Origin of the sequence: Pseudomonas sp. CFII68 (assembly GCF_000416195.1) — a bacterium.
Lineage (GTDB): Bacteria > Pseudomonadota > Gammaproteobacteria > Pseudomonadales > Pseudomonadaceae > Aquipseudomonas > Aquipseudomonas kilonensis.
In genome coordinates this window covers 1-55,859 of the sequence record NZ_ATLN01000097.1, presented here as the reverse complement: position 1 = coordinate 55,859, position 55,859 = coordinate 1, and the positions used below count along the sequence as shown (strand labels likewise).

54 protein-coding genes and 1 pseudogene (2 of these 55 only partly in view) are annotated in these 55,859 nt (G+C 63.0%); 32 read left to right on the top strand and 23 right to left on the bottom strand.

Annotated elements, in window-relative coordinates:
* Positions 1-6, bottom strand: partial view of a chemotaxis protein CheW gene (locus CFII68_RS09845; RefSeq protein ID WP_014340662.1) — the start only. The gene continues 477 nt to the left of window position 1, outside the view; only the first 6 of its 483 coding nucleotides appear in the window; it begins with the start codon at positions 4-6; its stop codon lies off the left edge, out of view.
* A protein-coding gene (locus CFII68_RS09850; RefSeq protein WP_018609541.1) for an Hpt domain-containing protein crosses the window boundary here: on the bottom strand, positions 1-5,932 show its 5' portion. Its footprint begins 2 nt before the window's first position; 5,932 of the gene's 5,934 nt are visible here — the first part of the coding sequence; it begins with the start codon at positions 5,930-5,932; only part of the stop codon is in view: it crosses the left edge, with 1 base visible at position 1. Before CFII68_RS09850 ends, CFII68_RS09845 begins: the two co-directional genes overlap by 8 nt.
* Before the next feature lie 186 nt (positions 5,933-6,118).
* Positions 6,119-8,179 carry a methyl-accepting chemotaxis protein gene (locus CFII68_RS09855; protein WP_018609538.1) on the bottom strand — a complete coding sequence of 687 codons (2,061 nt, stop codon included), beginning with the start codon at positions 8,177-8,179 and terminating at the stop codon, positions 6,119-6,121.
* Between the two features lie 202 nt (positions 8,180-8,381).
* Positions 8,382-8,921 (bottom strand): chemotaxis protein CheW, encoded by a 540-nt coding sequence (locus CFII68_RS09860; RefSeq protein WP_014340665.1) that lies wholly within the window; start codon positions 8,919-8,921, stop codon positions 8,382-8,384.
* Between the two features lie 10 nt (positions 8,922-8,931).
* Entirely contained in the window at positions 8,932-9,297 is a 366-nt protein-coding gene (pilH, locus tag CFII68_RS09865; RefSeq protein ID WP_018609535.1) for a twitching motility response regulator PilH, read from the bottom strand.
* Between the two features lie 48 nt (positions 9,298-9,345).
* Entirely contained in the window at positions 9,346-9,774 is a 429-nt protein-coding gene (locus CFII68_RS09870; protein WP_003206467.1) for a PleD family two-component system response regulator, read from the bottom strand.
* A gap of 224 nt (positions 9,775-9,998) precedes the next feature.
* On the opposite strand from CFII68_RS09870, the gene gshB reads away from it, so the two are divergent.
* The 7 genes and pseudogenes from gshB (at position 9,999) to CFII68_RS0126095 (ending at position 15,999) form a co-directional block, all read left to right on the top strand.
* Positions 9,999-10,952 (top strand): glutathione synthase, encoded by a 954-nt coding sequence (gene gshB / locus CFII68_RS09875; protein ID WP_018609533.1) that lies wholly within the window; start codon positions 9,999-10,001, stop codon positions 10,950-10,952.
* Positions 10,953-11,028: 76 nt separating this feature from the next.
* Positions 11,029-11,925: an energy transducer TonB gene (locus CFII68_RS09880; protein ID WP_018609531.1), complete on the top strand. Its 897-nt coding sequence runs from the start codon at positions 11,029-11,031 to the stop codon at positions 11,923-11,925.
* A gap of 210 nt (positions 11,926-12,135) precedes the next feature.
* The gene (locus CFII68_RS09885) at positions 12,136-12,705 is read left to right on the top strand and encodes a YqgE/AlgH family protein (protein ID WP_018609528.1); all 570 of its coding nucleotides are present in this window, start codon (positions 12,136-12,138) and stop codon (positions 12,703-12,705) included.
* Positions 12,705-13,142, top strand: a complete 438-nt coding sequence (gene ruvX / locus CFII68_RS09890; protein ID WP_003177497.1) for a Holliday junction resolvase RuvX — start codon at positions 12,705-12,707, stop codon at positions 13,140-13,142. The genes CFII68_RS09885 and ruvX overlap by 1 nt, the downstream gene beginning before the upstream one ends.
* Before the next feature lie 84 nt (positions 13,143-13,226).
* On the top strand, positions 13,227-13,733 hold the full coding sequence (pyrR, locus tag CFII68_RS09895; protein WP_014340669.1) for a bifunctional pyr operon transcriptional regulator/uracil phosphoribosyltransferase PyrR: 507 nt from the start codon (positions 13,227-13,229) through the stop codon (positions 13,731-13,733).
* A 24-nt stretch (positions 13,734-13,757) separates the two neighbouring features.
* Positions 13,758-14,762 (top strand): aspartate carbamoyltransferase catalytic subunit, encoded by a 1,005-nt coding sequence (locus CFII68_RS09900; RefSeq protein WP_003177495.1) that lies wholly within the window; start codon positions 13,758-13,760, stop codon positions 14,760-14,762.
* Positions 14,759-15,999, top strand: a pseudogene (locus CFII68_RS0126095) (dihydroorotase). Before CFII68_RS09900 ends, CFII68_RS0126095 begins: the two are co-directional and overlap by 4 nt.
* 137 nt (positions 16,000-16,136) lie before the next feature.
* On the opposite strand, the gene CFII68_RS09905 reads toward CFII68_RS0126095, so the two are convergent.
* Entirely contained in the window at positions 16,137-16,562 is a 426-nt protein-coding gene (locus CFII68_RS09905; RefSeq protein ID WP_018609512.1) for a TM2 domain-containing protein, read from the bottom strand.
* A 249-nt stretch (positions 16,563-16,811) separates the two neighbouring features.
* On the opposite strand from CFII68_RS09905, the gene CFII68_RS09910 reads away from it, so the two are divergent.
* Positions 16,812-17,423: a C40 family peptidase gene (locus CFII68_RS09910; protein WP_018609510.1), complete on the top strand. Its 612-nt coding sequence runs from the start codon at positions 16,812-16,814 to the stop codon at positions 17,421-17,423.
* A gap of 86 nt (positions 17,424-17,509) precedes the next feature.
* On the opposite strand, the gene CFII68_RS09915 is transcribed toward CFII68_RS09910, so the two are convergent.
* Positions 17,510-18,544: a type IV pilus twitching motility protein PilT gene (locus tag CFII68_RS09915; protein ID WP_014340671.1), complete on the bottom strand. Its 1,035-nt coding sequence runs from the start codon at positions 18,542-18,544 to the stop codon at positions 17,510-17,512.
* Positions 18,545-18,597: 53 nt separating this feature from the next.
* Here CFII68_RS09915 and CFII68_RS09920 point away from each other — a divergent pair, with 53 nt between their 5' ends.
* From CFII68_RS09920 to CFII68_RS09960, 9 genes are all read left to right on the top strand, one after another.
* Positions 18,598-19,284: a YggS family pyridoxal phosphate-dependent enzyme gene (locus CFII68_RS09920; RefSeq protein WP_018609508.1), complete on the top strand. Its 687-nt coding sequence runs from the start codon at positions 18,598-18,600 to the stop codon at positions 19,282-19,284.
* Between the two features lie 35 nt (positions 19,285-19,319).
* Positions 19,320-20,138 carry a pyrroline-5-carboxylate reductase gene (gene proC / locus CFII68_RS09925; protein ID WP_018609506.1) on the top strand — a complete coding sequence of 273 codons (819 nt, stop codon included), beginning with the start codon at positions 19,320-19,322 and terminating at the stop codon, positions 20,136-20,138.
* A 10-nt stretch (positions 20,139-20,148) separates the two neighbouring features.
* Positions 20,149-20,739 carry a YggT family protein gene (locus CFII68_RS09930; protein ID WP_014340674.1) on the top strand — a complete coding sequence of 197 codons (591 nt, stop codon included), beginning with the start codon at positions 20,149-20,151 and terminating at the stop codon, positions 20,737-20,739.
* Positions 20,740-20,956: 217 nt separating this feature from the next.
* On the top strand, positions 20,957-22,096 hold the full coding sequence (locus CFII68_RS09935; RefSeq protein ID WP_018609504.1) for a homoserine O-acetyltransferase: 1,140 nt from the start codon (positions 20,957-20,959) through the stop codon (positions 22,094-22,096).
* A gap of 7 nt (positions 22,097-22,103) precedes the next feature.
* Positions 22,104-22,724: a methionine biosynthesis protein MetW gene (metW, locus tag CFII68_RS09940; protein ID WP_014340677.1), complete on the top strand. Its 621-nt coding sequence runs from the start codon at positions 22,104-22,106 to the stop codon at positions 22,722-22,724.
* A 26-nt stretch (positions 22,725-22,750) separates the two neighbouring features.
* On the top strand, positions 22,751-23,185 hold the full coding sequence (locus CFII68_RS09945) for a DUF4426 domain-containing protein (protein ID WP_014340678.1): 435 nt from the start codon (positions 22,751-22,753) through the stop codon (positions 23,183-23,185).
* On the top strand, positions 23,182-23,778 hold the full coding sequence (rdgB, locus tag CFII68_RS09950) for an RdgB/HAM1 family non-canonical purine NTP pyrophosphatase (protein WP_018609500.1): 597 nt from the start codon (positions 23,182-23,184) through the stop codon (positions 23,776-23,778). Before CFII68_RS09945 ends, rdgB begins: the two co-directional genes overlap by 4 nt.
* A complete protein-coding gene (gene hemW, locus CFII68_RS09955) occupies positions 23,775-24,974 on the top strand; it encodes a radical SAM family heme chaperone HemW (RefSeq protein WP_018609498.1) in 1,200 nt (399 codons plus the stop codon). The genes rdgB and hemW overlap by 4 nt, the downstream gene beginning before the upstream one ends.
* An 18-nt stretch (positions 24,975-24,992) precedes the next feature.
* Complete coding sequence (locus CFII68_RS09960; RefSeq protein ID WP_014340681.1) at positions 24,993-25,316, top strand: DUF3392 domain-containing protein; 324 nt, start codon at positions 24,993-24,995, stop codon at positions 25,314-25,316.
* Positions 25,317-25,503: 187 nt separating this feature from the next.
* Here CFII68_RS09960 and trmB read toward each other — a convergent pair whose 3' ends face one another.
* From trmB to CFII68_RS09980, 4 genes are all read right to left on the bottom strand, one after another.
* Positions 25,504-26,229, bottom strand: coding sequence for a tRNA (guanosine(46)-N7)-methyltransferase TrmB (gene trmB / locus CFII68_RS09965; RefSeq protein ID WP_018609495.1), 726 nt, complete (start codon positions 26,227-26,229; stop codon positions 25,504-25,506).
* Between the two features lie 9 nt (positions 26,230-26,238).
* Entirely contained in the window at positions 26,239-27,033 is a 795-nt protein-coding gene (locus tag CFII68_RS09970) for a thiazole synthase (protein ID WP_003177480.1), read from the bottom strand.
* 54 nt (positions 27,034-27,087) lie between these two features.
* Positions 27,088-27,288, bottom strand: coding sequence for a sulfur carrier protein ThiS (thiS, locus tag CFII68_RS09975; protein ID WP_018609493.1), 201 nt, complete (start codon positions 27,286-27,288; stop codon positions 27,088-27,090).
* Positions 27,289-27,378: 90 nt separating this feature from the next.
* Positions 27,379-27,750 carry a DUF423 domain-containing protein gene (locus tag CFII68_RS09980; protein WP_018609491.1) on the bottom strand — a complete coding sequence of 124 codons (372 nt, stop codon included), beginning with the start codon at positions 27,748-27,750 and terminating at the stop codon, positions 27,379-27,381.
* 73 nt (positions 27,751-27,823) lie between these two features.
* Between CFII68_RS09980 and mtgA the strand changes: the two genes are divergently transcribed.
* On the top strand, positions 27,824-28,546 hold the full coding sequence (gene mtgA / locus CFII68_RS09985; protein WP_018609489.1) for a monofunctional biosynthetic peptidoglycan transglycosylase: 723 nt from the start codon (positions 27,824-27,826) through the stop codon (positions 28,544-28,546).
* A gap of 211 nt (positions 28,547-28,757) precedes the next feature.
* On the opposite strand, the gene rpoH is transcribed toward mtgA, so the two are convergent.
* From rpoH to ftsY, 4 genes are all read right to left on the bottom strand, one after another.
* Positions 28,758-29,612 carry an RNA polymerase sigma factor RpoH gene (rpoH, locus tag CFII68_RS09990; RefSeq protein WP_003177476.1) on the bottom strand — a complete coding sequence of 285 codons (855 nt, stop codon included), beginning with the start codon at positions 29,610-29,612 and terminating at the stop codon, positions 28,758-28,760.
* Between the two features lie 114 nt (positions 29,613-29,726).
* A complete protein-coding gene (gene ftsX / locus CFII68_RS09995) occupies positions 29,727-30,749 on the bottom strand; it encodes a permease-like cell division protein FtsX (RefSeq protein ID WP_018609487.1) in 1,023 nt (340 codons plus the stop codon).
* Entirely contained in the window at positions 30,746-31,417 is a 672-nt protein-coding gene (gene ftsE / locus CFII68_RS10000; RefSeq protein WP_003177474.1) for a cell division ATP-binding protein FtsE, read from the bottom strand. The genes ftsX and ftsE overlap by 4 nt, the downstream gene beginning before the upstream one ends.
* The gene (ftsY, locus tag CFII68_RS10005) at positions 31,414-32,844 is read right to left on the bottom strand and encodes a signal recognition particle-docking protein FtsY (protein ID WP_018609484.1); all 1,431 of its coding nucleotides are present in this window, start codon (positions 32,842-32,844) and stop codon (positions 31,414-31,416) included. The genes ftsE and ftsY overlap by 4 nt, the downstream gene beginning before the upstream one ends.
* A 344-nt stretch (positions 32,845-33,188) precedes the next feature.
* On the opposite strand from ftsY, the gene CFII68_RS10010 reads away from it, so the two are divergent.
* The 4 genes from CFII68_RS10010 to CFII68_RS10025 are packed head-to-tail and all read left to right on the top strand — an operon-like array spanning position 33,189 to position 37,668.
* Positions 33,189-34,544: a pitrilysin family protein gene (locus CFII68_RS10010; RefSeq protein ID WP_018609480.1), complete on the top strand. Its 1,356-nt coding sequence runs from the start codon at positions 33,189-33,191 to the stop codon at positions 34,542-34,544.
* The gene (locus CFII68_RS10015; protein WP_018609478.1) at positions 34,537-36,027 is read left to right on the top strand and encodes a pitrilysin family protein; all 1,491 of its coding nucleotides are present in this window, start codon (positions 34,537-34,539) and stop codon (positions 36,025-36,027) included. Before CFII68_RS10010 ends, CFII68_RS10015 begins: the two co-directional genes overlap by 8 nt.
* The gene (rsmD, locus tag CFII68_RS10020; protein WP_014340689.1) at positions 36,027-36,638 is read left to right on the top strand and encodes a 16S rRNA (guanine(966)-N(2))-methyltransferase RsmD; all 612 of its coding nucleotides are present in this window, start codon (positions 36,027-36,029) and stop codon (positions 36,636-36,638) included. The genes CFII68_RS10015 and rsmD overlap by 1 nt, the downstream gene beginning before the upstream one ends.
* 31 nt (positions 36,639-36,669) lie before the next feature.
* Positions 36,670-37,668, top strand: coding sequence for a hydrolase (locus tag CFII68_RS10025; protein ID WP_033062732.1), 999 nt, complete (start codon positions 36,670-36,672; stop codon positions 37,666-37,668).
* Positions 37,669-37,805: 137 nt separating this feature from the next.
* Here CFII68_RS10025 and CFII68_RS10030 read toward each other — a convergent pair whose 3' ends face one another.
* A complete protein-coding gene (locus CFII68_RS10030) occupies positions 37,806-38,660 on the bottom strand; it encodes a sulfurtransferase (protein WP_018609469.1) in 855 nt (284 codons plus the stop codon).
* Positions 38,661-38,693: 33 nt separating this feature from the next.
* Positions 38,694-39,365 (bottom strand): TetR/AcrR family transcriptional regulator, encoded by a 672-nt coding sequence (locus CFII68_RS10035; RefSeq protein ID WP_003206524.1) that lies wholly within the window; start codon positions 39,363-39,365, stop codon positions 38,694-38,696.
* 148 nt (positions 39,366-39,513) lie between these two features.
* Between CFII68_RS10035 and CFII68_RS10040 the strand changes: the two genes are divergently transcribed.
* From CFII68_RS10040 to CFII68_RS10060, 5 genes are all read left to right on the top strand, one after another.
* Complete coding sequence (locus tag CFII68_RS10040) at positions 39,514-40,944, top strand: coniferyl aldehyde dehydrogenase (RefSeq protein WP_018609466.1); 1,431 nt, start codon at positions 39,514-39,516, stop codon at positions 40,942-40,944.
* 27 nt (positions 40,945-40,971) lie between these two features.
* Entirely contained in the window at positions 40,972-41,517 is a 546-nt protein-coding gene (locus CFII68_RS10045) for a hypothetical protein (RefSeq protein ID WP_018609464.1), read from the top strand.
* A gap of 150 nt (positions 41,518-41,667) precedes the next feature.
* Positions 41,668-43,263: a GMC family oxidoreductase gene (locus CFII68_RS10050; protein WP_018609459.1), complete on the top strand. Its 1,596-nt coding sequence runs from the start codon at positions 41,668-41,670 to the stop codon at positions 43,261-43,263.
* A 115-nt stretch (positions 43,264-43,378) separates the two neighbouring features.
* Complete coding sequence (gene coaD, locus CFII68_RS10055) at positions 43,379-43,858, top strand: pantetheine-phosphate adenylyltransferase (RefSeq protein WP_003177462.1); 480 nt, start codon at positions 43,379-43,381, stop codon at positions 43,856-43,858.
* A gap of 133 nt (positions 43,859-43,991) precedes the next feature.
* On the top strand, positions 43,992-44,243 hold the full coding sequence (locus tag CFII68_RS10060; RefSeq protein WP_003206534.1) for a YfhL family 4Fe-4S dicluster ferredoxin: 252 nt from the start codon (positions 43,992-43,994) through the stop codon (positions 44,241-44,243).
* A 160-nt stretch (positions 44,244-44,403) separates the two neighbouring features.
* On the opposite strand, the gene CFII68_RS10065 is transcribed toward CFII68_RS10060, so the two are convergent.
* Genes CFII68_RS10065 through CFII68_RS10075 form a run of 3 tightly spaced genes read right to left on the bottom strand, consistent with a single transcriptional unit; the run spans position 44,404 to position 46,427 of the window.
* Positions 44,404-44,724 (bottom strand): hypothetical protein, encoded by a 321-nt coding sequence (locus CFII68_RS10065; RefSeq protein WP_018609455.1) that lies wholly within the window; start codon positions 44,722-44,724, stop codon positions 44,404-44,406.
* Positions 44,725-44,768: 44 nt separating this feature from the next.
* Positions 44,769-45,581: a bifunctional DNA-formamidopyrimidine glycosylase/DNA-(apurinic or apyrimidinic site) lyase gene (gene mutM / locus CFII68_RS10070; RefSeq protein WP_003206537.1), complete on the bottom strand. Its 813-nt coding sequence runs from the start codon at positions 45,579-45,581 to the stop codon at positions 44,769-44,771.
* A 30-nt stretch (positions 45,582-45,611) separates the two neighbouring features.
* A complete protein-coding gene (locus CFII68_RS10075; RefSeq protein ID WP_172681187.1) occupies positions 45,612-46,427 on the bottom strand; it encodes an HDOD domain-containing protein in 816 nt (271 codons plus the stop codon).
* Positions 46,428-46,618: 191 nt separating this feature from the next.
* Here CFII68_RS10075 and CFII68_RS10080 point away from each other — a divergent pair, with 191 nt between their 5' ends.
* From CFII68_RS10080 to ilvD, 3 genes are all read left to right on the top strand, one after another.
* A complete protein-coding gene (locus CFII68_RS10080; RefSeq protein ID WP_003206543.1) occupies positions 46,619-47,815 on the top strand; it encodes a class I SAM-dependent rRNA methyltransferase in 1,197 nt (398 codons plus the stop codon).
* A gap of 215 nt (positions 47,816-48,030) precedes the next feature.
* Positions 48,031-49,236 carry an MFS transporter gene (locus tag CFII68_RS10085; protein WP_018609451.1) on the top strand — a complete coding sequence of 402 codons (1,206 nt, stop codon included), beginning with the start codon at positions 48,031-48,033 and terminating at the stop codon, positions 49,234-49,236.
* Positions 49,237-49,504: 268 nt separating this feature from the next.
* Complete coding sequence (gene ilvD, locus CFII68_RS10090; RefSeq protein ID WP_018609449.1) at positions 49,505-51,346, top strand: dihydroxy-acid dehydratase; 1,842 nt, start codon at positions 49,505-49,507, stop codon at positions 51,344-51,346.
* Between the two features lie 154 nt (positions 51,347-51,500).
* Here the strand turns inward: ilvD and CFII68_RS10095 are convergent, their stop codons facing one another.
* Complete coding sequence (locus CFII68_RS10095; RefSeq protein ID WP_018609447.1) at positions 51,501-52,556, bottom strand: hypothetical protein; 1,056 nt, start codon at positions 52,554-52,556, stop codon at positions 51,501-51,503.
* Positions 52,557-52,799: 243 nt separating this feature from the next.
* Between CFII68_RS10095 and CFII68_RS10100 the strand changes: the two genes are divergently transcribed.
* Positions 52,800-54,191, top strand: coding sequence for an L-cystine transporter (locus tag CFII68_RS10100; RefSeq protein WP_033062731.1), 1,392 nt, complete (start codon positions 52,800-52,802; stop codon positions 54,189-54,191).
* Positions 54,192-54,342: 151 nt separating this feature from the next.
* Here the strand turns inward: CFII68_RS10100 and CFII68_RS10105 are convergent, their stop codons facing one another.
* On the bottom strand, positions 54,343-54,855 hold the full coding sequence (locus CFII68_RS10105; protein WP_018609443.1) for a dihydrofolate reductase: 513 nt from the start codon (positions 54,853-54,855) through the stop codon (positions 54,343-54,345).
* Between the two features lie 86 nt (positions 54,856-54,941).
* On the opposite strand from CFII68_RS10105, the gene CFII68_RS10110 reads away from it, so the two are divergent.
* Positions 54,942-55,859 (top strand): DUF2868 domain-containing protein (locus CFII68_RS10110; protein WP_018609441.1); only part of this gene is annotated, 918 nt, incomplete at its 3' end.

Genomic DNA, 55,859 nt, shown 5'->3' with positions numbered 1-55,859 from the left:
ATGCATGGGTTTTGCTCCAGTACGCGATGCTGTCGAGCAGCACCGATTCCTGGTACGGCTTGCCCAGGTAGTCATTGACGCCGATGGCCATGGCGCGGTCGCGGTGTTTCTGGCCGGTGCGGGAAGTGATCATGATGATCGGCAAATGCGCCAGGCGCGGGTCGTTGCGCACTTGGGTGGCCACTTCGAAGCCGTCCATGCGCGGCATCTCGATGTCCAGCAGCATCAGGTCAGGCGCATGTTCGGCCAGCAGCGCCATGGCGTCCACGCCATCCTTGGCGGTCAGGACGTGCATGCCATGGCGCTCCAACAAGCGGCTGGTAACCTTGCGCACCGTCACCGAGTCGTCCACCACCAGCACCAGCAACGGCCGTTGCGGTTCGCCCTCGCCTTCAGCCGGCACCTGGCGCCGCGGGACCTGATGGGGCAAGGCGCGGATCGGCGCCAGCAGGTCGAGAATCAACACCACCCGGCCGTCCCCCAGGATCGTCGCCCCGGACAGGCCCTGTACCGCCGAGAACTGTGGGCCGAGGCTCTTGACCACGATCTCCCGGGTCCCGACGGTAGCGTCCACCTGCACCGCGACATGCCGCTCGTTGCACTGCACCAGCAGCACCGGCAAGGGTTGGCTCTGGCCCAGCAGTTTCGGCCGGGCGCCGGTTTTCAATAGCTCACCGAGGTAGCACAACTCGTAACGCTGCCCGGCGTAGGTGTAGGTCGGCGGATCGAGCTGGTAATAGCCGTCCAGTTCGGCGGGCAACACCCGGACAATGCTCTCGATGGTGTTCAGCGGGATCGCATACTGGTCTTCATGACAGTGCACCATCAACGCCCGGTTCACCGCCACGGTAAACGGCAGGCGAATGCGGAAATGCACGCCCTGCCCCGGCGTGGAATCGATGACCATGCTGCCGCCCAATTGCCGCACCTCTTCGTGGACCACGTCCATGCCGACGCCGCGCCCGGAGATCTGGGTGATTTTCTCGGCCGTGGAAAAGCCTGGTTGCAAGATGAACTGCAGCACGTCGCGGTCGCTGATGTCGGTGTCCGGCGCCAGCAAGCCACGCTTGATCGCCTTGTTCCGCACCGCCTCCAGCGGCACACCAGCGCCGTCGTCACGGATGTCGAAAATGATGTCGCCGCCTTCCCGGGACAGGTCGAGGCTGATACGTCCTCGTGCCGGCTTGCCGGCGGCAATGCGTACGTCGGCCGGCTCCAGGCCGTGATCGACGGCATTGCGCAGCATATGTTCAAGAGGTGCAGCCATGCGCTCCAGGACGTTACGGTCCATTTCGCCGTCGGCATTGCCGACCAGGAATTCCACGTCCTTGCCCAGTTCCTGCGCCACTTGCCGGACGATGCGCTTGAGCCGGGGCAGCATGCGCTCGAACGGCACCATGCGCGTACGCATCAGGCCTTCCTGGAGCTCGGTGTTGATCCGCCCCTGCTGTTGCAGCAGGACCTCGGCATCGTGATTGCTGCGATCAAGGGTTTCCTTGAGCTCGAGCAAGTCCGAGGCGGACTCGAACAGTGCCCGGGACAACTGCTGCAACTGGGAATGGCGGTCCATCTCCAGCGGGTCGAACTCTTCATAGCCCAGGCGCTCGGCCTCGACCTGTTGCCGGCTGAGAATCCGCCCCTGGGTTTCGGTATCCAGGCGTCGCAACTGATCGCGCATGCGCTCAATGGTGGTTTCCATTTCGCCCAGGGCCACGTGCGCGTCGTTGACCTGCTGTTCGATGCGCCCACGGAAGATCGACGTTTCGCCCGCCAGGTTCACCAGGTCGTCGAGCAATTCGGCGGAGACCTTGACCATGTCCGCACCGTCGCCCGGTGCGCTGGGGTCCGGTCTTGCAGGCGCCGCGGGCGGGCTGACGATGGGAGTGGGCACCGGTTCCGGCGCCGATTCAGCCTGCGGCGCAGCGTTCTCCTGGGGATGATTCACCGCCTGGATCTGTGCGATCAGTCGGTCGGCCAGCGGGCACGGGTGGCCGGCGCGCACGGCGTCGAGCATCTGCGCCAGTCGGTCATGGCTGCTTTGCAATAAGGTGAACAGCGCCGGGGTCGGCTGGAGCAGACCAGCCGACAGGCCTTCATAGAGGTTTTCCAGCTCGTGGGCCAGGTCGCCGATGGGGACGATTTCCACCATGCGCGCACCGCCCTTGAGGGTGTGCAAATCCCGTAGCAAGGTTTCCACGGCCTGGCGATTCGACGGTTCTTCCTGCCAGCGCAGCAGCGCCGCGCCCGAGCTGTCGAGGATGTCGAAGCCTTCCTCAAGGAAGATTTCCAGCAACTCGGGATCATGGCCGGCGCCGTCGGCCTGGGCCGCTGCGCTCGTCTCGATGGCGTTCGGCTTGTCCTGGCGGAACCTTCGAATGGCGTCGATCAGCGCAACCGGATCGCCCAACGGCTGGCCCTGTTGCAACTGCCCAAGCAACAGGTCGAGGCGTTCATGGCTGCTGGTGAGCAGTTGTGCCAGTTCCTCGCTGTAGCTGTAGCGCCGGTCTACCAACCCTTCGTAAAGGTTTTCCAATTCCTGGGCCAGGTCGCTCACCGGCCGGATGTCGGCCATTCGCGCACCGCCCTTGAGGGTGTGCAAGTCACGTTGCAGCGAGGACAGCGGCGCACCGTTGTCCGGATCGGCCAACCAGCGTTGCAAGGCCTGGGCGGCGCTTTCAAGGATGTCCTGGGCTTCTTCGAGGAAAATCGCCGCGAGGTCATCTTCCATCGAGGTATCAACGGGCGCGTCACGCTCCATTTGCGCCGTCGCGTGGCCCAGTTCGCGGATGCTCAGGGTGCGGCTGCCGTCGCTGCGGATCAGACCGGTGGCCGACGGATCGAGGCTCTCCTGGAGCAGGCGGCGCAAGGCTTGTACCCGTTCGGGCTGCGGATGCACATGCTGCCCGGCCGCCAGCTCATCGAGCATGTCGATCAGCGCTTCATGGGCGCGCTGGGCCTCCTGGAAAAATTCATCGCTGACCGCCAGGCTGCTTTCCTCTACCGCACCGTAGAGGTCGAGCAAGGCTTCGCAGAGTTCGTCCACCGGGTGCAAGTCGGCCAGGTGCGCGCCTTCGCCCAGGGTGGTCAGCTCATCGAGCAGCGCACTCAGTTCCTGGCCTTCGCCGGGGTGCTGCTGCCAGCGCTGCAAGAGGCTTTCGGCGTCCAGCAGGATGTCCATGCCCTGGGCGAGGAAGTTGTTGATCAGTTGCGGGTCGCGCTTGGTCCGCAGCGCTTTGTCCGGCGCACTGTTGGCGGCGTGCAGGCGCTCGGCCAGCAGGGCCTGGGCGCGCAGGATCAGATCCTCAGCCCCGGGGATCGCTGCCAGCGGCTCGCTGTGCAACTGGCGCAAGCCACGGCGCAGCAGCCCTTCGGCTTCCAGCAGCAATTCGACCTCATCCAGGTCGAGGGCAATCAGATGCGCCCGGTATTCCCGGGCCAGCTCATCCATCGCCCCGGCCAGCTCGGCGATCGGCAGCACGCCGGCCATCGACGCGCTGCCCTTGAGCGTATGCAAGGCCCGCTGCAATTCATCACTGGCCTGCAACGGCAGGTGGTCGGCCGACTGATCGAGAAAACGATTGAGGCTGGCGAGGTGACCCTGGGCTTCGTTGTCGAAGATCTTCAACAGCAGCGGATCGAGAGCGGCCACGTCCTGTTCGTCTTCATCGTCCTCGTCGCCGCCCTTGGCCAGGACATGGGCGCGGGCGGCCAAGCGGTCGACGTCGTCGCGCTGGCGCTGGTGATTGGCCGCGAATTCGGCCACCAGGGCCGGCAACAACTGCACCGTGTCTTCGATCAACTGGCGGACCGAGGCCTGCGGCTCGACGCTGCGCTCCAGCACCCGGTTGAGCAAGTTTTCCACGGCCCAGGCCAGTTCACCCAGCACCAGCGCCCGGACCATCCGGCCACTGCCCTTGAGGGTGTGGAAGGCCCGGCGCAGTTCGCTCAGGGCGCCGTGATCGTCAGGATGCGCACTCCAGCGCGGCAGGTATTCACGCAGGACGTCCAGCACCTCGCCGGTTTCCTCGAGGAAGACTTCGCGTAACTCGTCGTCCACCGGACTTTCATCCACCGGTGGCGGCAACAGGCTGCCCGGGGTGCTCCTGGCCGGCGGATTGACCGCCGAGATCGGGCTGGCCAGCACCTCGGCCAAGGATTGCACCGTCTGCGGGTCGTCCAGTTCCTGCAAGTCCTGCATGACCTGGGCTTCGTTGGGGCTCAACACATCGTCAAGCACCGGCACCCGCGCTTCGTCAGGGAAATAACCGAGCGCAGCCAGGCTCCGCTCGACCCCATCGAGCAACGGCTCGCCAGGGGTTTGCGGGTCCTCGCTCAAGCGCTCCAGGTAGTATTCGAGGCCGGTGATCACGTCGGCCAAGTGGTCGAGTTCTTCCCAACCCGGCTGGGCCTGGTCCAGCAGCAGATGCTCGCGGATGAAACCGTTGCAGGCCTCCACCAGGCTGGCGGCACGGCTCAGGGGAATCATCGCCAGCGCGCCGCGCACTTGGGTCAGCAGCGCGGGCAAGGGCTGCAGTTGTTCGCTGTTCCAGTCCGCGTCGATGTAGTCGACGATCATGTCCTTGGCCTGTTGCAGGCAGGTGTGGGCTTCCTTGATGACGATCTGGTGGATCTGGGTCAGGTCGGTGGTGGGCAGGTGGGTGTCTTCGCGGCTCTCGGGCTCGACGGTGCCGACCATGCCGGCCAGGGTCGCCTCGACGTAGAGCAAGGCCCCGGCGACGTCCATGAGGGTCGCGTCATCCGGCTCGCGCTGGCCCTGGGCGAGGCTCAGGACCACCGCCAGTTGATCGATGATGACCTTGCGCGGCTGGCCGAAACCGAGCACCGCCAGGGTGTCAGCGATCTGCCGCAGCGGCGCCAGCAGGCTGTCCAGTTCCGAGGCGTGCTGGCGATCGCTGCGCACGAACAGGTCCAGGCGCTCCTTGACCCGTACCAGTTCCTCGCACAGCGCGGCGAGCACCGAGCGCATGGCATCGCGGTCGGGCCCGGCCAGGCGCGCGCGTTCTTCGTCGACCATGGCGCTGTCGGGCAGCGCGTCGTCCAGTGAGTAGCGTTCTTTCATGATCTGCATCTGCCCGCTGGGATGTTCGGCCTTGGCAATATAGAACAACAAACTCTTGAGCAGGTGGGGCGGTGCCGGCTGATTGATGCCAGGCATGCCTTGCTCCAGCAGGCGCTTGAGTTCCTTGTCGGCTTCCTTGAACAGGCTGCGCAGCGCCGGGCTGTTGGTGATACGCCCGTCACGCATGCCTTCGACCAGCGCCGAGGCCACCTGCCATAACGCATTGAGCGGCGCCCCAGTACACAAGGTTTCCAGGCGATGGAAGACCTTGGCCAGGTAACCGAGGTGGGTCGCGTCATCCTGTTCGCGCAGCAGGCCCACCAGGGCCATTTGCAGGGTCTGGCGCAATTTGCGCAAGGTGTTTGGCAGGTCAGCGGGTTCGAGGCGCTGCAAATCCTGGTCGCTGAGCGGCGCAATATCGGGCAACTCGGGGCTGAACAGGCTGGTTTCCGACAACAGGCCCTCGCCCCGGGCACTGCGCAGATCGTTGATCAGGGGCAGCACCACCAGCGGCAGGTCGCGACGGGCACCTTGTACGCGGTCCAGGTAGATCGGCAACTGCCCCAGGGCCTGGCTCAACAGGCTGATGGCTTCGTCGCGATGGGTGACGCGGTTGTCCTGCAGGGCGGCGCACAGCTGCTCCATCTCCTCGGCCAGCAACGCCGCACCGTAGAATTCGACCATCTGCAGGCCGCCGTGGACCTGGTGAATACAGGCCAGGCATTGCCCGAGGGCATCCGACGCCTGCGGATCGTCCACCAGGCGGTTGAGGGCCAGATGAGCCTGCTTCAGCGTTTCGGCAATCTCGCCCTTGACCCATTCCAGGGCCACGTAGTCGTGCCGATCACCCATAACCACTCCAATCAGGAGAACACAACACGCCTGCGGGGAAGGGATTTACCTGTGGGAGCAAAGCTTGCTCGCGATGCAAACACCTCGGTGCCCGAAGTACCGCGTTATCTTCATCGCGGGCAAGCCTTGCTCCCACAAAAACCTCCTCGCCACAAAAAGTCTTTTCCAACGGATGAATCCGGTTGGTCACGCTTTTTCCTCATCGTCAGCCGCTGCCGTCGGCAACGTGAACCCCGACACCGAACGACGCAGCTGGCTGGCCATTTTCGCCAGGTTGCCAATGCTCTCGGCGGTGGCGGTGGAACCGGACGAGGTCTGCGAGGTGATCTGCTGGATCACGTTCATGGTCAAGGAAATCTGCCCCGCCGAGGTGGTCTGTTGTTGCGCCGCGTTGGAAATGCTCTGGATCAGCGCCGCCAGGGTCTTGGACACGCCTTCGATTTCTTCCAGGGCGACACCGGCGTCCTGGGCCAGTCGCGCACCGCGCACCACTTCGGTGGTGGTCTGCTCCATGGAAATCACCGCCTCGTTGGTGTCGGCCTGGATCGCCCGCACCAGGGTCTCGATTTGCCGGGTCGCCGCCGAAGAGCGCTCGGCCAGGCGCTGCACTTCATCGGCCACCACCGCGAACCCGCGCCCGGCATCACCGGCCATGGACGCCTGGATGGCGGCGTTGAGGGCCAGGATGTTGGTCTGGTCGGCGATGTCGTCGATCAGGCTGACAATGTCGCCAATTTCCTGGGATGACTCACCCAGGCGCTTGATGCGCTTGGCGGTGTCCTGGATCTGCTCGCGAATGTTGTCCATGCCATGAATGGTGTTGTGCACCACCTCGTTGCCCTTGTTGGCAATCTCCACCGACCGCTCGGCCACCGCCGACGACTCGGCGGCATTGGCCGACACCTGGTCGATGGACTGGGCCATTTCATTAATTGAAGTCGAAGCTTCGGAAATTTGCTGGGCCTGGTGCTCGGAGGCCTGGGCCAGGTGCATCGCCGTGGCCTGGGTTTCCTGCACCGCAGCGGCGACCTGGCCGGCGGTGAGGTTGATGGTCGCCACCAGGTCGCGCAGTTGATCCACCGAGTAATTGATGGAGTCGGCGATGGTGCCGGTGAAGTCCTCGGTGACCGAGGCCGTGACGGTCAGGTCGCCATCGGCCAGGTCTTCGATCTCATCCAGCAACCGCATGATCGCGTTCTGGTTGCGCTCGTTCTTTTGTGCGGTTTCGTGCAACTGGCGATTGGTTTCGCGGACCATCACCAGGCCAATCAGGATGATCGACATCAGCGCCAGCAAACCCAGCACATAGCCGCCGATGGTATTGATGGAGCGCCCGCCGGCGAGGTTTTCGAAGGCCGTGGCCAGGTGCGAAGCCTCGTCGAGCAGGGTCTGCGACAGGTTGAAAATATTGCCGGCCGATTCGCGGACCTTGAACAGCTCCGGGGAGGTCTCGAGGATTTCGTCCACCGAACCGGAGACGAACTCGAAGAGCTCGCTGATTTCGCTCAGGCGTGCCCGGGCATCGCGGTCCTGGACCTGGGATATCTTCAGGGCCGGGTCACCTTGCAACATGCCATTGAGCACCTGGCCAAAACGCGCGGCGTCGCGACCGAAGGTGTCGGCGGCCTGGCTGGCGTTTTCGTCCCCCGCCAGCACGGTATTCACCGCGCCGAGGATCCGTTCGGCCAGCAACGACTGGCGCTGGGCCATGGCCACCTGGGCGGCCGGCGCACCGCGTTGCAGCAGGATCTCGACGACTTTTTCGTACTCGACCTGCAACTGCGGCACGGTTTCGGCCAGGGTCGCCGCCACCTGGTGCAGTGACAACACGGTCTGTTCGCTGGAGAGGATGGCATCGGTGTTCTTGAGCAGGCGCTCCCAATCCAGCTGCACGGCGCGCATCTGCGGACGCAGGGTGGCCGGAGCAGGGGGCAGGCCGGTCACCGGGTCGCCCTGTTTCAGGGAGCCCCAGCGCTGAGCGAAGTCATTGCGCGCATCGCTCAGCAGCTTGAACGCCGCGGGCTTGCCGGCGGCGGCCTCGGTGGCGTTCTTGGCGATGCGCTGGGACAGCACCCGCAGCTCACCGGCATGGCCGATGTACTGTTTGTCATAGGTGGATTGGGTGTTGAGGTAGGCGAAGTTGGCGAACAGCAGCATGATGAAGACGATCAGCGCGACGAACAGCACGATGATCTGCGAACGACTGCGCGACGCTTCCAGTGGCTTGCCTGTTTTTGCTTTGATCATCGGTTCTCGCCTGTACTGCCCAATCCAACTTACTGCCATTAACTGTAGTGTTGTGCAGTCTGCTCAATCAGTGTGGCTCTGTGGGAGCAAGGCTTGCCCGCGATGAGAACGACACAGTTTTTTCGTCAACCGAGGCGCCGCCATCGCGAGCAAGCTTTGCTCCCACAGGTTTGCTCCCACAAAGGGCCTGCGCTGCATCTCGTTAAATCGCCACATCCATGAACCCCGGCGACCGCGCCAGGGCAAACGGGCTGAACACTTGCCACTCGCGCTCGCCGCCAAACCGGCCCTTGACGAAGGCCGCTTCCGGGCCGTCGAGGTCGTCCACCAGCGTCGGTTCCAGGCTGTCCTGGGCAAAATGCTGCAGCCCAAGGACCTCGTCCACCAGCAACCCGGCGAACACCTCGTCGTGGTCCACCACCAGCACGCGCCGCTGCTTGCGCACGCTCGACAGCTCATGGCCGAAGAACCCGCACAAGTCCATCAACGGCAACAAACGCCCGCGCAGGTTAGCTACGCCACGCACCCACGGCTTGACCCCGGGCAAATGCGTGTGACGTGGTTCGTGCAGCACTTCGCTGACTTCGCCCATCGGCGCCACGTACCAGTGCTCGCCCAGGCGAAAGCCGATGCCGCTCCAACCGGCGCGATGGGTTGGCTGGGAGGGCAGGTCCGCCCCCAGCAACCGGCAGCGCCGGTCGATCTGCAGCAGCAGTTCGAATGCGGTCAGGGATTGGCTCATGGCCGCGCCGTCAGCCCGCCAGTACTTTGTTCAGGGTCGCGATCAGGGTTTCTTCGTCCACCGGCTTGGTCAGGTAGTCCTTCGCCCCTTGGCGCGTGCCCCAGACCTTGTCGGTGTCCTGGTCCTTGGTGGTGATGATGATCACGGGGATGTGGCCGGTGTCCGGGTCCTTGGTCAGCTGGCGCGTGGCCTGGAAACCGTTGAGGCCGGGCATGACGATGTCCATCAGCACCGCATCGGGTTTTTCCTGGCGGGCCAGGGCCACGCCATCGGCGCCATTCTCGGCCTTAAGAACCTCGTGGCCATGCTTTTCCAGCATGCCGGTCAGTTTGTACATTTCAGTCGGCGAATCATCGACGATCAGAACTCGTGCCATGGTGTTCCCCATTTTCTTGTTGACCCCAGGCCCGTTGGCCAAGTGTCATTAATGTGCCTGGTGCGGCTGGACAGCGGCAAAGCCCGGAACATGGGCCTGTATCGCGCCCAGCAGTTCTTCCTTGCTGAACGGCTTGGTCAAAAACTGATCGGAACCGACGATGCGTCCCTTGGCCTTGTCGAACAACCCGTCGCGGGACGACAGCATGATCACCGGCGTGGCCTTGAACGCACTGTTGTTCTTGATCAGGGCACAGGTCTGGTAGCCATCCAGGCGCGGCATCATGATGTCGACAAAAATGATGCCCGGATGATGGTCGGCGATCTTGGCCAGGGCATCGAAGCCATCGACGGCCGTGATCACCTCGCAGCCCACGTTGCGCAGCAAGGTTTCGGCGGTGCGGCGGATGGTCTTCGAGTCGTCGATGACCATGACCTTCAAGGCGCTGGGTTGCTGCTGCGTGAGATGCTCTGCCATTGCCACTGCGAACCGGTTTTTAACGCGTAAGTGTGATCGACAGCGCAAACCCTTGATGTTCAAGGCCCGCACGTCACATGGCAGCCTTTTTAGCACAGTCTCCATCGCCGATCTATCGGCCGCTCGGCGCGGTGGTTTTTCCTTGACCGCCAATCTTCCGGGCGCCACTCTGACGCCACTTTTTCGCACCAATATGTGCCCATCACATTTCGAGGAACCAAGCCATGAGCGTACGCGTCGGCATTGTCATGGACCCTATCGCCAGCATTTCCTATAAAAAGGATAGCTCGCTGGCCATGCTGCTGGCCGCTCAGAAGCGCGGCTGGGAACTGTTCTACATGGAGCAGCGCGACCTCTACCAGGCCGAAGGCCAGGCTCGGGCGCGGATGAAACCGCTGAAAGTCTTCGCCAACCCCGAGAAGTGGTTTGAGCTGGGCACCGAGAGCGACGCGCTGCTGAGCGACCTGGACGTGATCCTGATGCGCAAGGATCCGCCGTTCGACATGGAGTTTGTGTACTCCACCTACCTGCTGGAACAGGCTGAAAACGCCGGCGTGCTGGTGGTCAACAAGCCCCAGAGCCTGCGCGACTGCAACGAAAAGCTGTTCGCCACGCTGTTCCCGCAGTGCACGCCGCCGACCATCGTCAGCCGTCGCCCGGACGTGTTGCGCGCATTTGCCGACCATCACGGCGACGTGATCCTCAAGCCCCTGGACGGCATGGGCGGCTCCTCGATCTTCCGGCACACCGCCGGCCACCCGAACCTCTCGGTGATCCTGGAAACCCTGACCTTGCACGGCAAGCAGCAGATCATGATCCAGGGTTACCTGCCGGCCATCGTCGATGGCGACAAACGCATCCTGATGATCGACGGCGAACCGGTGGACTATTGCCTGGCACGCATCCCGGCAGCCGGCGAAACCCGCGGCAACCTGGCGGCTGGCGGGCGTGGCGAGGCGCGTCCGTTGACCGACAAGGATCGCTGGATCGCCGCCCAGGTCGGCCCGACCCTGCGTGAAAAAGGCCTGCTGTTCGTGGGCCTGGACGTGATCGGCGAGCACCTGACGGAAATCAACGTCACCAGCCCGACCTGCATCCGCGAGATCGACAATGCCTTTGGCACCGACATCGGTGGCATGCTGATGGATGCCATCGATCAGAAGCTCAAGGCTCGTTGATCCAGATCTGCTGAAGGAAACCCACATTGCGTTATCATGCCCGGCCTGAAAAAAACGCGATGTTGGTTTCCTTGCCATGACACTCCCGTCCGATCTGCCCCAAGAGCTCGCCCATCGTGGCGTGCGCCCGGCTGATCGCCTCGGTTTTACCCTGTTCCTGGCGGCGTTGATCCACCTGGCCCTGCTGCTGGGCGTCGGTTTTGCCACGGTCGAGCCCAAGCAGATCAGCCAGACCCTGGAAATCACCCTGGCCACCTTCAAGAGCGAGACCAAGCCCAAGAAGGCCGACTTCCTCGCCCAGGAAAACCAGCAAGGCAGCGGCACCCTGGAAAAAAAGGCGATCCCCAAGACCACCGAGATCGCGCCGTTCCAGGATACCAAGGTACAAAAAGTCACTCCGCCGCCAGCCGCCAAGCCCGAGGTGCAGGAGACGGCGCCCAAGGCAGCCGTGACCACCGTGGCGCCGAAGCCGAAAAAGGCCCCGGTCAAGGAAGAGGTCAACCCTGATCCCAAGCCCAGGGCCCCCGAACCAACCTTCGACAGCTCGCAGTTGTCCAGCGACATCGCCAGCCTGGAAGCCGAACTGGCCCAGGAGCAACAGCTCTATGCCAAGCGCCCGCGTATCCACCGCCTGAGCGCCGCCTCGACCATGCGTGACAAGGGCGCCTGGTACAAGGACGAATGGCGCAAGAAGGTCGAGCGCATCGGCAATCTCAACTATCCCGACGAAGCACGGCGCAAACAGATCTACGGCAACCTGCGGCTAATGGTCTCGATCAACCGTGACGGCTCGCTGTATGAAGTGCTGGTGCTCGAATCTTCCGGCCAGCCGCTTTTGGACCAGGCCGCCCAACGGATCGTGCGCCTGGCCGCACCGTTCGCGCCGTTTACCGGGGACCTGTCGGACATCGACCGGCTGGAAATCATCCGCACCTGGAAGTTCGCCCGGGGTGATCGGCTTTCCAGTAACTGAGCCGCATCGATGATGGCAGGGACTTGTGGGAGCGGGCTGTGTGGGAGCAAGGCTTGCCCGCGATGAAAACGCCGCGGTCTCTTGAGGACCGCAGCGCCTGGATCGCGAGCAAGCTTTGCTCCCACAAAGCTCGCTCCCACAGGGGATTGGTGACAGTCTCAGGTATTTCCTGGCTTGTCAGTTCGGCCCTGCGCCGCCACACTAGCGCCTATGAAAAACGTCAGCCCCACCTACCTCAAGCATCACTTCCTGATTGCCATGCCGCACATGGCAGATCCGAATTTTGCCCACACCTTGACCTACATCGTCGAGCACACGGCCAATGGGGCCATGGGGCTGGTAATCAATCGCCCGCAGGAATTGAACCTGGCGGACATCCTGGAGCAGTTGCGCCCCGACGTGGAACCGCCACTCTTGTGCCAGCACGTGCCGATTTTCATCGGCGGCCCGGTGCAGACCGACCGCGGTTTCGTGCTCCATCCGTCGGGCCCCAAATACCAGGCCACTGTGGATCTGGACGGGGTATCACTGTCCACCTCCCAGGACGTGCTGTTCGCCATCGCCGACGGCGTCGGCCCGGAGAAAAGCCTGATCGCCCTCGGCTATGCCGGTTGGGAACCTGGGCAACTGGAAGCCGAGCTGGCCGACAACGCCTGGCTGACCTGTCCGTTCGACGCCGACATCCTGTTCAACACCAGCAGCGAATTGCGCCTGGAAGCGGCGGCCAGCCGGCTGGGGGTCAACCTCAGCCTGCTCACCAGCCAGGCAGGACACGCCTGATGGCCCTGCGCTTGCTGCTGGGCTTCGATTACGGCACCAAACAGATCGGCGTAGCGGTCGGCCAGGTCATTACCGGCCAGGCCCGCGAGTTGTGCACCTTGAAGGCGCAGAATGGCGTTCCGGACTGGAACCAGGTCGAAGCGCTGATCAAGGAATGGAAACCCGATGCCGTGGTGGTCGGCCTGCCGCTGAACATGGACGGCACGCCCAGTGACATGTGCCTGCGCGCCGAAAAGTTCGCCCGCCGGCTCAACGGCCGCTACAACCTGCCCTTCTATACCCATGACGAGCGCCTGACCACTTTCGAGGCCAAGGGCGAGCGCCTGGTGCGCGGCGGGCAGAAAGGCAGTTACCGCGACAACCCGGTGGACGCCATCGCCGCTGCCCTGCTGCTGCAAGGCTGGCTCGACGCCAACGCTGCCCTGTTCGAAACCTGATTTTTTGAAAGCGCCGCCAAGGCGCTTTCTCTTAGCGATAGACCGCGCCATTCACCACCGGCCCGGGAACCTGAAGGAGCCAGCATGAGCCTGCCCAATCCTGCCGAACTGATCAGCCAGATGGCGATTCGTCTCAAGGCACACCTGGAACACCGCGGCATCAGCGAGCCGCGCTACATCGGTATTCGCACCGGTGGCGTCTGGGTCGCCCAGGCCTTGCTCGAAGCACTGGGCAGCCAATCGCCACTGGGCACCCTGGACGTGTCCTTCTACCGCGACGACTTCAGCCAGAACGGCCTGCACCCGCAAGTGCGCCCCTCGGCCCTGCCGTTCGAGATCGAAGGCCAGCATCTGGTACTGATCGACGACGTGCTGATGAGTGGCCGGACCATCCGCGCCGCCATGAACGAACTGTTCGACTACGGCCGCCCGGCCAGCGTGACGCTGGTGTGCCTGCTGGACCTGGACGCCGCCGAGCTGCCGATCCGGCCGAACGTGGTCGGTGCGACGCTGACGTTGGCTGCCCACGAGCGGGTCAAGCTCTCCGGCCCGTCGCCGCTGCAACTCGAACTGCAAGACCTTGCCCTTTAACTGCCCTTGTAAGAGTCCATCGCGATGACGCCTCTCGAAACCAAGCGCCCGCTGCAGCTCAACGATCAGGGCCAGCTGCGGCACTTCCTGTCCCTCGACGGCCTGCGCCGCGAGCTGCTGACGGAAATCCTCGACACTGCCGACTCGTTCCTCGAAGTCGGTGCCCGGGCGGTGAAGAAAGTCCCGTTGCTGCGCGGCAAGACCGTGTGCAACGTGTTCTTCGAAAACTCCACCCGCACCCGCACCACCTTCGAACTGGCGGCCCAGCGGCTGTCGGCGGACGTGATCACCCTCAACGTGTCCACATCCTCGGCGAGCAAGGGTGAAACCCTGCTCGACACCCTGCGCAACCTCGAAGCCATGGCCGCCGACATGTTCGTCGTGCGCCACGGCGACTCCGGCGCGGCGCACTTCATTGCCGAACACGTCTGCCCGCAAGTGGCGATCATCAACGGCGGCGACGGCCGTCACGCCCACCCGACCCAGGGCATGCTGGACATGCTGACCATCCGTCGGCACAAGGGCAGCTTCGAAAACCTGTCGGTGGCCATCGTCGGCGACATCCTGCACTCGCGGGTGGCCCGCTCCAACATGCTGGCCCTCAAGACCCTCGGCTGCCCGGACATTCGCGTGATCGCACCGAAAACCCTGCTGCCCATCGGCGTCGAGCAATACGGCGTGAAGGTCTACACCGACATGACCGAAGGCCTCAAGGATGTGGACGTGGTGATCATGCTGCGCCTGCAACGCGAGCGCATGACCGGCGGCCTGCTGCCCAGCGAAGGCGAGTTCTACCGCCTGTTCGGCCTGACCACCGCACGCCTGGCCGGGGCCAAGCCGGACGCCATCGTCATGCACCCGGGGCCGATCAACCGCGGCGTGGAGATCGAGTCGGCGGTGGCCGACGGGCCGCACTCGGTGATTCTCAACCAGGTGACCTACGGCATCGCCATCCGCATGGCCGTGCTGTCCATGGCCATGAGCGGGCAAACGGCCCAGCGCCAATTCGACCAGGAGAACGCCCAGTGAAGCTCAGCATTCTCGGCGCACGCGTGATCGATCCAGCCAGTGGCCTGGATCAAGTGACTGATATCCATATCGATGCCTGCAAGATCGTCGCCCTTGGCGCGGCGCCAGCGGGTTTCGTCGCGGTCGAGACCCTCGACGCCCAAGGCCTGGTGGCCGCTCCCGGCCTGGTGGACCTGAACGTCGCCCTGCGCGAACCGGGCTACAGCCGCAAAGGCAGCATCGTCAGCGAAACCCGGGCCGCCGCTGCCGGTGGCGTGACCAGCCTGTGCTGCCCACCGCAGACCAAACCGGTGCTGGACACCTCGGCCGTGGCCGAACTGATCCTCGACCGCGCCCGCGAGGCCGGCAATACCAAGGTCTTCCCGATTGGCGCACTGAGCAAGGGCCTGGACGGCGAGCAACTGGCCGAGCTCATCGCCCTGCGTGACGCCGGTTGCGTGGCGTTCGGCAACGGCCTGAACAGTTTCCGCAACACCCGCACCCTGTGCCGTGCCCTGGAATACGCGGCGACCTTCGGCCTGACGGTGATCTTCAACTCCCAGGACCACGACCTGGCCGAAGGCGGCCTGGCCCACGAAGGCCCGACCGCCAGTTTCCTCGGCCTGCCGGGCATCCCGGAAACCGCCGAGACCGTGGCCCTGGCCCGGGACCTGCTGTTGGTGGAGCAAAGCGGCGTGCGCGCCCACTTCAGCCAGTTGACCAGTGCTCGCGGTGCGGCACTGATCGCCCAGGCCCAGGCCCGCGGCTTGCCGGTGACCGCCGATGTGGCGCTGTACCAGTTGATCCTGACCGACGAAGCACTGATCGATTTCAACAGCGTCTATCACGTCCAGCCGCCGCTGCGCACCCGCGCCGACCGCGATGGCCTGCCATTTCCAGCCATCACCAACCCCATGAGCGCGATGCCAAGCTGGCACCGTTCGGCGCCACCGAGCCGGGCATCAGCAGCGTCGAACTGCTGCTGCCGCTGGCCCTGACGCTGGTGGAAGACGGCTTGCTGGACCTGCCAACCCTGCTGGCACGCCTGAGCGCCGGCCCGGCCCAGGCGCTGCAACTGCCGGCGGGGAAACTCGCGGTTGGCGCCGCGGCGGACCTGGTGCTGTTCGACCCTGCCGCCTCCACCGTGGCCGGTGAAGCCTGGCGCTCCAAGGGTGACAACTGCCCGTTCCTCGGCCATAGCCTGCCGGGTGTGGTGCGTTACACCCTGATGGATGGGCGGATTACTCACCAGGCCTGAAAAACTGCGTCGCCTGCTTCGCGAGCAAGCCCGCTCCCACATTGGATTTGAGGTGTTCACAAAATAATGTGTTCACCAAAGATCCTTGTGGGAGCGGGCTTGCTCGCGAATGCAGGCGACTCGATCTGCCGGTCTTACTAAAAAGCCCCACGCTTCTGCGCATTACGAATCGACACCTGATCGTTCAGCGTCCAGAAGTCATACAACACCCCCAGGAAAAACACCCCACCGGTCAGCAGGTAAAGGATCCCGCTGAGCCATTTGCCCTGGTACATGCGGTGTACGCCCAGCACCCCGAGAAACGTCAGCAGAATCCACGCCACGCTGTATTCGATAGGCCCCGGAGTGAAACGCAGGTCCGCTTCACGATCCATGGCCGGAATCAGGAACAAGTCGATCAGCCAACCAATGCCCAGCAGGCCGAAGGTGAAGAACCAGATCGTGCCCGTGACCGGCTTGCCGTAATAGAAACGATGGGCACCGGTGAACCCGAAAATCCACAGCAGATACCCAATGACCTTGCTGTGGGTATCGCGGATTGCATCCTGCTGATAGCTGTTCATGAATGGCCTCTTTTGCCTCGATAGATAAATTTTTTCTGACTTTGTGTGACTTTTTCGTGTCTGCCCGACAAGCGGTCCTGGGCGCCACGAACCGACGAAAGCCCCGTAGCATAGGGGTTCTGTCGGACAATCAGGTCAAGTTGTCGCATTTTGCTGGGTTTTGCGCTGCGTTTCGAATCGACAAACGGCCTCTGGAACGCAAAAAAAGCTGTTATAAAGTTGCGCGCCAACCTTTAAGAGCCTTGCCTAATGCGTCCATTTTTCAAGACATGGCTAACCATCTGCCTATTATTGCCACTGGCTGCCCACGCCACCAATCGTGAGCAACGTCTTCCCAACGTCAACGGCTATACCCCGAAATCCCATGTTTCTGCTTCCTTGAGCAAGAACAAGCCAAGCGTCCAGCGCGTGAGCACAGCCAACAGCAAGCTGGTCCCGCCGATGGCGACCAAAGCGAGCAGCAACGTGTTGAGTCGCGCCGTGAATGTACTTGGTACACCTTATCGTTGGGGCGGCAGTAGCCCAAGTAAAGGGTTCGATTGCAGCGGGTTGGTGAAATACGCCTTCAACGACGCCACCTTCGACCTGCCGCGCACCTCCAACGCCATGGCCACCGGTCATGGCGAGAAAGTCGAGCGCAAGGACCTCAAGCCCGGTGACCTGATCTTCTTCAAGCTCAAGAGCCGCCGGGTCAACCACGTGGCCATCTACCTGGGCAACGACCGCTTCATCCACGCCCCGCGCCGTGGCAAGTCGGTGAGCATCGACACCCTGAACAAACCGTACTGGAACAGTCACTACGTGGTCGCCAAGCGCGTGCTGCCGAAAGAGCCGGGCGCGATGCGGGTGGTTCAGCGCTGATCACCGGCCTCTGTGGCGAGGGGATTTATCCCCGCTGGGGCGCGAAGCGCCCCCCCACAAGGCTTGCACCAACCTCCCCGCCCCCTCTAGAAGTTATCCGGCGTACGCGCCCGCTCCCGCGCATGTTCGCGGCTGATCAGCCCCTTGCTCACCAAGTCCTTCAGGCACATGTCCAGCGTCTGCATCCCCAGCGAACCGCCGGTCTGGATCGCCGAGTACATCTGCGCCACCTTGTCTTCGCGGATCAGGTTCCGAATGGCCGAGGTCCCCAGCATGATTTCATGCGCCGCGATCCGGCCGCCGCCGATTTTCTTGACCAGCGTCTGGGAGATCACCGCCTGCAACGACTCCGACAACATCGAGCGAACCATGGACTTCTCGTCACCGGGGAACACGTCCACCACCCGGTCAATGGTCTTGGCCGCCGACGTGGTGTGCAGGGTGCCGAACACCAGGTGCCCGGTTTCCGCGGCGGTCAGCGCCAGACGAATGGTTTCCAGGTCGCGCATCTCGCCCACCAGGATCACGTCCGGGTCCTCCCGCAGGGCCGAACGCAGGGCCGTGGAGAAACCCTGGGTGTCGCGGTGCACCTCACGCTGGTTGATCAGGCATTTGCGCGGTTCGTGAACGAATTCGATAGGGTCTTCGATGGTGAGGATGTGATGGTGCTTGTGGCTGTTCAAGTAATCGATCATGGCCGCCAGGGTGGTGGACTTGCCTGAACCGGTCGGCCCGGTCACCAATACCAACCCGCGCGGCGATTCGGTCACTTTGCGAAACACCTCGCCCATCCCCAGGTCTTCCATGGTCAGGACTTTCGACGGAATGGTCCGAAACACCGCCCCCGCACCGCGATTCTGGTTGAAGGCGTTGACCCGGAACCGTGCGACGCCCGGCACGTCGAAGGAAAAATCGGTCTCCAGAAACTTTTCGTAATCTACTCGTTGCCGGTCGTTCATGATGTCGTAGATCAGTTCATGAACCTGCTTGTGGTCCAGCGCTGGCAGGTTGATGCGCCTGACATCGCCATCGACACGGATCATCGGTGGCAGCCCGGCGGACAGGTGCAGGTCCGACGCGCCCTGCTTGGCGCTGAACGCCAGTAACTCAGTGATATCCATAGCGCTCCTCAATTCCAGTAGAATGCCGCGAACCTCACCGCTGGCGCTTCTTTATGTCCACGATAGCAGACAACATCGCTCAGGTTAGTTCGCGCATCCGTGCTGCGGAGCAGGCCGCCCAGCGTGCCGAACACAGTGTCAAACTGCTGGCCGTGAGCAAGACCAAACCCGTCCAGGCCTTGCGCGAAGCCTATGCCGCCGGCCTGCGGGACTTCGGCGAGAACTACCTGCAAGAAGCCTTGGGCAAACAGCTCGAACTGACCGACCTGCCCTTGATCTGGCACTTCATCGGCCCCATTCAATCGAACAAGACGCGCGCTATCGCCGAACACTTCGACTGGGTGCATTCCGTGGATCGCTTGAAAATTGCACAGCGTCTGTCCGAGCAGCGTCCGGCCGACTTGCCACCGCTGAACATCTGCATTCAGATCAACGTCAGCGGTGAAGCCAGCAAATCCGGCTGCACCCCGGCGGACCTGCCCGCCCTGGCCAGCGCCATCAGCGCCCTGCCCCGCCTGAAACTGCGCGGGTTGATGGCGATTCCCGAACCCACCGAAGACCGCGCCGCCCAGGATGCTGCCTTTGCCGCTGTCCAACGCTTGCAAGCCAGCCTCGCACTACCGTTGGACACCCTTTCCATGGGCATGAGCCACGACCTTGAGTCAGCCATCGCCCAAGGCGCCACTTGGGTACGCATCGGTACGGCCCTGTTTGGCGCCCGCGACTACGGTCAATCCTGAAACATGGCCGACTCATCTTTTTATAAGGACCTGTCATGAGCAACACGCGTATTGCCTTCATCGGCGCCGGCAACATGGCCGCCAGCCTGATCGGCGGCCTGCGGGCCAAGGGCCTGGACGCTTCTTTGATCCGCGCCAGCGATCCGGGTGAAGAGACCCGCACCCGGGTGAGCAGCGAACACGGCATCGAAACCTTCGCCGACAACGCCCAGGCCATCGACGGCGCGGACGTCATCGTGCTGGCGGTCAAGCCGCAGGCGATGAAAACCGTCTGCGAAGCCCTGCGCCCAAGTCTCAAGCCTCATCAACTGGTGGTGTCGATTGCCGCCGGCATCACGTGCGCCAGCATGAACAACTGGCTCGGCGAGCAGCCGATCGTACGCTGCATGCCCAATACCCCGGCACTGCTGCGCCAGGGCGTCAGCGGCCTGTTCGCCATTTCCCAAGTGTCCGCCGCACAACGCCAGCAGGCCGAGGAGCTGCTGTCGGCTGTCGGCCTGGCACTGTGGCTGGACACCGAACAGCAACTGGACGCCGTTACCGCCGTCTCCGGCTCGGGCCCGGCGTACTTCTTCCTGCTGATCGAAGCCATGACCGCCGCCGGCGAGAAACTCGGCCTGCCCCGGGAAACCGCCGCCAGGCTGACCTTGCAGACCGCCCTCGGTGCCGCGCACATGGCGGTGTCCAGCGACGTCGATGCGGCCGAGCTGCGTCGCCGCGTCACCTCACCGGCCGGCACCACTGAAGCGGCCATCAAATCGTTCCAGGCCGGGGGCTTCGAAGCCCTGGTGGAAAAAGCACTCGGCGCCGCCGCGCACCGCTCGGCCGAAATGGCCGAACAACTGGGCCAATAAGGAGTTATTCATGATTGGATTGAACACTGCAGCGGTCTACGTGCTGCAAACCCTCGGCAGCCTGTACCTGCTGATCGTGCTGCTGCGCTTCGTGCTGCAACTGGTGCGCGCCAACTTCTACAACCCACTGTGCCAGTTCATCGTCAAGGCCACCCAGCCGCTGCTCAAGCCCCTGCGCCGGATCATCCCGAGCCTGTTCGGCCTGGACATGTCGTCGCTGGTCCTGGCGATCCTCGTGCAACTGGCGCTGATGGCCCTGACCCTGCTGCTGACCTACGGCACCACCGGCAACCCGCTGCAACTGCTGATCTGGTCGCTCATTGGCGTGACCGCGCTGTTCCTGAAGATTTTCTTCTTCGCCATGATCATCAGCGTGATCCTGTCGTGGGTTGCGCCGGGCAGCCATAACCCGGGCGCCGAGCTGGTGAACCAGATCTGCGAGCCGGCCCTGGCGCCGTTCCGCCGCATCCTGCCGAACCTTGGCGGCCTGGATATTTCGCCGATCCTGGCGTTCATGGTGCTCAAGCTGATCGACATGCTGGTGATCAACAACCTGGCGGCGATGACCATGATGCCGGAAATCCTGCGGTTGCTGATCTGACCCGATACCGGTCTGATCAGTCAGCACCTCTCTCTGTGGGAGCAAAGCTTGCTCGCGAAACAGGCACCTCGGTCCCCAAAAGACCGCATCGTCCCCGCCGCGGGCAAGCCTTGCTCCCACAGGGTTTACGTCCACCGAAGAATCAGCGCCGCCCTTTGCTTGCCGCCTACCCCAGCGGTCTTTAGACTTACGCCTCATTTCAACGCGAGCAGGGTCGATGCCAGCTGCCTTTCCCCCCGATTCCGTTGGTCTGGTGACGCCGCAAACGGCGCATTTCAGCGAGCCCCTGGCCCTGGCCTGCGGCCGTTCGTTGCCAGCCTATGACCTGATCTACGAAACCTACGGCACCCTCAATGCCACGGCGAGCAACGCCGTGCTGATTTGCCACGCCTTGTCGGGGCATCACCACGCCGCCGGCTACCACAGCGTCGACGACCGCAAGCCCGGCTGGTGGGATAGCTGCATCGGCCCGGGCAAGCCCATCGACACCAGCAAGTTCTTCGTGGTCAGCCTGAACAACCTGGGCGGCTGCAACGGCTCCACCGGCCCCAGCAGCCTCAACCCGGACACCGGCAAACCTTTCGGCGCCGATTTCCCGGTGCTGACCGTGGAAGACTGGGTTCACAGCCAGGCACGCCTGGCCGATCGCCTCGGGGTCGGCCAGTGGGCCGCCGTGATCGGTGGCAGCCTGGGGGGCATGCAGGCCCTGCAATGGACCATCACCTACCCGGACCGCGTGCGCCACTGCCTGGCAATCGCCTCGGCCCCCAAGCTGTCGGCGCAGAACATCGCCTTCAACGAAGTGGCACGCCAGGCGATCCTCACCGACCCGGAGTTCCACGGCGGCTCGTTCCAGGAACACGGCGTGATCCCCAAGCGCGGGCTGATGCTGGCGCGGATGGTCGGGCACATCACCTACCTGTCCGACGACTCCATGGGCGAGAAATTCGGCCGTGGCCTCAAGAGCGAAAAGCTCAACTACGACTTCCACAGCGTCGAGTTCCAGGTCGAGAGCTACCTGCGTTATCAGGGTGAAGAGTTCTCCGGGCGCTTTGACGCCAACACGTACCTGTTGATGACCAAGGCACTGGACTACTTCGATCCAGCAGCGAACTTCGACGATAACCTGGCGAAAACCTTCGCCAACGCCACCGCCAAGTTCTGCGTGATGTCGTTCACCACCGACTGGCGCTTCTCCCCGGCGCGCTCGCGAGAGCTGGTGGACGCGCTGATGGCCGCGCGCAAGGACGTCTGCTACCTGGAAATCGACGCGCCCCAGGGCCACGACGCCTTTTTGATCCCGATCCCGCGTTACCTGCAGGCGTTCGGCAACTACATGAACCGTATAACGCTGTGAGGACGCCATGAGAGCCGATCTGGACATCATCCAGGAATGGATCCCCGCCGGCAGCCGCGTGCTCGACCTGGGCTGCGGCAACGGCGAACTGCTGACCTGGCTGCGGGACAACAAGCAAGTCAGCGGCTACGGCCTGGAAAACGACCCGGACAACATCGCCGAGTGCGTCGCCAAGGGCATCAACGTCATCGAGCAAGACCTGGACAAGGGCCTGGGCAACTTCGCCAGCAACAGCTTCGACGTCGTGGTCATGACCCAGGCCCTGCAAGCGGTGCACTACCCGGACAAGATCCTCGACGAAATGCTGCGGGTCGGTCGCCAGTGCATCATCACCTTCCCCAACTTCGGTCACTGGCGCTGCCGCTGGTACCTGGCGAGCAAGGGCCGCATGCCGGTCTCGGATTTCCTGCCCTACACCTGGTACAACACGCCGAACATCCACTTCTGCACCTTCGAGGATTTCGAAGCGCTGTGCCGCGAACGCGAAGCCAAGGTCATCGATCGCCTGGCCGTCGACCAGCAACACCGCCACGGGTGGGCCAGCAAGCTATGGCCTAATCTGTTAGGTGAGATAGGCATCTATCGGGTCAGCAGCCCAGGCCTTACCGATCATCAGGTCGCGGTGTGAGCCCCCGACCTCACCAGGAGCACGACATGAACCGTCTAGCGTTGTTTCTCATCACCGCTTGCCTGAGCGTTGGCGCCATGGCCGCCGACGCGATCAAGGGCGAGCGCAAGGAAGTGTTCGGTGATATCACCGTGCACTACAACACCTTCAACTCCACCTTCCTGACACCGGACATCGCCAAGGGCGCCGAGCTGATTCGCAGCAAGCAACAAGGTGTGATCAACGTCTCGGTGCTCAAGGATGGCAAGCCCTTGATGGCCCAGGTCAGCGGCACGGTGAAAGACCTCACCAGCCAGAGCGTCCCGCTGCAATTCAAGCAGGTGACCGAGCAAGGCGCGATCTACTACATCGCCCAGTATCCGGTGCCCCAGCAGGAAACCCGCACCTTCGAGATCAAGGTGCAGACCGGCGACAAGATCAACACCATCAACTTCAACCAGGAACTGTTCCCGGGCCAATGATCAATTTCACCCAACTCGTACTGGCCAGCCACAACGCCGGCAAACTCAAGGAACTGCAAGCCATGCTCGGCGGGTCGGTGCAGTTGCACTCGATTGGCGAGTTCAGCCAGGTGGAACCGGAAGAGACCGGCCTGTCGTTTGTCGAGAACGCCATCCTCAAGGCCCGCAATGCCGCGCGCATCTCAGGCCTGCCGGCGCTGGCCGACGATTCCGGGCTGGCCGTGGACTTCCTCGGCGGTGCGCCGGGCATTTACTCGGCCCGTTACGCTGACGGCAAAGGTGACGCGGCGAACAACGCCAAGCTGCTCGACGCCCTCAAGGACGTGCCCGAAGCCGAGCGCGGCGCGCAGTTCGTGTGTGTGCTGGCCCTGGTCCGCCATGCCGATGATCCATTGCCGATCCTCTGCGAAGGCCTGTGGCACGGGCGCATTCTCACCGAAGCCAGCGGCGAGCACGGTTTTGGCTATGACCCGTTGTTCTGGGTGCCGGAGCGCAATTGCTCCAGCGCCGAGCTGGGGCCGGTGGAAAAGAACCAACTGAGCCACCGCGCCCGCGCCATGGCCCTGCTGCGTCAACGCCTGGGCCTGCAATGATCGACGACGCTCCCGCACCGCTGATTCATGGCGGTGTACAAACGCCTCGGGCACCGCTGCCGGTGCTGCCGCCCCTGGCGTTGTACGTCCACATCCCGTGGTGCGTGCGCAAATGCCCGTATTGCGACTTCAACTCCCACACCGCCAGCCCACAGTTGCCGGAAGAGGAATACGTCGACGCCTTGCTGGCCGACCTCGACCAGGACTTGCACGCGGTTTATGGTCGCCCGTTGAGTTCGATCTTTTTCGGCGGCGGCACCCCGAGCCTGTTCAGCGCCCAAGCCCTGGGCCGATTGCTCAAGGGCGTGGAAGCGCGGATACCGTTCGCCCAGGACATTGAAATCACCCTGGAAGCCAACCCCGGCACCTTCGAGCAAGAAAAGTTCGTCGCTTACCGGGCCTTGGGCATCAATCGCCTGTCCATCGGTATCCAGAGTTTCCAGCAGGCCAAGCTCGAAGCCCTGGGCCGGATCCACAACGGCGACGAGGCGGTGCGCGCCGCTGGCATGGCCCGTCAGGCCGGTTTCGACAATTTCAACCTGGACCTGATGCATGGGCTGCCCGACCAGTCCCTGGAAGACGCTTTGAGCGACCTGCGCCAGGCCATCGCCTTGAAGCCGACCCATTTGTCCTGGTACCAGCTGACGCTGGAGCCGAACACAGTGTTCTGGAACCAGCCGCCGACTTTGCCCGAAGACGACACGCTGTGGGACATCCAGGAAGCCGGGCAAGCCTTGCTGGCCGAACACGGCTACGCCCAATACGAGGTTTCGGCCTACGCTCAACCCGGTCGGGCGGCGCGGCATAACCTCAATTACTGGAGCTTCGGCGACTTCATCGGCATCGGTGCCGGCGCCCACGGCAAGCTCAGCCATCCGGACGGGCGCATCGTGCGCACCTGGAAGACCCGCCTGCCCAAGGACTACCTCAACCCGGCCAAAAGCTTCCAGGCTGGCGAGAAAAACCTGGCCAATGAAGAGCTGCCGTTCGAGTTCCTGATGAACGCCCTGCGCCTGACCGCAGGCGTGGAAGCGCGGCTGTACCCGGAGCGCACCGGGCTGTCCTTGCAAAGCCTGGCCGAAGGCCGGCGCGAGGCCGAACAAAGCGGGTTGTTGCAGGTCGAACCGACACGTCTGGCGGCCACCGAGCGCGGACAGCTGTTTCTCAACGACTTGCTGCAGACATTTCTGAGCTGATCAACACAAGGAAATCGAATGGATCTGGTACTCGACCTGCTGGCCACCGTGTCCCGCTGGAGCCGCAGCAACCTGTCGGAAATCTCCCTGGCATTGGTAGGCTGCCTGCTGGTGCTGTTTGGTGCCGATATCAAGGGCTGGGTCGAACAACGCCTGGGCAGCATCGCCGGCGCCTTGCGCGTCCCGCTGATCGCCCTGCTGTGCATGATCGGCAGCGGTGCGGCACTGATTTACGCCACGCCGTGGATCGTCAGGGGCTTGAGCCAGTTCAACAACTACAGCCTGGCGCCGGTGTTGTTGGTGGTGCTGGTGTTGATAGGTGTAGTCGCAGATCGACGCTGACCCGGTCACCTAAAACAACGGTGGGAGCGAGCTTCTGTGGGAGCAAAGCTTGCTCGCGATGCAGGCAACTCGGGTTCAAGTGATACCGAGGTGTTGCTGTCGCGAGCAAGCTTTGCTCCCACAGAGCCTTGCTCCCACAGAAGCTCGCTCCCACAGGGGATCCCCTTTCAGCAGGGATTTCTGGTGTTTAAGCCAGCTTCTCGAACTTCAAATCCCAAACCCCATGCCCAAGGCGTTCGCCACGGCGCTCGAACTTGGTGATCGGCCGTTCAGCCGGGCGCGGTACGCACTTGCCGTCTTCGGCCAGGTTGCGATAGCCCGGGGCGACGTTCATCACTTCCAGCATGTATTCGGCGTAGGGTTCCCAGTCGGTGGCCATGTGCAGCACACCGCCGACCTTCAACTTGCTGCGCACCAGTTCAGCGAACGACGCCTGGACGATACGGCGCTTGTGGTGGCGGCTTTTGTGCCAAGGGTCCGGGAAGAACAGCATCAGCCGGTCGAGGCTGTTGTCGGCCACGCAGCGGTTGAGCACTTCGATGGCGTCGCAATCGTAGACCCGCAGGTTGGTCAGCCCTTGGGTCAGCACGCCGTTGAGCAGCGCACCGACGCCGGGACGGTGGACTTCCACACCAATGAAATCCTGTTCCGGCGAAGCGGCAGCCATTTCCAGCAACGAGTGGCCCATGCCGAAGCCAATTTCCAGCGAGCGCGGGGCCGAGCGGCCGAAGACCTGGTCAAAATCCACCGGGGCATCGGCAAGTGGCAGGACAAACAGCGGCGCGCCCTGCTCCAGGCCGCGCTGCTGGCCTTCAGTCATGCGCCCGGCGCGCATCACGAAACTCTTGATGCGGCGGTGCTGGCGCTCTTCGCCTTCTTCCGGCAGGACCGGCGTGTCGTTCGATTCAGTCATCAATGGCTCTTACTTGATCAGACCATCCAGCGGCGAGGAGGCGCTGGCGTAAAGTTTTTTCGGCATGCGGCCAGCCAGGTACGCCAGGCGACCGGCGACGATGGCGTGCTTCATGGCTTCGGCCATCAGGATCGGCTGCTGGGCGTGGGCGATGGCCGAGTTCATCAGCACCGCTTCGCAACCCAGTTCCATGGCGATAGTGGCGTCGGAAGCGGTACCGACACCGGCATCCACCAACACCGGGATCTTGGCTTCTTCCAGGATGATCTGCAGGTTGTACGGGTTGCAGATTCCCAGGCCTGTGCCGATCAGGCCGGCCAGCGGCATGACCGCGATGCAGCCGATTTCCGCCAATTGACGGGCGATGATCGGATCATCGCTGGTGTAGACCATCACGTCGAAGCCTTCCTTGACCAGGGTTTCAGCGGCCTTGAGGGTTTCGATCACGTTGGGGAACAGGGTTTTCTGGTCCGCCAGCACTTCCAGCTTCACCAGGTTGTGGCCGTCGAGCAGCTCACGGGCCAGGCGGCAGGTGCGCACGGCCTCGATAGCGTCGAAGCAACCGGCGGTGTTCGGCAGGATGGTGTAGCGGTCCGGCGGCAGGATATCCAGCAGGTTCGGTTCGCCCGGGTTCTGGCCGATGTTGGTCCGGCGCACGGCGACGGTCACGATTTCGGCGCCCGAGGCCTCGATGGCCAGGCGGGTTTCTTCCATGTCGCGATATTTGCCGGTGCCTACCAGCAAACGCGACTGGTAGGTACGACCGGCCAGGACGAAGGGCTTGTCGCTACGAACGATGCTCATGGGAAATCCTCTGTTGGGGTGAGGTTCTTGCGAAATGCTGCGAAACCGAGGCGACTAGCCGCCACCGATGGCGTGGACCACTTCGACGCTGTCGCCATCGTTCAACGTGGTTTCGGCGTGCTGGCTGCGCGGGACGATATCCAGATTGAGCTCCACCGCGACGCGGCGTCCGGTGAGTTCCAGACGGGTCAACAGGGCCGCAACGGTTTCACCGTCGGGCAGATCAAGGGGTTCGCCGTTCAACTGAATGCGCATGCCGGATGCCGCCATCATTTTTAGGGGCTGGCATTCTAGCCCGATCAGTCTGGGTGACCCAAGCCATTCGTCATGAAATGGACCGCCCGGTCAGCCCAGCCGCCAGGCGGCAAGCCCCAGGCACACCCAACCGATCAGGAACGCCACGCCGCCCAACGGTGTGATGATGCCCAGCTTGCTGATGCCCGTGAGGGTCAGCAGGTACAGGCTGCCGGAGAACAACAGGATGCCAACCACAAATGAAACCCCGGCCCAGGTGACGATGCGACCGGGAATGTGCGTGGCCAGCAGCGCAACACCCAGCAACGCCAGGGTGTGCACCAGTTGGTAGGTGACGCCGGTGTGGAAAATCGCCAGGTAGTCGGCGCTCAGGCGGCCTTTCAGGCCATGGGCGGCAAACGCCCCCAGTGCCACGCCCGTGAAGCCGAAAAAAGCAGCCAGCATCAGAAAGCTACGCAGCATGAGAACTCCAGTCAGACTCGGGGGACAGGGTCTGTATAATGGCCCGCTCGACGGGTTCGGCCAAGCCATCTCTATGCTGCGTTTATTATTTCGACGATTCCTTAAAGCCCTGCTCTGGTTCGCCGTTGGCAGCGTTGTGCTCGTGCTGTTGTTTCGGGTGGTACCGCCGCCGTTCACGGCGCTGATGATCGAGCGCAAGGTTGAATCCTGGTTCGGCGGCGAACCCATCGACCTGCAACGCACCTGGCAGCCTTGGGACCAGATCTCCGACAGCCTGAAAGTCGCAGTGATCGCTGGCGAAGATCAGAAATTTCCCGAGCACTGGGGCTTCGACATCGGCGCGATCCAGGCCGCGTTCGCCCACAATGGGCGTGGCGGTTCGATTCGCGGCGCCAGCACCCTCAGCCAGCAAGTGTCCAAGAACCTGTTCCTGTGGTCGGGCCGCAGCTGGCTGCGCAAGGGGCTGGAGGCTTGGTTCACCGCACTGATCGAAGTGCTCTGGCCCAAGCAGCGGATCCTCGAGGTGTACCTCAACAGCGTCGAGTGGGATGACGGCGTGTTCGGGGCCGAAGCCGCAGCACGGCATCATTTTCGTATCAGCGCCGACGCCTTGTCCCGGCAACAGGCCAGCCTGTTGGCGGCGGTACTGCCCAACCCGCGGAAATGGAGCGCCAGCCGGCCCAGCCCCTATGTGCTACGGCGGGCGGGCTGGATTCGCCAGCAGATGAGCCAGTTGGGGGGCGACAGTTATTTGCTGGAACTCAATAATTCGCGGCGAGCGCCTTGGGCCCAGTAGCCGGACGCTGAAGCCTCTCCCTGCATGATCGTTCCCACGCTCTGCGTGGAAATGCAGCACGGGACGCTCCGCGTCCCAAAGCGTGACGCGGAGCGTCACAGGATGCGTTTCCACGCAGAGCGTGGGAACGATCACAGCAGGGGATTGCATCGCACAAACAAAAACGCCCCGATCATCACTGATCGGGGCGTTTTTATGGCCGCTATCGCAGTCAGGCGGCGATCGACACCTTGAGCTTGTTCATCGCGCTCTTCTCAAGCTGGCGAATCCGCTCGGCCGACACGTTGTACTTCTGCGCCAGGTCGTGCAGCGTGGCTTTTTCCTCGGCCAGCCAGCGCTGGTAGAGGATGTCGCGGCTGCGCTCGTCCAGCACTTCCAGGGCCTCGTGCAGGTTGGTGTTGGAGTTGTCGCTCCAGTCGGCGTCTTCCAGTTGACGCGCCGGGTCGTACCGGTGGTCTTCCAGGTAGTTGGCCGGCGATTGGAAAGCGCTGTCGTCGTCCGCTTCGGCGGCCGGGTCGAAGGCCATGTCATGGCCGGTCAGGCGGCTTTCCATCTCGCGCACTTCCCGCGGCTCTACGCCCAGGCTTTCGGCGACACGATGGACTTCTTCGTTGTTCAGCCAGGCCAGACGCTTCTTCTGGCTGCGCAGGTTGAAGAACAGCTTGCGCTGGGCCTTGGTGGTCGCGACTTTCACGATGCGCCAGTTGCGCAGGATGAACTCGTGGATTTCCGCCTTGATCCAGTGCACCGCAAACGACACCAGGCGCACGCCCATTTCCGGGTTGAAACGCTTGACCGCCTTCATCAGGCCGACGTTGCCTTCCTGGATCAGGTCGGCCTGGGCCAGCCCGTAGCCGGAATAGCTGCGGGCGATATGTACGACAAAACGCAGGTGGGCGAGCACCATCTGCCGAGCCGCCTCAAGATCCTGCTCATAATAGAGACTCTCGGCCAGTTCACGCTCCTGCTCGGGGGTCAGCAAGGGAATGCTGTTGACCGTGTGCACATAGGCCTCCAGGTTCGCACCCGGGACCAGAGCATAAGCAGGTTGCAAAGAAGTGGTCATACGAAAAAACCTCCGACTCACATAACTCGTGCAGTTCAGCACTGCGAAAATTGACCGGGAACCCTAGGACAAGTTCCCACAAAAATTGAAAGGTCAATACACGCAAAAAAACACTTATTTTGGCGCAAGCTCACGCAAGTGGCGTGCGACCGCAATCCATGCACCGATATAACCCAACAGCACCGCGCCAAGCAAGAGCGACAGACCGTCGGCGGCTGGCACACCGGCCAGCGAGAAATCACTGCCGTACAAACCGGCCAACCCTGTTACCGCGTCGTTCAGCCAGTCCAGGCCGAACGCCAATACACCCCAGGACAGAATCCCGGCACCGAAGCCATACAGCGCGCCCATATAAAGGAAGGGCCTGCGTACATAGCTGTCCGTACCGCCGACGAGTTTAATCACTTCTATCTCGGTGCGGCGGTTTTCAATATGAAGACGAATGGTATTGCCTATCACCAAAAGTAATGCAGAAACCAGCAGCACCGTCAGGCCGAAGACAAACCGGTCACCGAGCTTGAGGATCGCCGCAAGACGCTCGACCCAGACTAGATCAAGTTGCGCCTGTTGTACCTTCGGCAACTCGGAAAGTCTTTGTCTTAATGCTTCAAGGGTCGGCTTGTCGACTTCGTTTGGCGTCACCAGCACCACGCCCGGCAGCGGGTTCTCCGGCAGCTCCTTGAGGGCTTCGCCCAGGCCGGACTGCTGCTGGAACTCCTCAAGCGCCTGCTCGCGCCCGATGTATTCGGCATCGGCCACGCCCGGCATGGCCTTGATCTGCTCGCGCAACGCCTGGCCTTCGCCGGGGCTCGCGTCCATCTGCAGGTACAGGGAAATCTGCGCCGCGCGCTGCCAGGAACCGCCCAGGCGCTCCACATTATTCAGCAATAATGACAGGCCCATGGGCAGGCTCAGGGCAACCGCCATCACCATGCAGGTAAAGAAGCTGCCGATGGGTTGCTTGCCCAGGCGCCGCAGACTGTCCAGCAGGCTGGCGCGATGGCTTTCGATCCAGGCGCGCAGCAGCGTGGCGAAGTCCGGGCCGTCGTCATCGTCGCGTTTTTTCTTTTGCGGCTGCGGATCGGAGGCCTTCGGGGCCACGCGTTCGGCCACTTTCGGGCTGCGAGTAGCACTCATACGCCAGCCTCCCCGTCACCAATCAGGCGTCCGCGCTGCAACGTGAGCATGCGGTGACGCATGCGCGCGATCAACGCCAGGTCGTGACTGGCAATCAGCACGCTGGTGCCCAGGCGGTTGATGTCTTCGAATACGCCCATGATCTCCGCCGCCAGGCGCGGGTCGAGGTTACCGGTGGGTTCGTCCGCCAGCAGCAAGGCCGGGCGATGGACGATGGCACGGGCGATGCCGACGCGCTGTTGCTGACCGGTGGACAGGTCGCCCGGGTACAGGTCGGTCTTGTCCGACAGGGCCACACGCTCCAGGGCCGAGTCCACGCGCTTGATGATCTCGGCCTTGGACAGGCCCAGGATCTGCAACGGCAACGCCACGTTGTTGAACACCGTGCGGTCGAACAGCAATTGGTGATTCTGGAACACCACGCCGATCTGCCGTCGCAGGTAGGGAATCTGGGCATTGCTGATGGTGCTCAGGTCCTGGCCGGCCAGCAGCAGTTTGCCGGTGGAGGGCCGCTCCATCGCCAGCAGCAGGCGCAGCAAGGTACTTTTACCGGCGCCGGAATGGCCGGTGACAAACAGAAACTCGCCCCGACGGACCCGAAAGCTCAGCTCATGCAAGCCGACGTGACCGTTCGGATAGCGTTTACCGACCTGTTCGAAACGAATCATGCATGCTCCCGTTCGGCAAACAGTGCCTGGACAAAGGGCTCGGCTTCAAAGGCGCGCAAGTCGTCGATGCCTTCACCCACGCCGATATAGCGGATGGGCAGGCCGAACTGCTTGGCCAGGGCGAAAATCACCCCGCCCTTGGCGGTGCCGTCGAGCTTGGTCAGGGCCAGCCCGGTCAGTTCGACAGTCTGGTTGAATTGCTTGGCCTGGTTGATGGCGTTTTGGCCGGTACCGGCGTCCAGCACCAGCAGCACTTCGTGGGGTGCGTCGGCGTCGAGCTTGCCGATCACCCGGCGCACCTTCTTCAATTCTTCCATCAGGTTGTCTTTGGTGTGCAGGCGACCGGCCGTGTCGGCGATCAACACATCGATGCCACGGGCCTTGGCGGCCTGCACGGCGTCGAAGATCACCGAAGCGGAGTCGGCGCCGGTGTGCTGGGCAATCACTGGGATCTTGTTACGCTCGCCCCACACTTGCAGTTGCTCGACCGCGGCGGCGCGGAAGGTGTCGCCCGCCGCCAGCATGACTTTCTTGCCTTCGAGCTGCAGCTTCTTGGCCAGCTTGCCAATGGTGGTGGTCTTGCCTGCACCGTTGACGCCGACGACCAGGATCACGAACGGCTTGTTCTGCGAGGCGATCACCAGCGGTTTTTCCACCGGTTTGAGCAGGCTGGTCAGCTCGCCTTGCAGGGATTTGTACAGTGCATCGGCGTCGGTCAGCTGCTTGCGCGCGACCTTCTGGGTCAGGCTCTGGATAATCACCGAGGTGGCCTCGACACCGACGTCGGCGGTCAGCAGGCGGGTCTCGATGTCTTCCAGCAATTCGTCGTCGATGACTTTCTTGCCCAGGAACAGGCTGGCCATGCCTTCGCCGATGCTGGCGCTGGTCTTGGACAGGCCTTGCTTGAGGCGGGCGAAGAAACCGACCTTGTTTTCCTCGGCGCTACGGACGGGCTCGACGGGGGCAATGGTTTCCAACAGGGCAGGTGCCGGTTCGGGCGCGACTTGCGCAACCACGGGCGCAACGACGACCGGCGGCTCAATGACAGCGTCGACGACTGGCGCCTCGACAACCTGCGTCGGCGCGGGAATCGGCGGGGTGATATGGGGCGCCGCTTCCTCGACCAGCGCGACCGGCTCTTCCGCCACCGGCAAGGTCAGCCAGGGAGTTTGCTCGACGGGCGGGGTCAGCGGCTGCTCGGCCACCGGCTCTACAACGGTCTCAGCCTCGACCGGCTGCAGCACCGGCTCGGCAATCGGCAGGACGATGGGCGCAGTTGCTTCGGCCACGGCCTCGGCGGCGGGCTCAGGCAGCGGTTGTGGCTGTTCGACGACGGTTTCCTGCGGCTTCTTGCGCAGCCATCCGAACAGGCCTTTTTTCTCGCCAGCCGCAGCTGGGGTCTTCTTGTCGTCGTTGGAACCAAACATGGAGGACGGCTATCTCACGGTAGCGACGCGCCACAAGGGCGCCTCGGTGATAAATATTCAATGCTGAACAGACTGCGTTTCATCCAGCTTGTTCACGCGCAACATTTTGTCGAGGCGTCCCGAGGACACCCCAAAGTCGATTTTTTCGAAGGACTGGTACGGCATCATCGGCGAAAACGCCGGGATCAACGAGCAAACCCGATGTTTCTCCGGGGAACCCAGACAACCCCGGGCCGATAAAAGGCCCGATAGGCGTGGCCGCCAGTAAAACGGATCAGTATCCTAGCACCTCCTCGCCTGCTGAGGCTAAGGCCAAGCGGGCAACCCAACAGGTTTAAACACGAATGAATGCTCTTGCCCGCCGCGCCGCAGGCCTGCTGCTCAGCACAGTTTGTCTGCCCTTTTCAGCCTTGGCTGCCGACCCACAACCCACCCACGAATTTACCCTCGACAACGGCCTGAAGGTCGTCGTGCGCGAAGACCATCGTGCGCCGGTGGTGGTCTCCCAGGTCTGGTACAAGGTTGGCTCCAGCTACGAAACGCCAGGCCAGACCGGTTTGTCCCACGCCCTTGAGCACATGATGTTCAAGGGCAGTGAAAAAGTCGGTCCCGGCGAAGCGTCGCTGATCCTGCGCGACCTCGGTGCCGAAGAGAACGCCTTCACCAGCGATGACTTCACCGCCTATTACCAGGTCCTGGCCCGCGACCGCCTGGGCGTGGCTTTCGAGCTGGAAGCCGACCGCATGGCCAGCCTGCGCCTGCCGCCGGAGGAGTTCAGCCGCGAGATCGAGGTGATCAAGGAAGAGCGCCGCATGCGCACCGACGACAAGCCCATGTCCAAGGCCTACGAGCGCTTCAAGGCCATGACTTACCCGGCCAGCGGCTACCACACGCCGACCATCGGCTGGATGGCCGACCTGGACCGGATGACCGTCGAGGAGCTGCGGCACTGGTACGAATCCTGGTACACCCCGAACAACGCGACCCTGGTGGTGGTCGGCGACGTGACGCCGGACGAGGTCAAGTCCCTGGCCCAGCGCTATTTCGGCCCGATTGCCCGGCGCGCGGTGCCGGTGGCGAAAATCCCCCTGGAGCTGGCCGAACCCGGCGAGCGCCAGATCACCCTGCATGTGCAGACCCAACTGCCCAGCGTGATGCTGGCCTTCAATGTGCCGAGCATCGCCACCGCGACGGACAAGGGCTCAGTCAACGCGCTGCGACTGATCTCGGCCCTGCTGGACGGCGGCTACAGCGGGCGGATCCCGACCCAGCTGGAGCGCGGCGAAGAGCTGGTGTCCGGCGGTTCGTCGAGCTACGACGCCTTCACCCGCGGCGACACACTGTTCACCTTGTCGGCGACGCCCAACACGCAGAAAAACAAAACCATCGCCCAGGCCGAAGCCGGTCTGTGGCGCTTGCTCGAACAGTTGAAAACGACCGCGCCGACCGCCGAAGAGCTGGAGCGTGTGCGCGCCCAGGTCATCGCCGGCCTGGTCTATGAGCGCGACTCGATCACCAGCCAGGCCACCGCCATTGGCCAGTTGGAGACCGTCGGTTTGTCCTGGAAGCTGATGGACACCGAACTCGCCGAACTGCAAAGCGTGACCCCGCAAGATATCCAGAAGGCAGCCCAGCTGTATTTCACCCGCTCGCGCCTGAGCGTTGCGCATGTCCTGCCCGAGGAGAAAGCTCATGAGTGAGCGCAAATCACGGCGCCCGGTGCTGATCGGCCTGGCGCTGATCGCCCTGGCCGGCTCCCTGGCGTTCTATCTGTCGCCGACCACCGACGTCACCGCCAGCCAGGCATTGGATAACGCCAAGTCCGGCAACAAGCTGCAATCGTTGACCGAACTGAATGACAAGGCGCCCAGCCGGCGCCAACTCGACGTGCAAACCTGGACAACCGCTGACGGCGCCAAGGTGCTGTTCGTCGAAGCCCGGGAATTGCCGATGTTCGACCTGCGCCTGACCTTCGCTGCCGGCAGCAGCCAGGACGGCAATGCCCCCGGCCTCGCCCTGCTGACCAACGCCATGCTCAACGAAGGCGTGGCCGGCAAGGACGTCAGCGCCATTGCCCAAGGGTTCGAAAGCCTCGGCGCGGACTTCGGCAACGGTGCCTATCGGGACATGGCCGTGGCGTCCCTGCGCAGCCTCAGCGCAGCCGACAAGCGTGAGCCGGCATTGAAGCTGTACGCCGAAGTCGTCGGCAAACCGACCTTCCCCGCCGACTCCTTCGCCCGGATCAAGAACCAGATGCTCGCCGGTTTCGAATACCAGAAACAGAACCCAGGCAAACTGGCGGGCCTGGAACTGATGAAGCGCCTGTACGGCGAGCATCCCTATGCCCATTCCAGCGACGGCACCGCCGACAGCATCCCACCGATCACCCTGGCCCAGGCCCGGGCTTTCCACGCCAAGGCCTACGCCGCCGGCAACGCCGTGATCGCGCTGGTGGGGGATTTGTCCCGCGCCGAAGCCGAAGCGGTTGCCAACCAGGTATCCGCCGCGCTGCCCAAAGGCCCGGCCCTGGCGAAAACCCCGCCACCGGTGGAGCCCAAGGCGAGCATCGGCCACATCGAATTCCCGTCCAAGCAGACCAACCTGATGCTCGCGCAACTGGGCATTGACCGTGACGATCCGGACTATGCCGCCGTGTCCCTGGGCAACCAGATCCTCGGCGGTGGTGGCTTCGGCACGCGACTGATGACCGAGGTGCGGGAAAAACGCGGCCTGACCTACGGCGTGTACTCCGGCTTCACGGCGATGCAATCCCGCGGCCCCTTCATGATCAACCTGCAGACCCGTGCGGAAATGAGCGAAGGCACCTTGAAACTGGTGCAGGACGTGTTCGCCGACTACCTCAAGAACGGTCCCACCCAGAAAGAACTCGACGACGCCAAGCGTGAGTTGGCCGGCAGTTTCCCGCTGTCCACCGCCAGCAATGCCGACATCGTCGGCCAGCTCGGCGCCATGGGGTTCTATGACTTGCCGCTGAGCTACCTGGAGGACTTCATGCGTCAGTCCCAGGAACTGACGGTCGAGCAGGTCAAGGCCGCGCTGAACAAACACCTGAGCACCGACAAAATGGTCATCGTCACCGCCGGCCCGAGCGTGCCGCAAAAGCCGTTGCCGCCCCCCACTGACAAACCCGCCGAGCAGCCGCTCGGGGTTCCGGAGCACTAATGGCCCGCCCATCGAATTCCAGCAAGAAACCCGTGCACAACGGTGTGAACCAGTTGCGCATCATCGGCGGCGAATGGCGCAGCCGGCGCCTGAGCTTCCCGGATGCCCCGGGCCTGCGTCCCACTCCCGACCGCGTGCGCGAAACCCTGTTCAACTGGCTCGCACCCTATGTGGCAGGTGCCCGGGTGCTCGACCCGTTCGCCGGCAGCGGCGCGCTGTTTCTCGAGGCCCTGTCCCGTGGTGCCGCCATGGGCCAGGCGCTGGACGCCAGCAACCTGGCGGTCTCCAGCCTGAAAGAACACCTGGGCACGCTGCGCTGCACCGTCGGCCAAGTGCAGACCGCCGACGCCCTGCGCTACCTGGACAGCCAACCGGCGACGCCTTTCGACCTGGTGTTCCTCGACCCGCCTTTCAACCAGAACCTGTTGCCGACGGTCTGCGCGTTACTTGAGGACCGTCAGTGGTTGGCCGAGGATTCCTGGGTCTACACTGAAAGCGAGACCGCCCCGTCCACTCTGGGCTTGCCGGGCAATTGGCGCTTGCATCGCGAGCAGAAATCCGGACGGGTATATTACGCGTTGTGGCAGCGTTCGGCAAAGGACATTGGCTGAACGGCTGACCAGTGCATCGAGAATAATAATGATGTCCGCCGCATCCGAACGTTTCGTCCCTGCCCCGGGCCTTGGCAACCCGCATTTGCAAACGCTATGGGGCCCGTTGTGGCGCCAGACCACCCACATCGATCGCCAACGCGAGCGCTTGTGGCTGGAAGACGGTGATTTCCTCGACCTTGACTGGCACGGCCCCCACAGCGCCGAGGCACCACTGGTGCTGGTGCTTCACGGGCTGACCGGCTCTTCCAACTCGCCTTACGTGGCCGGCCTGCAACAGGCTCTCGGTCGCCAGGGCTGGGCCAGTGCGGCCTTGAACTGGCGTGGCTGCTCGGGTGAGCCGAACCTGTTGCCCCGCAGCTACCACTCGGGCGTCAGCGAAGACCTGGCCGCCGCCATCACCCACTTGCGCGCCCGTCGGCCCTTGGCGCCGTTGTTTGCGGTGGGTTATTCGCTGGGCGGCAATGTGTTGCTCAAACACTTGGGGGAAGCCGGCCGCGACAGCCAGTTGCAAGGGGCGGTGGCGGTCTCGGTGCCGTTTCGCCTCGACCAGTGCGCCGATCGCATCGGCCAGGGATTTTCCAGGTTCTACCAGGCGCATTTCATGCGCCAGCTCGTGGCCTATGTGCGCAACAAGCAACGCCAGTTCCAGCACGACGGACGCCACGAAGGCCTGGCGACCCTGGCGGCGCTTGGCCCGTTGGAAAACATGCGCACCTTCTGGGACTTTGACGGCCGGGTGACGGCGCCGCTGCACGGGTTCTCCGATGCCGCGGATTACTACCGCCGCGCCTCCAGCCGTTATTTCATGGCGGGCATCAGCACGCCGACCCTGGTCATCCAGGCCGCCGACGATCCCTTTGTGTTTCCTCACAGCCTGCCCGAACCGCGCGAATTATCCGCTTCGACCCGGATTGAACTGCACGCCCGGGGCGGGCATGTGGGGTTTGTCGACGGAACCCTGCGGCGCCCGGGGTACTACCTGGAGCGGCGGATTCCCGATTGGCTGGCCAGCCTGGGCCACGGCTGAGCATGATGGTTCATGACCAACACACATCCCCTGTGGGAGCGGGCTTGCTCGCGAAAGCGGTGGGTCAGCGACATTGAAGTTGACTGACACACCGTCTTCGCGAGCAAGCCCGCTCCCACATTGGTTCCGGGTGTTTGTTATTCGCCCGTTGCCACGCCCCGCTGGGGATCATTGATCCACTCACTCCACGAGCCAGCGTACAGCCTTCCCAGCGGATACCCTGCCAGGCACAAGGCAAACAGGTTATGACACGCCGTCACGCCGGAGCCGCAATAGGCCACCAGGTCGGTGGGCGAGCGCTCGCCCAGTTTTTCAGCGAAGCGCCGCTTGAGCTGGTCGACCGGCAGGAAGCGCCCATCGGCGCCAAGGTTTTCAGTGAACGCCGCGCACTGTGCGCCCGGGATATGCCCGGCTATCGGGTCGATGGGCTCGACTTCCCCTTTGAATCGCGGCAACGCCCGGGCATCCAGCAGGGTCATGTCCGATTGGCCAAGGCGTTGTTGCAGCGCTTGAGCACTGAGCACCACGCTCGCATCCGGCGCCCCGCTGAAGGTCCCGCGAGTGTTCTGCGGCGGATCCAGGCTCAAGGGCAAGCCAGCGGCATGCCAGGCCTTGAGACCACCGTCGAGGATGTACACGCCCTCGCGCTTGCCCAGCCAGGCCAGCAACCACCAGGCCCGCGCGGCATAGGCGCCGGGACCGTCGTCGTACAGCACGACATCGCTGTCGTTATCGATCCCCCAGGCCTTGAGGCGCTCGATCAACGCCTCGGGCTCCGGCAGCGGATGACGCCCGGTCACGCCTTTGGTCACCGGCCCACTCAGGTCGCGTTCAAGGTCCGCGAACAATGCACCGGCGATGTGGCCTTCGGCATAACTGCGCTGGCCATAATCCGGGTCTTCCAGGGCAAAACGGCAATCGAGAATGACCAGCCCGGGTTGTGATCGCCGCTCTTCGAGGGCGTGAGGACTGATGAGTTGCGCAATGGGCATGGTGAACTCCTGTGGCTAAGTCGGGGGTCGGTCCTACTGCCCTTCCTCCAGGGTCTGGGCCAGGGGGACGTAATACTCTTTGAACAGTGCATCCACCTCTTCGCGGGCCTGATCGGTCACGAAACCGGCCTCCAACACCAGTACCTGATACACGCCTCGCTTGATGGCCTGCTCGCTCAGGTGGCTGAAGTTTTCCCGCGTGGTGCACAGGAACCGCACCCAGGACGTGAGAATGATCCAGGCATTGAGGGTCAGGGACTCGATCTGCACCCGGTCCATCTTCAGGATGCCGGCGGCAACGAAGCCTTCATAAATAGCGGTACCGTGGATCAGGCTGCGCTGGGAAAACCGTCGATAGCGCGCCGCAAGGTCCGGGTCGCTGTCGAGCAGATGCTCCAGGTCCCGGTGCAGGAAACGGTAGCGCCACATGGCCGCCAGCAGCTCCTGCAAATAGAAGCGTTTGTCCTCCACCGTGGCCGCACGACCCTGGGGCGGGCGCAAGAAACTGTCCACCAGGTTCTCGTACTCACTGAACAACACGGCGATGATCGCCTGCTTGTTGGGGAAGTGGTAATAGAGGTTGCCCGGGGACATGTCCATGTGGGCGGCAATGTGGTTGGTGCTGACGCTGCGCTCGCCTTGCTGGTTGAACAGCTCGAGGCTGTTTTGCACGATGCGCTCGCTGGTTTTCATTCGTGGGGCCATGGTTTGGGCTTTAATTCGACGAAGGCATTGATCGGCATCTTACGACCTATCGGTCACAGGAAAAACCCATCGCCGTTACGGATGCCATTGACTTTATAGAGTATAAGCTCTAGAAAACACCCACTCTAATAATATCCGGTGCCCGACGATGCCTGCCGACGTTGCCTACCTGCACGAGTCGCAACAACAACTGGACGAGCTGCGGTCGCTCTTCGATGCCCAGCGCCAGGCCTACGCGGCCCATCCGATGCCACCGGCCGAACAGCGCCGACAATGGCTCAAGGCACTGCGCGAGATATTGAGCAACGAACGCCAAGCCTTGATCGACGCCATCAGCCAGGACTTCAGCCACCGCAGCGCCGACGAAACACTGCTGGCCGAGTTGATGCCGAGCCTGCACGGTATCCATTACGCCAGCCGGCATCTCCAGGGTTGGATGAAACCCTCCCGGCGCAAAGTGGGCATGGCCTTTCAACCGGCATCGGCCAAAGTGATCTATCAACCGCTGGGCGTGGTCGGCGTCATCGTGCCGTGGAACTACCCGCTGTTCCTGGCCATCGGGCCGCTGGTCGGGGCTTTGGCCGCGGGCAACCGGGTGATGCTCAAGCTCAGCGAATCGACACCGGCAACCGGCTTGCTGCTCAAGCAAGTGCTGGCCCGGGTCTTCCCCCAGGACCTCGTCTGCGTGGTGCTTGGCGAGGCGGAAATCGGCATGGCGTTTTCCAAGCTGCCCTTCGATCACCTGTTGTTCACCGGCGCCACCAGCATCGGCAAGCATGTCATGCGTGCCGCTGCCGAAAACCTGACGCCGGTCACCCTTGAGCTGGGTGGGAAATCGCCGGCCATCGTGTCGGTCGATGTACCGATCAAGGACGCCGCCGAACGCATTGCCTTCGGCAAGACCCTGAATGCCGGGCAAACCTGTGTCGCCCCGGACTACGTGCTGGTGCCGCAGAACCGCGTCGGCGAGTTCGCCGAGGCGTATCGCGAGGCAGTTCGCGGGTTCTATCCGACCCTGGCAGACAACCCGGACTACACCGCCGTCATCAACGAACGACAACTGGCGCGGCTCAACGGCTACATCAGCGACGCCACCAGCAAAGGCGCGTTGCTGATCGAGTTGTTCGAGCAAGGCCAGGGCCGTCGCATGGCCCACAGCCTGCTGCTCAACGTCAGCGATGAGATGACCGTGATGCAGGACGAGATTTTCGGCCCGCTGCTGCCCATCGTGCCCTATGACAATCTGGACCAGGCGTTTGCCTACATCAATCAGCGACCCCGCCCGCTGGCGCTCTACTACTTCGGCTACAACAAGGCCGAACAGAATCGCGTGCTCCACGAGACCCATTCCGGCGGCGTCTGCTTGAACGACACGCTGCTGCATGTCGCCCAGGACGACTTGCCATTCGGCGGCATCGGCCCCTCGGGAATGGGGCACTACCACGGGCATGAGGGTTTCCTGACCTTCAGCAAGGCCAAGGGCGTGCTGACCAAACAGCGATTCAACGTCGCGAAGCTGATTTATCCCCCTTACGGCAAGCCTTTGCAGAAACTGATCCAGAAGCTGTTTGTCCGCTGACGCGTCTCTTCCCGGGTAATAACAATAATGAACCCAAGCCTCACCGATACACCCGCGCTGTCACGGCGCGGCCTGCTGAAGTTCAGTCTCGGCGCCAGCGCCTTCCTGGCCACAGTCGGTGTAGGCGCCAGCCTGAGCGGTTGCTCGCCAAGCCAACCGGCCAACGGCCTGGCGGCCCTGCGCGACAGCGACCTGCCATTTTTACGCAGCGTCATTCCCGTGATGCTGGACGGCGCAGTGGCCGTCGGACAGATCCCCGCCGCCACTGACGCGACCCTGCGAAGCCTGGACAGCAGCCTGGCCCACCTGTCCCCTGCCATGCTCAAGCTCACGCGCCAGCTGTTCGACGTGCTCACGCTGGGCATTACCCGCGGGCCGCTGACCGGGGTCTGGGGCCCGTGGGAAAACGCCAGCGCCGATGACATCCGCCTGTTCCTCGGACGGTGGGAAAACAGCTCGCTGGACCTGTTGCGACAAGGCCATTGCTCATTGCTGCAATTGGTGATGATGGCCTGGTACAGCCGACCCGAGGCCTGGGCGCATTGTGGATATCCAGGACCGCCCAAGATTTGAAAGCCAGGCCCAACTCCTGTGGGAGCGGGCTTGCTCGCGAAGGCGGTGTGTCAGCTTGCATAAATGTTGAATGTACAGCCGCCTTCGCGAGCAAGCCCGCTCCCACAGGGTTCTTCATCGTCCATCCATAACAATAAGAGAGCCCTGAACATGCCCGTACCCGATCCCTTCCGCGAAGGCCTGGCCCGTGGCTGGACCACCTACAACGGCGCGCAGTTGTCCCAGGACCTGACCCTGGAAGCGGACGTGGCCATCGTTGGCAGCGGTGCTGGCGGCGGCACCACGGCGGAAATTCTCAGCGCCGCCGGCTACCGCGTGTTGCTGATCGAGGAAGGTCCGCTCAAGACCAGTCATGACTTCACGCTGCTCGAAGACCAGGCCTACAGCAGCCTGTATCAGGAAGGCCTCGGGCGCATGAGCAAGGACGGCGCCATCACCATTCTCCAGGGCCGGGCCGTCGGTGGCACGACGCTGATCAATTGGACCTCCAGCTTCCGCACGCCCGACCAGACCCTCGACCACTGGGCCGCCGAGCACAACGTAAAAGGCCACGGCCGCGCTGAAATGGTGCCCTGGTTTGCGCAGATGGAACAACGCCTGGGCGTGGCACCGTGGCTGGTTCCGCCCAATGCCAACAACGACGTAATCCGCAAAGGCTGTGAACAATTGGGCTACGCCTGGCACGTCATCCCGCGCAACGTACGCGGCTGCTGGAACCTGGGCTATTGCGGCATGGGCTGTCCGACCAACGCCAAGCAATCGATGCTGGTTACCACCATCCCGGCCACGCTGGACAAGGGCGGCGCGCTGCTTTACCTGGCGCGGGCCGAGCGTCTGACGATCAAAAACGATGCCGTCATCGCCCTCGAGTGCCAAGCCATGGATGAACGTTGCGTGGCGCCGACCGGGCGGCGCATCACCGTCAAGGCGCGGCATTACGTGCTGGCGGGCGGCGGCATCAATAGTCCCGGGTTGCTGCTGCGCTCCGATGCGCCAGACCCGCATGAACGTGTGGGCAAGCGCACCTTCCTGCACTTGGTAAACATGTCCGCCGGGCAATTCGACGAGGTCATCAACCCGTTCTACGGCGCACCGCAATCGATTTATTCGGATCATTTCCAATGGCAGGACGGCACCACCGGCAAAATGTCCTACAAGCTTGAAGTCCCGCCCTTGCACCCGGCCCTGGCCGCCACGCTATTGGGCGGGTTCGGCCCCGAGAACGCTTTGCACATGTCCCGACTGCCCCATACCCACGCCATGCTGGCGCTGTTGCGCGACGGTTTTCATCCGGACAGCCCCGGCGGCAGCGTCGAGTTGCGCAGCGACGGCACGCCCGTGCTCGATTATCCCGTTACGCCGTATGCCTGGGATGGCTTGCGCCGGGCCTTCCACAGCATGGCCGAGATCCAGTTTGCCGGTGGCGCCAAGGCAGTCATGCCTTTGCACAGCGATGCACGCTACGTAACGACCCTGGCCGAAGCCCGCACACTGATCGACGGACTCGACCTTGCCTTGTACCGCACACGCCTGGGCAGCGCCCACGTGATGGGCGGTTGCGCCATGGGTGAAGACCCGAAAACCGCCGTCACCGACAGCCTTGGCCGCCATCACCAACTGGGCAACCTGTCGATCCATGACGGCTCGCTGTTCCCCACCAGCATCGGCGCCAACCCGCAGTTATCGGTGTACGGACTGACCGCGCAATTGGCGACGGCCCTGGCCGAACGCCTGAAAAATCCATGAATATCCGGATTATTCGCAGCGTCTATAGTGCTTTCTTACGCAACAGCCGACTTGGCCGACCGAGAAGGCTGCGATACCATCCGACTCCCCAACGAACTCCCGCCAGGACGACGCGATGAACCGAGTGTTGTACCCAGGTACCTTCGACCCTATTACCAAGGGCCATGGCGATCTGGTCGAACGCGCCGCGCGCCTGTTCGACCATGTGATCATTGCCGTCGCCGCCAGCCCGAAGAAAAACCCGCTGTTCCCGCTGGAACAACGTGTGGAACTGGCCCGCGAGGTCACCAAGCACCTGCCCAACGTGGAAGTGGTCGGTTTCTCGACGCTTTTGGCGCACTTTGCCAAGGAAAAGAACGCCAATGTGTTCCTGCGTGGCCTGCGGGCAGTCTCGGACTTCGAGTACGAGTTCCAACTGGCCAACATGAACCGCCAACTGGCACCGGACGTCGAGAGCCTGTTCCTGACGCCGTCGGAGCGCTACTCCTTCATTTCCTCGACGCTGGTCCGGGAAATCGCGGCGTTGGGCGGAGATATCACCAAGTTCGTCCACCCGGCCGTGGCCGATGCGCTGACCCTGCGCTTCAAGAAATAACCGGCTGGCGCTGCGAGCCACCTCGCAGCGCGGCGCAGTCCATCGCGCCCGCGTGCACTGCGCTCGCCAATGCGGCACAATTGCGCCCATACGTTTTCATATGCCCGGGCCCAACGCCCCGGCAGGAGCCTGCATGTCCCTGATCATCACCGACGACTGCATCAATTGCGACGTCTGCGAACCTGAATGCCCGAACGAGGCCATTTCCCAAGGCGAGGAAATCTACGTCATCGACCCGAACTTGTGCACCCAGTGCGTCGGCCATTACGACGAACCCCAGTGCCAGCAGGTTTGCCCGGTGGATTGCATCCCCCTGGACGAGGCCCATCCGGAAACTGAAGAACAGTTGATGGCGAAGTATCGCAAGATTACTGGCAAGGCATGAGCCAGGTTTTGTAGCGTCTTTGCCGGCCTCTTCGCGAGCAAGCCCGCTCCCACAGGAATCGACTGTGTTCACATAATTTGTGTCCTAAGCACATCCTTTGTGGGAGCGGGCTTGCTCGCGAAGAGGCCCTCAGCCACCACCAAGATGTAACTGTTGACCTTCACTCCTGCCGCTCAAACCCCTCCCCAATACACCCCAGGCACCGCACAAACGTGGCCTTCGCCGGGTCCACCACCAACGCCTTCCCCGCATCACCGACCCCGCCACCCAGCGCGGTAAAGGGCAACGACACCACGAATGCCCCGGCGCCAATCACTGTGGCGGCGAGCAGCAGCGGACGGGCAATCAGCAGGTCGCCGATCATGGCGAAGGCCGGCGGGTTCTGGATGGTGTAGCGCGGGTCGCCGCTGCCGTCGCTTGCCAGGGCAGGCAAACCGACACTCAGCAGCAGCGCTAGAACGACAGGTCGAAGCAGTTTCATGGGCGATCCTTCGGCTAAATACTGACTATAGACCGTAGGACAAATCAGCTCTGACAGCGTGGACACCAGACGCTGGCGCGCTGGCCCAGGCGGATTTCCCGCAGCCCCGTACCACACACCTTGCACAACTCCCCGCCCCGGCCGTAGACGAACAGTTCCTGCTGGAAATAGCCGGGTTGGCCATCCCCGCCGATAAAGTCCCGCAGCGTGGTGCCGCCGCGCTCGATGGCATGGGCGAGGATGCGCTTGATCTCGATCGCCAGCTTCAGGTAACGCGCCCGGGAAATGCCCCCGGCGGCCCGGCGCGGGTCGATCCCGGCGGCGAACAGGGCCTCGGTCGCGTAGATATTGCCCACGCCCACCACCACCGCGTTGTCCATGATGAACGGCTTGACCGCCATGGACCGCCCCCGCGAAAGCTGGAACAACCGTTCGCCATCGAACAGGTCGGTCAACGGCTCGGGACCCAGGCGAATCAACAGCTCGTGATTGAACGGGTCGAGGCTCCAGAGCATCGCGCCAAAGCGGCGCGGGTCGGTGTAGCGCAAGGCCAGGCCGGACTCCAGCTCGATGTCCACGTGCTCGTGCTTGGCGGCCGGCATGCCGACTTCCACCAAGCGCAGGTTCCCGGACATGCCCAGGTGGCTGATCAACGTGCCGACCTCGGCATTGATCAACAGGTACTTGGCCCGCCGCTCTACCTGCACGATGCGCTGGCCCGACAGCCGCACGTCGAGATCTTCCGGGATCGGCCAGCGCAGGCGGCGGTCGCGGACCACCACGCGGCTGACCCGCTGGCCTTCAAGATGGGGCGCGATTCCGCGACGGGTGGTTTCGACTTCCGGCAGTTCTGGCATGAGGCTCTCGAGTCAGGCGAAGCCCCGCACTCAACGAGTGGCGAGGTCGCGAATTTCCTGTTTCTGGGTCTGGAAGTCGTATTCCGACAACCCGATGTAATCGAGCACAAGGCTCCCGACGCAATCCCACTCGTGGTCTTCGGCCTGATTGCCGAGCACCCGGTGGGACGCACAGATGTTCTCGGACATTTTCAGGATCGCCAGCAGGTTCTTCAACGGGCTGTTGTTGCGTGAAGACTCGTCGCTGAAGATCGCCAGGGCATTGTGGTGGTTGGCGATGGCCTGGCTGACGTGATCCGGCAGGCGCCAGGATTTGGAAGTGTAGTAACCGACCACCGCATGGTTGGTGTTGAACTCACGGTTCTCGGTGTCCACTACCCGGCACTCGGCGCTGGCATTGGCGTAGGCCTCTTCCAGCACGCCCATGTAGCTGGGGAACTGCTTGAGCATCAACGGCACACCGCAATCGTGGAACAACCCCAGTGCATAGGCTTCGTCACCGTTCTCCAGGCCGACGCGCTTGGCCAGGGTCAGGCAGGTCATCGCCACGTCCTGGGCGGTATCCCAGAAGCGGTTCAAGGTGACGATGGCGTCGTCGTGCAACTCGCCCTTGATCGACAGCGCATTGATCAGGTTGATGATCGAACGGCTGCCCAGCAGGTTCACCGCGCGCTGGATCGAGGTGATCTTGTTGCGCAGGCCGTAATACGGCGAATTGACGATCTTGAGCAGGGCGCCCGAGAGGCCCGGGTCTTGGGAGATCAACTTGGCGATGGTCTCCAGGTCCGGATCGGGCATGTACTGCTCCATCTGCAGATCCACCATGATCTGCGGCTGGGGCGGCACACTGATGCCTTGCAGGGACTGTTGGATCTGTTCAGCGGAAAGTTCTTTGGACATGCGTACACACTCCAGGTCAGGCGGGGATTCTAACCCTTAAAGATGGATCCGATACACCGCCGGGCCACCGATCGTCCTTCAAGCCCGTCAACCCTTGCAACACGGTATACTCCCGCTCTTTTTTCCGGAGCGACGTCATGTCCCTGCCTAGCCTGCGCCTCAAAGCCAACGCCGACCGTCGCCTGCGCGCCGGCCACCTGTGGGTCTACAGTAACGAAATCGATGTAGCCGCCACCCCGCTGCACGGCTTCAAGGCCGGCGACCAGGCCATCCTCGAAGCCGCCGGCGGCAAGCCGCTGGGCATCGTTGCGATGAGCCCCAACAACCTGATCTGCGCCCGGCTACTGTCCCGTGACGTGAAGCTGCCGCTGGACAAATCCCTGCTGGTGCATCGCCTCAACGTGGCGTTGTCCCTGCGCGAGCGGCTGTTCGACAAGCCGTTCTATCGCCTGGTCTACGGTGACTCCGACCTGTTGCCAGGCCTGGTGGTCGACCGTTTCGGCGACATCCTGGTGGTGCAGATCGCCTCGGCCACCATGGAAGCCCACAAGGACGACGTGATCGCCGCCCTGACCCAGGTGCTCAAGCCCAGCGGCATCCTGTTCAAGAACGACTCCGCGGCCCGTGACGCCGAAGGCCTGAACCGCTACGTCGAGACCGTGTTCGGCCTGGTGCCGGAATGGGTCGCCCTGGAAGAGAACGGTGTGAAGTTCGAAGCGCCGGTCATGGAAGGCCAGAAAACCGGCTGGTTCTACGACCACCGCATGAACCGCGCACGCCTGGCCCCGTACGCCAAGGGCAAGCGTGTACTGGACCTGTTCAGCTACATCGGCGGCTGGGGCGTGCAAGCCGCCGCGTTCGGCGCCAGTGAAGTGTTCTGCGTCGATGCCTCGGCCTTCGCCCTCGACGGTGTCGAGCGCAACGCCGCGTTGAACGGCTTCGCCGAGAAGCTGACCTGCATCGAAGGCGACGTGTTCGAAGCCCTGAAGGAACTCAAGGCCAGCGAAGAGCGTTTCGACGTGATCGTGGCCGACCCACCCGCTTTCATCAAGCGCAAGAAAGACCTGAAAAACGGTGAAGGCGCCTATCGCCGCCTCAACGAGCAAGCCATGCGCCTGCTCAGCAAGGACGGCATCCTGGTCAGCGCGTCGTGCTCGATGCACCTGCCCGAAGACGATCTGCAAAACATCCTGCTGACCAGTGCTCGTCATCTGGACCGCAACATCCAACTGCTCGAACGCGGCGGCCAGGGGCCAGACCATCCGGTACACCCGGCCATCGCCGAAACCCGCTACATCAAGAGCATCACCTGCCGGTTGTTGCCCAACAGCTGAGGCCGGGCGGGGCCAGTGCCGTAGCGCTGTGCCCCGCACACTCCAATTGCATGCTGATCGCGGCCTTGGCTGCGATTTTTTTTTGCGCGTCTGAATAAGTCTGTAGGAGAACCCCCACGCAATTACCAGAGCCGTCCTACTCAATCTCCCCGTGACGGGCGGACATGACGCATTAGGATTGAAAGCGACCCCTCAGGGACGCCTTGGAACGCCTCATGACTGATCCGCAAAACCGCCTGGCTACCCGCAAACCGGCCACCGTCGGCTTGTTGCTGATGCTGACATTGCTCGGCGTCTTTCCAATCGATGTGGTGCTGCCCTCATTCCCTGCACTGTCCGAGCATTTTCAGAGCCCATCCTCCGATATCGCCCTGTCTGTCAGCCTGTTCGCAGTGGGTATCGCCCTTTCGCAACTGCTGATCGGTCCGCTTTCCGACGTCATGGGGCGAAAAAATCTACTGCTGATCGGGATCACCGTTGCAGCCATCGGAGCAACAGGTTGCGTGTTCGCCGACAGCTACTGGACCTTTCTCTTCTTCCGTGTCGTCCAGGCCTTGGGGTGCGGTTGTTTCGTGCTGTCCCAGGCGCTGATCCAAGACCTGTTCACTGGCCGGGAACAGCAGCGACTGCGAATCTTCCTGGTCACCTGCGGGGGGATTTTCATTTCCGTTTCACCCCTGGCCGGCACCGGGCTGCAAAGCTGGATGGGCTGGCGTGGCAGCTTCCTGGTGTTCATTGTCCTGGCCATGGGTGTATTCGCAAGCGCCTGTCTTTTACTTGAACGCTCCACGGCAGGTAGCCAACCCAGGCGCCTGAATTTCATCGCAGCCTATCGAACGGTCTGCGCGGACTTCAGCTTCATGGCCTATTGGCTAACCTCGGCGCTGGCTTTTTCCTGCCACTTTTCGTTCATTGTCATTTCACCGTTGGTCCTGATCGACCAGTTGCACCTCTCCTCCGAGGCTTTTTCACTGGCGCTGCTGGGCTATGGGCTGGCCTATATTGGCGGGGGCGCGGTGGCGTCCGTGCTGAGCAATCGCATCGACTCGCAGACGCAAATCATCACCGGCCTGGTCCTGATCCTCTCGGCGGGGGTCCTGATGCTGGGGCTCTCCAGCCACCTGGGCTTGTCAGTCACCACCCTGTTGCTGCCCATGATCGTGTGCACCGCCGGAACGACCATCGCCCGCGCAGCCGCCCACACCCAAGCCATGAACAGATTTCCCGAGCGGGCCGGCACATCGGCCTCGGCCGGTAGCGTGTTGATCTTCATCCTCGGCGGGCTGACCAGCGCCGCGATCAGCCTCACCCCGCTGGACTTGCAGCTCACCCTGGCCCTCTGCCTGGTCCTGCTCAGCCTGCTGGGGCTGGCACTCAATGCCCTGGTCCGGCATCGCTACAAGGGGTTGCTGGCCGATTGAACGCTGCCAGTCGTCATCCCGCGCACGACATTGGCGCCCGATCGGCGCTTTGCGTCATTTCATCCTGGCGCCAGCGGTGTAGAATCGCGTCATTCATCGCCATTCATCCCCGGCGGGTTTATGAGCTCATGCTGAGGCGCGCAGTGATCCTGCAAAGTCATCAGCCACTTGCGGACACACGGCCAAACCCGGGTGCTCCAGACGTCGACAGAAGCTCACTTCCCCATTGATACCTGATAAGTACCTGATTAGCCGCCCGGAGTGCTCCATGCCTGATTACCGCTCGAAAACATCCACCCATGGCCGCAACATGGCCGGCGCCCGTGCCTTGTGGCGCGCCACGGGGATGAAGGATGACGACTTCAAGAAGCCGATCATCGCCATTGCCAACTCCTTCACCCAGTTCGTACCGGGCCACGTCCACCTCAAGGACCTCGGCCAGCTGGTTGCCCGGGAAATCGAGCGCGCTGGCGGCGTTGCCAAGGAATTCAACACCATCGCCGTGGACGACGGCATCGCCATGGGCCACGACGGCATGCTCTATTCGCTGCCGAGCCGCGAGATCATCGCCGACTCCGTCGAGTACATGGTCAACGCCCATTGCGCCGACGCCATCGTGTGCATCTCCAACTGCGACAAGATCACCCCGGGCATGCTCATGGCCGCCCTGCGCCTGAACATCCCGGTGATCTTCGTCTCCGGCGGCCCGATGGAAGCCGGCAAGACCAAGCTCGCCAGCCACGGCCTCGACCTGGTCGACGCCATGGTCATCGCCGCCGACTCCAGCGCCTCTGACGAGAAGGTCGCCGAGTACGAGCGCAGCGCCTGCCCGACCTGCGGTTCGTGCTCCGGCATGTTCACCGCCAACTCGATGAACTGCCTGACCGAAGCCCTGGGCCTGGCCCTGCCGGGCAACGGTTCGACCCTGGCCACCCACAGCGATCGCGAACAGCTGTTCCTGCAGGCCGGCCGGACCATCGTCGAGCTGTGCAAGCGCTACTACGGTGAGAACGACGAGTCGGTGTTGCCACGCAACATCGCCAACTTCAAGGCGTTCGAAAACGCCATGACCCTGGACATCGCCATGGGCGGTTCCACCAACACCATCCTGCACTTGCTGGCCGCTGCCCAGGAAGCCGAGATCGATTTCGACCTGCGCGACATCGACCGCCTGTCCCGTCACGTGCCGCAACTGTGCAAGGTCGCGCCGAACATCCAGAAGTACCACATGGAAGACGTGCACCGTGCCGGCGGGATCTTCAGCATCCTCGGTTCCCTGGCCCGTGGCGGCCTGTTGCACACCGACCTGCCGACCGTGCACAGCAAGACCATGGCCGAAGGCATCGCCAAGTGGGACATCACCCAGACCACCGACGAGGCCGTGCATCACTTCTTCAAGGCCGGCCCGGCGGGCATCCCGACGCAAACCGCGTTCAGCCAGTCGACCCGTTGGGAAACCCTGGACGACGACCGTGAAAACGGCTGCATCCGCAGCGTCGAGCACGCGTACTCCCAAGAGGGCGGCCTGGCCGTGCTGTACGGCAACATCGCCCTGGATGGCTGCGTGGTGAAAACCGCCGGCGTCGATGAGTCGATCCATGTGTTCGAAGGCAACGCGAAGATTTTCGAAAGCCAGGACAGCGCCGTGCGCGGCATCCTCGCTGACGAAGTGAAGGCCGGCGACATCGTGATCATTCGCTACGAAGGTCCGAAAGGCGGCCCGGGCATGCAGGAAATGCTCTACCCAACCTCCTACCTGAAGTCCAAGGGCCTGGGCAAAGCCTGCGCCCTGCTGACCGATGGCCGGTTCTCCGGCGGTACCTCGGGCCTGTCCATCGGCCACGCTTCGCCGGAGGCTGCGGCGGGCGGCGCCATCGGCCTGGTGCGCGATGGCGACAAGGTCCTGATCGACATTCCGAACCGCTCGATCAACCTGTTGGTCAGCGACGAAGAACTGGCCGGGCGCCGCGTCGAACAGGACAACAAGGGCTGGAAACCGGTGGAAGTACGTCCACGCAAAGTCACCACGGCCCTCAAGGCCTACGCCCTGCTCGCCACCAGCGCCGACAAGGGCGCGGTGCGGAACAAGGCGATGCTTGACGGCTTGTAAGCGCTGCAACCGCCCATAAAAAAGCCCCGCCAAGTGCGGGGCTGATCGTTCCCACGCTCTGCGTGGGGATGCCGCAAGGGACGCTCTGCGTCCAGTGACGCGGAGCGTCACGGTATGCATTCCCACGCAGAGCGTGGGAACGATCATTACCGGCTTACTGGATATCTTCAGGTTTGACGATCACCCAGTTCTTGTCCGCCGTCACCGGCAGTCCTTCCTTGGCCTGGGCCGCGGCGTGCTTGGCCATCATGCCGTTAATCTGGGTCATGTACTTGTCCTTGCGGTTGACCCACAGGTGGATACCGCCCTTGGCCACGTCCACATCGTGGAACAGCATGTAGCCGTCACTGGTCGGCGTGTCACCCGCCACCAACACCGGTTTTTTCCATTCGTCGATGTACGTCAGGATCGCCGCGTGCTTGCCGGCCATCCAGGTCGCCGGGGTCCACAGGTAAGGCGTGTACTCCAGGCCGAGGTTGGCCTTCTCGTCATATTTGCCGTTGGTGATCTGCTTGCGCGCGGTGGTCAGCTCGCCGGTCTTGCGGTCCTTGAGCAGCGTGGTCACGCCGATCACGTTCTGCGGCTTGAGGTTGTAGCCGTACTTCGGATCGGAAGCGACCATGCGCACCAGCTCTTCGGAAGCGGCGGTCATGACATAGACCTCAATGCCGTTTTCCATCAGCTTGTTGTACAGCTCAGCCTGGCCGGTGAAGACTTTCGGTGGGTTGACGTTGTACTGGACCACCTTGTCGCCGTCGTAATACGTGGTCGGCACTGGCTTGCCGGACGCCATCAGCTCGTCGACATAGCCCTTGAGCTCCTTGAGGGTAAAGCCGGAGAACACCTGGGCCACCCATGGGTAGCAGACCATGTCATCCACTTCGCACAGGCGGTAGTAGTAGCTGAACAGGCTTTCCTTGTGGTCGGCGGTGTCCTTGAACGGCATCAGCTTCAAGGATGGGTCCAGGGTTTCCCGGGTGATGAGGCCCTTGTTCTCCATGAACGGCAGCAACGACTCTTCCAGATCGTAGCGGTAACTGGTGTTGTCCATGTCGAACACCGCGTAGTTACCCTTGTTGGCGTTGGCCGCGATCATCGTCTCCAGGGCCTTGGCTTGTTCCGCCGGCCAGTGTTTGAGATCGGTAGCGAGTGCCTGGCCAGCGAGACCAAGACTCAAGGCGACAGCGAGAAAACGAGGTGCGAGCTTCATCGGCATTTCTCCCGGGTTCAAAAGAACTCGACGCTAACAAATGCTTGTGACAGTCCTCGCCTACCCGCGACCGCTTGCGTCTTGATAGCGCCAGCGACATATCCGTAAACGCCGCTGCCATATTCCATAAACGACAATCTACATGCGTTTTTAGTATTAATTCATTAGTTATCAGGCTGTTAGGCTTCCCGACTCACAGTCGCGGCTTCGGGCGACTGGCACGTCTTATCGGAGTCTCTTTTGATAAATCTGCCGCTGTTCCTCAATCTTCTGGTGTTCCTCGCCTTGCTGTTCGGCCTGGCACAAACCCGTCACCGCACCTGGAGCCTGGCCAAGAAAGTGCTGCTGGCACTGCTTATGGGCGTGGTGTTCGGCATTTCGCTGCACACGATTTACGGCGCCGGCAACCCGGTACTCAAGGCCTCGATCGACTGGTTCGACCTGGTGGGCAACGGCTACGTGCAGTTGCTGCAAATGATCGTGATCCCGCTGGTCTTCGCCTCGATCCTCAGCGCCGTGGCCCGCCTGCATAACGCCTCGTCCCTGGGCAAGATCAGCTTCCTGACCATCGGCACGCTGCTGTTCACCACCGCCATCGCCGCGCTGATCGGCATTGGCCTGACCAACCTGTTCGGCCTCACCGCCGAAGGCCTGGTGGCCGGCACCCAGGAACTGGCGCGCCTGCAAGTGATCCAGAGCGACTACGCCGGCAAGGTCGCCGACCTGAACATCCCGCAATTACTGCTTTCGTTCATCCCACAGAACCCCTTTGCCGACCTGGCCCGGGCCAAGCCGACCTCGATCATCAGCGTGGTGATTTTCGCCGCGTTCCTCGGGGTCGCGGCGTTGCAGTTGCTCAAGGACGACGTGGAGAAAGGCCAGAAAGTGATCAACGCCATCGACACCCTGCAAAGCTGGGTGACGCGCCTGGTGCGCCTGGTGATGAAGCTGACGCCGTACGGTGTACTGGCGCTGATGACCAAGGTGGTGGCCGGTTCCAACCTGCAGGACATCATCAAGCTCGGCAGTTTTGTCGTGGTGTCGTACCTGGGGCTGGGCCTGATGTTCGTGGTCCATGGCCTGCTGGTGTCCGCTGCCGGGATCAACCCGTTGCGCTTTTTCCGCAAGATCTGGCCGGTGCTGACCTTCGCCTTCACCAGCCGCTCCAGCGCGGCCACCATCCCATTGAGCATCGAAGCCCAGACCAGTCGCCTCGGTATCCCACGGGCGATTGCCAGCTTCAGCGCCTCGTTCGGCGCCACCATCGGCCAGAACGGTTGTGCCGGCCTTTATCCGGCCATGCTGGCGGTGATGGTCGCGCCGACTGTGGGCATCAACCCGCTGGATCCGGTGTGGATCGCGACGCTGGTGGCGATCGTGACGTTGAGTTCGGCCGGGGTGGCCGGGGTCGGTGGCGGTGCGACGTTCGCCGCGCTGATCGTGCTCCCGGCCATGGGCTTGCCGGTCTCGCTGGTCGCCTTGCTGATTTCCGTCGAACCGCTGATCGACATGGGCCGTACGGCGTTGAACGTCAGCGGCTCGATCACCGCCGGGGCGATTACCAGCCAGGTGATGCAGCAGACTGACAAGGCGTTGCTCGATGCGCAGGAGCATGGGGAGCTGGTGCACGCTTGATTGCCCTGATACCTGTGGGAGCAAAGCTTGTGGGAGCAAGGCTTGCCCGCGATCCGGTCACCTCGATCCATGGTAGACCGCGTCGCTTTCATCGCGGGCAAGCCTTGCTCCCACAGGCCTTGCTCCCACAGGCATTGCTCTCCCACAGGGCTTACAGCTTCTCCCACACCTCAAAGCTGTAGGCCGGCTTGTCCCCTTCAGCCGGGTTCGGCTGGTTCGAAACCAGCGTCCACTGGCTCGAATCGAACTCAGGAAACCACGCGTCACCCTCAGGGCTCAGCGCCACGCGGGTCAGGTACAGTCGATCCGCCTGCCCCAGGGCCTGGGCGTACAGTTGGGCGCCGCCGATCAACATCAACTCGTCGACGCCCTGCTCCAGTGCCCACGCCTCGGCCCGCGCCACCGCAGCCTCCAGGGTGGAAAACACTTCTGCGCCCTCCAGCACCAGGCCCGACTGGCGACTGACCACGATGTTCAGGCGTCCCGGCAGCGGTCGACCGAGGGAATCCCAGGTCTTGCGCCCCATGATGATCGGCTTGCCCAGGGTGGTGGCCTTGAAGTATTTGAAATCCCCCGGCAGGTGCCAGGGCATGCTGTTGTCGACGCCGATCACACGGTTTTCACCGAGGGCTGCGATCAGGCTTAAGGGGAGAGTTTTGTTCATGGCCGCGAGGATACCAGAGGCTCGGCGTACCCCGACAGGCATCACAGCGGTTATGCTCAACCCTCATTCGAGCAACGGAAGCACTCGTGACAGTACTGCAGAACCTCTGGTTGACCGAGACAATACGCCTGCGTGAAGAACACGCCGGCCCGCTCGAGGACCAGGAAGCCAATCGCCTGGCCCGTGGGGCCGGCGGCGACTTGGCCACGCGCATCCGCCACCGCGCCCGCTGGCTGGCCGAACGCGATGGCCTCACCGAGGCCCTGCGCCATTGGCTGCAAGGGGCGCGCCTGGCGCTGGTCGCATTGGCGTTGCTCGCTATCATCAGCGGCGCCGGCCTGGGCTTTGCCGCACTCGGCGACGGGCAAACGCCGGTCAATGTCTTCTGGGCCTTGGGCAGTCTGTTGGGGCTGAACCTGATCCTGCTCATCGGCTGGGCCCTGGGCCTGATGTTCGCTGGCGAGCAAGGTGCCACGCTGGGACGCCTGTGGCTGTGGCTCAGCGAAAAACTCGCCCGCGACGCCAAGGCCGCCCAACTGGCACCGGCCCTGCTGCTGTTGCTGCAACGGCACAAACTCAATCGCTGGGCCCTCGGCGTGTTGGTCAATGGTCTGTGGCTGCTGGCGATGCTCAGTGCGCTGGTCATCGTCCTGCTGCTGATGGCGACCCGGCGCTATGGCTTCGTCTGGGAAACCACCCTCCTGGGCGGCGAGACCTTCGTCGCCATGACCCAGGCCCTCGGCGCGCTGCCGGCGCTGCTGGGCTTCAGCGTGCCAACGGTGGACATGATCCGCGCCAGTGGCGACGCCGCTCTGAACATCGAAAGCGCCCGCCAGGCCTGGGCCGCCTGGCTGGTCGGCGTGCTGCTGGTCTATGGCCTGTTGCCGCGCCTGGGCCTGGCGCTGCTGTGCCTGTGGCGCTGGCGGCGCGGCCGCGCCTCCCTGCGCCTGGACTTGAACCTGCCGGGCTACGCCCAATTGCGTGAACGGCTGATGCCCAGCAGC

Excerpts from the sequence above, each read along its gene's own strand:
- CFII68_RS09855 (WP_018609538.1), bottom strand. The coding sequence starts at position 8,179 with ATGATCAAAGCAAAAACAGGCAAGCCACTGGAAGCGTCGCGCAGTCGT.
- CFII68_RS09860 (WP_014340665.1), bottom strand. The coding sequence starts at position 8,921 with ATGAGCCAATCCCTGACCGCATTCGAACTGCTGCTGCAGATCGACCGG.
- pilH (WP_018609535.1), bottom strand. The coding sequence starts at position 9,297 with ATGGCACGAGTTCTGATCGTCGATGATTCGCCGACTGAAATGTACAAA.
- CFII68_RS09870 (WP_003206467.1), bottom strand. The coding sequence starts at position 9,774 with ATGGCAGAGCATCTCACGCAGCAGCAACCCAGCGCCTTGAAGGTCATG.
- gshB (WP_018609533.1), top strand. The coding sequence starts at position 9,999 with ATGAGCGTACGCGTCGGCATTGTCATGGACCCTATCGCCAGCATTTCC.
- CFII68_RS09880 (WP_018609531.1), top strand. The coding sequence starts at position 11,029 with ATGACACTCCCGTCCGATCTGCCCCAAGAGCTCGCCCATCGTGGCGTG.
- CFII68_RS09885 (WP_018609528.1), top strand. The coding sequence starts at position 12,136 with ATGAAAAACGTCAGCCCCACCTACCTCAAGCATCACTTCCTGATTGCC.
- ruvX (WP_003177497.1), top strand. The coding sequence starts at position 12,705 with ATGGCCCTGCGCTTGCTGCTGGGCTTCGATTACGGCACCAAACAGATC.
- pyrR (WP_014340669.1), top strand. The coding sequence starts at position 13,227 with ATGAGCCTGCCCAATCCTGCCGAACTGATCAGCCAGATGGCGATTCGT.
- CFII68_RS09900 (WP_003177495.1), top strand. The coding sequence starts at position 13,758 with ATGACGCCTCTCGAAACCAAGCGCCCGCTGCAGCTCAACGATCAGGGC.
- CFII68_RS09905 (WP_018609512.1), bottom strand. The coding sequence starts at position 16,562 with ATGAACAGCTATCAGCAGGATGCAATCCGCGATACCCACAGCAAGGTC.
- CFII68_RS09910 (WP_018609510.1), top strand. The coding sequence starts at position 16,812 with ATGCGTCCATTTTTCAAGACATGGCTAACCATCTGCCTATTATTGCCA.
- CFII68_RS09915 (WP_014340671.1), bottom strand. The coding sequence starts at position 18,544 with ATGGATATCACTGAGTTACTGGCGTTCAGCGCCAAGCAGGGCGCGTCG.
- CFII68_RS09920 (WP_018609508.1), top strand. The coding sequence starts at position 18,598 with ATGTCCACGATAGCAGACAACATCGCTCAGGTTAGTTCGCGCATCCGT.
- proC (WP_018609506.1), top strand. The coding sequence starts at position 19,320 with ATGAGCAACACGCGTATTGCCTTCATCGGCGCCGGCAACATGGCCGCC.
- CFII68_RS09930 (WP_014340674.1), top strand. The coding sequence starts at position 20,149 with ATGATTGGATTGAACACTGCAGCGGTCTACGTGCTGCAAACCCTCGGC.
- CFII68_RS09935 (WP_018609504.1), top strand. The coding sequence starts at position 20,957 with ATGCCAGCTGCCTTTCCCCCCGATTCCGTTGGTCTGGTGACGCCGCAA.
- metW (WP_014340677.1), top strand. The coding sequence starts at position 22,104 with ATGAGAGCCGATCTGGACATCATCCAGGAATGGATCCCCGCCGGCAGC.
- CFII68_RS09945 (WP_014340678.1), top strand. The coding sequence starts at position 22,751 with ATGAACCGTCTAGCGTTGTTTCTCATCACCGCTTGCCTGAGCGTTGGC.
- rdgB (WP_018609500.1), top strand. The coding sequence starts at position 23,182 with ATGATCAATTTCACCCAACTCGTACTGGCCAGCCACAACGCCGGCAAA.
- hemW (WP_018609498.1), top strand. The coding sequence starts at position 23,775 with ATGATCGACGACGCTCCCGCACCGCTGATTCATGGCGGTGTACAAACG.
- CFII68_RS09960 (WP_014340681.1), top strand. The coding sequence starts at position 24,993 with ATGGATCTGGTACTCGACCTGCTGGCCACCGTGTCCCGCTGGAGCCGC.
- trmB (WP_018609495.1), bottom strand. The coding sequence starts at position 26,229 with ATGACTGAATCGAACGACACGCCGGTCCTGCCGGAAGAAGGCGAAGAG.
- CFII68_RS09970 (WP_003177480.1), bottom strand. The coding sequence starts at position 27,033 with ATGAGCATCGTTCGTAGCGACAAGCCCTTCGTCCTGGCCGGTCGTACC.
- thiS (WP_018609493.1), bottom strand. The coding sequence starts at position 27,288 with ATGCGCATTCAGTTGAACGGCGAACCCCTTGATCTGCCCGACGGTGAA.
- CFII68_RS09980 (WP_018609491.1), bottom strand. The coding sequence starts at position 27,750 with ATGCTGCGTAGCTTTCTGATGCTGGCTGCTTTTTTCGGCTTCACGGGC.
- mtgA (WP_018609489.1), top strand. The coding sequence starts at position 27,824 with ATGCTGCGTTTATTATTTCGACGATTCCTTAAAGCCCTGCTCTGGTTC.
- rpoH (WP_003177476.1), bottom strand. The coding sequence starts at position 29,612 with ATGACCACTTCTTTGCAACCTGCTTATGCTCTGGTCCCGGGTGCGAAC.
- ftsX (WP_018609487.1), bottom strand. The coding sequence starts at position 30,749 with ATGAGTGCTACTCGCAGCCCGAAAGTGGCCGAACGCGTGGCCCCGAAG.
- ftsE (WP_003177474.1), bottom strand. The coding sequence starts at position 31,417 with ATGATTCGTTTCGAACAGGTCGGTAAACGCTATCCGAACGGTCACGTC.
- ftsY (WP_018609484.1), bottom strand. The coding sequence starts at position 32,844 with ATGTTTGGTTCCAACGACGACAAGAAGACCCCAGCTGCGGCTGGCGAG.
- CFII68_RS10010 (WP_018609480.1), top strand. The coding sequence starts at position 33,189 with ATGAATGCTCTTGCCCGCCGCGCCGCAGGCCTGCTGCTCAGCACAGTT.
- CFII68_RS10015 (WP_018609478.1), top strand. The coding sequence starts at position 34,537 with ATGAGTGAGCGCAAATCACGGCGCCCGGTGCTGATCGGCCTGGCGCTG.
- rsmD (WP_014340689.1), top strand. The coding sequence starts at position 36,027 with ATGGCCCGCCCATCGAATTCCAGCAAGAAACCCGTGCACAACGGTGTG.
- CFII68_RS10025 (WP_033062732.1), top strand. The coding sequence starts at position 36,670 with ATGTCCGCCGCATCCGAACGTTTCGTCCCTGCCCCGGGCCTTGGCAAC.
- CFII68_RS10030 (WP_018609469.1), bottom strand. The coding sequence starts at position 38,660 with ATGCCCATTGCGCAACTCATCAGTCCTCACGCCCTCGAAGAGCGGCGA.
- CFII68_RS10035 (WP_003206524.1), bottom strand. The coding sequence starts at position 39,365 with ATGGCCCCACGAATGAAAACCAGCGAGCGCATCGTGCAAAACAGCCTC.
- CFII68_RS10040 (WP_018609466.1), top strand. The coding sequence starts at position 39,514 with ATGCCTGCCGACGTTGCCTACCTGCACGAGTCGCAACAACAACTGGAC.
- CFII68_RS10045 (WP_018609464.1), top strand. The coding sequence starts at position 40,972 with ATGAACCCAAGCCTCACCGATACACCCGCGCTGTCACGGCGCGGCCTG.
- CFII68_RS10050 (WP_018609459.1), top strand. The coding sequence starts at position 41,668 with ATGCCCGTACCCGATCCCTTCCGCGAAGGCCTGGCCCGTGGCTGGACC.
- coaD (WP_003177462.1), top strand. The coding sequence starts at position 43,379 with ATGAACCGAGTGTTGTACCCAGGTACCTTCGACCCTATTACCAAGGGC.
- CFII68_RS10060 (WP_003206534.1), top strand. The coding sequence starts at position 43,992 with ATGTCCCTGATCATCACCGACGACTGCATCAATTGCGACGTCTGCGAA.
- CFII68_RS10065 (WP_018609455.1), bottom strand. The coding sequence starts at position 44,724 with ATGAAACTGCTTCGACCTGTCGTTCTAGCGCTGCTGCTGAGTGTCGGT.
- mutM (WP_003206537.1), bottom strand. The coding sequence starts at position 45,581 with ATGCCAGAACTGCCGGAAGTCGAAACCACCCGTCGCGGAATCGCGCCC.
- CFII68_RS10080 (WP_003206543.1), top strand. The coding sequence starts at position 46,619 with ATGTCCCTGCCTAGCCTGCGCCTCAAAGCCAACGCCGACCGTCGCCTG.
- CFII68_RS10085 (WP_018609451.1), top strand. The coding sequence starts at position 48,031 with ATGACTGATCCGCAAAACCGCCTGGCTACCCGCAAACCGGCCACCGTC.
- ilvD (WP_018609449.1), top strand. The coding sequence starts at position 49,505 with ATGCCTGATTACCGCTCGAAAACATCCACCCATGGCCGCAACATGGCC.
- CFII68_RS10095 (WP_018609447.1), bottom strand. The coding sequence starts at position 52,556 with ATGAAGCTCGCACCTCGTTTTCTCGCTGTCGCCTTGAGTCTTGGTCTC.
- CFII68_RS10105 (WP_018609443.1), bottom strand. The coding sequence starts at position 54,855 with ATGAACAAAACTCTCCCCTTAAGCCTGATCGCAGCCCTCGGTGAAAAC.